Below are 56257 nucleotides of genomic sequence, written 5' to 3' on the forward strand. Positions count from 1 at the left end.
GCGTTCAAGCCCGCCTCGCGCGCTGCTTCCCAGCTCGTCCCGGTCAGCAGGTGCGCGCGAGGATCGCGCCACTTCGACGAGGACTCGACGAAGATGTTGCGGTGCTTGATATGCCGGTGGAACTGCTCGAGCAGGCAGAATGTGTAGGCGGCCCGGTCGACGGTCTCTTCCGGCCGACCAGCGGGGTAGACCAGCCGCTGCCAGACCCCGCCGATCAGGTCGTGGTCGACCCGGCGGGCATCGAGCCACCGTGCCCCCGACCCTCCGGGTTTGGCCGAGATTATCTCGGCCAGGGTCTTCATCGCGGCCAGCACCGGCGCACCCTCCGGGGTCGCGCCGAACACGATGGTGCGCATCAACCTGGGCAGGAACGGTCGGACCGTGGCGAACCGCCCGGCCAGCTCCTCCATTCGTTGCCCGTCCAGCTCGGCATCACCAGCCGGGACGAGTTCCTCTATGGCCGCGACCGCCGACCGTAGTTCGGTGCCGGTGACCTTCTGCTCGATCAGGTCCCACACGATCGACAGTTCGATGCCCTGGTCGATCTCCACCATTTCCAGCAGCACCCGCACGGCCTCGGCGAGGCGGCCCGCGTTGCGTGACACCCGCGGATAGCGGCGCAGCTTCTCGTCCTTGGACTCGCGTTCGGCCTTGGACAACAACTCCGTGGTCATCAACAGGTCGAACAGCTCCAGCACGTCATCGGCGGCCCGCGCGCCCAACACCGACACCGTGGCTACCAGCACCGCCAACCGATGCTCGCGCGTCATCCGCCGCAGCCCAGTCGCCTTGCCTGACAAGCCATGTTGGGCCAGCCCCAGCAACCGGCGCGGCGGCACCGCCGACACATCCACGCCCGCCGAACCCGCTACCGCCAAGTCCCCGACCCGCTCCAATGCGGCGAGCATCCCTCTCGATGACGCCCGGAACACGCCCTTGCGGAGCCGATCCAGCTCGCTGGACCGCTGTTTCGTCCCCGCCGGCACCTCCAGCAAGCCCAGCAGCACACCCGCGGACGAGGCGGGCACCTGCCCAGCCAGCTGCGCCCACAGTCGTTGTTCGGCCGATTCCCGCCCGGCCGCGACCAACTTCTCCAACGTCGTCACACCCGGCAGCAACACCTTCCGGGCCCGGCACCAGGCCACCGCGCCCTCGAAGATCGCCTTCGGCCCATCACCGTGATCCACGCCTGATCAGCGATCCACGCCGCCAACTCCGGCTCCGCGTCAGCGAACGGCACCAGCCTGTACTCGGCGACTATCTCGGCCTGATGCTCGAACCGGGTCGTGCGCCGCACCATGTACTCACCCAGGCAGGAGGGATCACCGATCTCCAGCTGCTCGGCGAGATAGGCCACCAGCTCCGGCGGTACTTCGATCGGATCAGCCAGGAACATCCCCAGATAGCGGACTGTCACCACCTGCACCGCGAACCCGAGCCGGTTGTATTCCCGGCGTCGCGCCGCGATCAACCGCCGGTCCTCATCATCCAGGTAGCAGAACCGCTCCAACTCCACACGGGACAACACATCGAACCGCCCGTAACCGGGCACACCGTCATCAATCACGCCGACATGAAATCACCAGCACAACAACAGGATTCAGCCTGTCCGCTTAGCGTGACTTTTCTCCCGGATGCTCCTCAACCCCCAGGCAGAAACTTCGGCTGGCTCGCCGCAGACGCGGGCCGGTGTTCCTGACCGACCGCAAGGCGAAACCTGGTGTCGCCGTGGACGATATCGACCCGCCGACCCTGTGGGGGCGGTTGTCGTATCGACGGGCGGCCCTCGAATTGTTCGAGTACCACACCGCCGACTTCGCCCGCGGGCCCTTCACGCTGCATCAACTCTGTCATAGCCGGTTGACGCACGCGGCGGAGGACGGGGCGTCCACGCCGATGCTGATGCGCATGAGCGGCCACGCCTCGGTACGGTCCCTCGGAAAAGTACGCGCGCCCGTCGGCCGAGTCGTTGATTCGGTGGCAGGCTCAGACCGATCCCGCCGCCAGCCACCGCCGTTGAGCTATCGCGCGGTGGCCGGATCCCAAACGAGGTGCCCGCGCGGATGCAGCTGCGCCTCCGCCCACATTCCGCAGTGGGAGTGGCTCTTTCGTAGTGACAGTAGGTCATGCGGCGGGTTGATGGTCGTCGAGGGGGGATTTGTTGGTGTTCCCAGGTGAGGGACCTGGACAGACTCGAGCCGCTGATCCTGGAGCACATTACGACTACATCGACCGGCATATCGCCGAGGGCTGACGAGATCCCGGCCGCTACCGAGCCAGCTCGATGCCGCCCTGCACCTGCGGCGCATGCATAATTGCTGGGCCGCTGCTCTCCGGCGGTATCAGGAAAGGACTTTTGGTTTGTCGCCCGATCCGATGACCGTGCACCCACTGCCTGCTCATGACCGCGTGGTGTTCCTCAGGCCGCTGATCAGTTCGCCGAAAATCGTTGTGGGGGACTACACCTACTACGACGATCCCGACGGTGCGACCGGTTTCGAGCAGCGCAACGTGCTCTATGCCTACGGGCCGGAACGGCTGATCATCGGCAAGTACTGCGCCATCGCGGCGGGAACCCGGTTCCTGATTGCCGGGGCCGAACATCCGACGATGGGCGTCTCGACGTTCCCGTTCACGATGTTCGGCGGCCGCTGGGCCGAGCAGACTCTGGATATTGTCACCGGGATGCCCAGCAGGGGTGACACTGTCGTCGGCAACGATGTGTGGTTCGGTCACGGCGCGACCGTGCTACCCGGGGTGCGTATCGGTGACGGTGCGATTATCGCGGCCGGTGCGCTGGTCACCGCGGACGTTCCGCCTTACACCATCGTTGGCGGTAATCCGGCCACGCCGATCCGCCGTCGTTTCGACCCTGCCGACGTCGACCGCTTGCTGCATGCCGCCTGGTGGGATTGGCCGGTCGAGCTGGTCACCGAGCACGCCCGCACGATCATGGCCGGCGCCCCGGCCGACATCGAACGCATCGCCTCCGTGCATCGTGGGGCGAGCAGCCGATGACGACCGTCGAAGAAAATCCGGTAGCCGGCGCCGGCGAGGGTCCGTACGCCATCGTCACAGGCCCCGATAGCGCACTGTGGTACACGCTGGTCCACAGCGGCCGGATCGGGCGACTAATTCCTGGCCGGCAGCCCACAATCCACCAACTCGACCCGGACTGCGGCCCGACGATCATCGCCGCCGGACCTGACGATGCGTTGTGGTTCACCGAAAACCGGGCCCACAGGATCGGCCGGATCACTACCGACGGCTCGGTGCGGGAGTTCGCGCTGCCCACTGTCGAGTGCGGGCCGTTCGGCATCGCCGCAGGACCCGACGGTGCCCTGTGGTTCACCCAGACCAATTCCGACAGGGTCGGCCGGATCACTCCGCAAGGCCAGGTGACCGAGTTCCCGCTCCCCACCCCGGGCATGTTTCCCGCCGCGATTACCGCCGGTGCCGATGGCGCACTGTGGTTCACCCTGAACGCCGGCAACGCGATCGGCCGCATATCCGTGGGCACGAACCCGGCCATCTCCCTGTACCCACTACCGACCGAGGCCGCGGCACCGGTCGGCGTCACCGCCGGACCGGACGGCGCAATATGGTTCGTCGAGATCGGCGCCGGTCAGATCGGCCGCATCGACACCGACGGTGTGATCACCGAATTCCCGCTGCCCGACCGAGCCGCCCGACCGCACGCCATCACAGCCGGTGACGACGGCACCCTCTGGTTCACCGAATGGGGCGCCAACCGCATCGGCGCCATCACCATCGACGGCGTAATCACCACACACGAGCTGCCGACCGCCCGGTCAGAACCCCACGGCATCACCCAGGGCCCGGACGGCGCGATATGGGCAGCATTGGAAATCGGAACCCTCGCACGCCTCGCCGCCTAACGAAATTGAAAGGAAGACAAGGGATCTGGACCGCAGACCCGGAACCATCGATGGACGATCAACAGCAAACCCACACTATCGACGCACATTTCGAGATCACCGAATTCGACGAGACCGTCTACGACGAACCCGCCGAGGGACCCAAGCTGACCCGGGTCCGCATCCACAAGCGCTACCACGGGGTGATCGACGGCGCCGGTGTCGTCGACGTGCTCACCGCACAAGGCCACGATGGCGCCGGATATGTCGCGAGCGAGCGCGCCGAGGGAACCTTGGACGGACGCCGCGGCACTTTCGTTATCCAGCACGGCGGCTTGGCCGAGGGCACCACCCAACGCACATTCGGCACTATCGTCCCAGGCTCGGGGACGGGTGAACTCACCGGCATCTCCGGCCGCGCCGAAGAGGCACAACGAGAGATCCTCACACTCGAATACACTCTGTGAAGGTGTTCGGGCCACCCCCCAGTGCGTTTCCATACCTCAGCGATGGGCAATAGGGATGAGGAGGGCCGGCCCGCGCGTCGGCAACGCGCCGCGACCGGAACTCGTCACCGAGCGATGATCAGTCGATCGTGACGTCCGGATCGCTGGTCGCGCTACGGGCAGCTGGTCGTGAGCGGCCCACCCCGCAGTGCGGAATCGATCAGTTCCCGCACCGCGCCATCGACGGGTTCGTCGGCGTGGCCGACCTGTCGTCCGGGGCAGAACGACTGGATGCTCCGGTTGGTAGCGCCCGGCAGCGAGTTCGTCTCTCCCCCAGCGCCTTCGGTGAACAGATGGTAGGCGGGCAGGCCGGGCGGCACTGCGGGGTCGGCGTTGAGTTCGGTGAGGAACTCCGATCCCGGAGCCAGGTCGCGACAGCCCTGAGACCATGCCGAGCACAGCCATCCGAGCGGTTCACCGAGTTCGGGCGTGCCGAAGTCGACATAGATGCCGACCTGATCCGATCCGCCGAGGAACTTGGCGTAGTGCCGTTGGGCCAGACCACCCATGGAGTGGCCGGCCAGGTCGACGCGCACCGCGCCGGTCTCACGCCGGATCTCCGCGACCTTGTCGGCCACCGCCCGCGCCGACTCGACGATCGCCGCGGTTCCGGTCGGATTGCCGAGCAGCACCATCGAATACGCGGGATACCCGCGCGCGCCGAGCCATGTCCGCAGGCTTTCCAGCTTCCCTTGATCGGCGTCGTACCCGCCGATCACCAACACCGGATTTCGACCGACTGCGGGGGCCGCGGCCGCATGACCTGCGACCGAACCGACTGCCACGCACGCCATGACGACGGCCAAGCGAACAATCCGAGCAAGCATGAGCATCGACCTGCCTTCATCGACGGCCCCCCGTTCCGGCTGAACCTTACCGACGTGCCACTGACCCGTACGATGCCACCTGGATCACACACGTCGAGCCTCGAAGGGGCGTTGCCGATGCCGCACGACCAGCTCCGCGCGAAATTCCTTGCCGTCGACACCACCACCGCACTCTGCGACGCCGACAAGGCAACGCGCGTGCTGCACAGCGCCATTCGATCCCGCTCCGCCACCACGAGAATCTTCGGGCCCGCATACACCGTCCGATGCCGAGACGACTTCTTCGCCGTTCTGCGCGCCATCGAATCCGCTGCGCCAGGCGATGTCATCGTCGTCGACGGCGGCGGCAAGGAGATCGCGCTGGCCGGTGAACTCTTCGCGCGCGGCGCCCTCGCCAGGAAGCTCGGCGGCATCATTATCGACGGCGGCTATCGCGACATCACCTACGTCCGCACCTGCGAGCTACCGATCTACAGCCGCTATGTGACCCCTATGGCAGGCACCACCGCAGCCCTGGGCGAACTGCAGATCCCGATCACCTGCGGCGGCGTCCCGGTGGCCCCCGGCGATCTGATCCTCGCCGACGACGAGGGCGTCGTCGTCGTGGATCCCACCCGCGCCGAGGCCCTGTTGGACGCGGCGGCAGCCGTCAAGGCCGCCGAAGCGGCCGTCGTCGCACAGTTGAACACAGGATCGACCTTGAGTGATGGACTCAATGTTGCCGAACACGCCGCGCTGTTGCTCGACGGTGAGCCGTCGTCACTGCGATTCCTGTCCTGATACCGGCGCGCTGTCGGGTCCGCAGCACTGTTGTCAGGCTCCCTGGTTCTTCGCGACGTAGTCGTCGATCTCGCCGAGGAACGCGTCCAAGCGGGCAGGAGTAATCCACGACGCCCGGAAGGAGTTCTTGGCGAGTGCGACCACTCGGTCGATGTCGAGACCGGCATGCGCGGCGAGGGCGAGGTAGTTGTCCGCCGCGTAGGCGTCGAAGTAGGACGGGTCGTCGCTGTTGACGGTGACCGCGAGCCCCCGGTCGAGCAGCGCGATGATTTCGGTCGACTTCATCTGCTCGGTGACGAACGAATTCGAGACCGGGCAGCAGGTCAGTCCGATGCCCTTGGATTTGGCCAGCTCGACGAGCCGGTCGTTTTCGACGATATTGGTGCCGTGGTCGAGTCGATCGACGCCGATGTCCTCCAACGCCTGCCGAATATGCTCGATGGAGTCGGTTTGGTCGATGTCGCAATGCATGGTCAGCAGGAAGCCCTCGCGCCGGGCACGGGCGAAAACGGCGGCGAATTTGCTCGGCGGGTTACCGCGCTCGTCGGAGTCCAGCCCGACCCCGATGATCCAATCCTTGTACGGCAGCGCTTCGAGCAAGGTCGCCATCGCGTACTCGGCGGAGTAGTCGCGCAGGAAACACAGGATCAGCTCGGCGGAGATCCCGAACTCCCGGCGCGCCTGCACGATCGCGGAGCGGTAGCCGGTGATCACCGCGGCGAAAGCGACACCGCGGCCGGTGTGCGCCTGCGGATCGAAGAACATCTCGACGTGGCGGATCCCGTCGGCGTGCGCCCGGGTCAGATAGTCGAACGCGAGGTCGTGAAAGTCCTGCGACTGCTGCAGCACCCGCATGGCCGGGTAGTAGACCTGCAGGAACGAGGTCAGATCGTGGAACTTATAGGTCTGTTTGACCTCGGCGACAGTCTTCTCGACCAACTCGATGCCATTGCGCTGAGCCAACCGGAACTTCAACTCCGGCTCCAACGTGCCTTCCAGATGCAGGTGCAACTCGGCCTTGGGCAGGCCCCGAACGAACGCGGCGAGATCCGATGACATGGAGCCATCATCCCCCTCCGACGCCACCTGGCCCGGCAAAGGCGTCAGGTCCGCGGCGAACTCGTAACGCCGAGGGCTCCGACGTTGATGAAAAGGATGTCACCTCAGAGCTTTACGCAGCTCGACCGACCGCGCGGTATATCGCCGGAGGGCTGGTCGATCGACTGCGTCTATCCCAGCATGCTCACGGGTTTGTGGCGCGGATACGAGGTGAACAGATGACGGTGGTGGCGCTGATGTTCGCGTTGCTGGCTGGGGTTGTCTGCCGTCGAGCAGGCTCCGCGGTGAGTCCTCGACCGACTGTCAGCGGGAGGATCCCCGGTTCGTGCGCCGCGTGAGGCGCCGCCACCAACTCGGCTGCTCGGCTACGGGTTCCGATTCACGCTGCGGCTGAACCGCTTTCGCTGGCACGGCGGTGTTCGGCCGTGCCGCGCCGCGTTCGCTGCGCCACTGCGCGACGACGTCGTCGGCATCGACCGGAGCGACCGGAACATGCGGCCCGGTCGGCAGCCGCAACCACTCGACGATCCGCCGGTTCAGCTCGGTCACTGTCTCGCGCACCTGCCGTTCGGTGTCCAACTCCCGCACGAGCTCCGGCAGCCGCTCCACATCACGACGCAACAGCAATGACGGTGGCAACATCGCGTCGGCGCTCGCCCCTTCGCGCCGCAGGTAGTTCTTCAGCCACCAATTCTCGTCATCCACGCCACCGGACCCGGGAATAGGCTTTCCCGCACCGGGCAGGTTCTGGAACTCACCACGCTCGGTCGCCTCGCGGATCTGCTTGTCGATCCACGATTCGAAGCAAACGCCCAACGGCTTGCGCTCGGTCATCGCCACAATTTCGACCGCACGTGCATACCTCGATATTACGGACGGTGCGGAATCGGACGCCGTGCGGAAAATATTCGTCGAAACCGACCTAGCGCGTGGTTGTGTTCGGCACGGAGGGAGCAGACTCGGCACGAGAGGAGACTGACGGGATGACCACACCAACGAACCCCGGCGCTGTTGCGCGTCGGTACATCGAGGCACTCGCGGCGCAGGACTGGGCTACGGTGGCGGCCTGCTGGCAGCCCGGCGCGATCGACGACTTCGTCGGGATCGCCCGACTGCGCGCGCCCGAGGACGTTGTCGACTACTTCCGGGCGATCCATCGTGCGGTGCCCGATTTTCGGGCCGAGATCATCTCGGTGACCGAGCAGGACGACCGAGCGGCGGTGCACTGGCGCATGTGGGGCACCTTCGACGGTACGGAGCCCTTGATCGGGGTCGCACCCAACGGGTGCGCGCTGAACATCCTCGGCACCGACGTGTTCGTCGTGCACGACGGCGCGATCGCGGCGAACACCGCAATCTCGAACGGCCTCGAGATCGCCAGGCAGTTGGCGATCATGCCGGCCCAGGGTTCGCGAGCCGAGCGGTTGATGTTCATGCTCGTCAATTCCGTTGCCCCGGTTGCCAAAGCACTGCGTGCGCGGCGACGGCGTGGCGCGGCAATCTGACCGACCGCCGCTGCCGCGTGCGCGGAGAAGGTCCGTCGGCCTGTTCGCGAGCGCGAGGACGCGCGCCAGCGGACACGACGCGTGTCACCGTCGAGGTGGCGCAGCGGCCGCGCGGTGTGCCGATGATGGAGTCCGATCAGTGCATTCGGTGTGCCGGCTGGAGTTGGCTGCCAGCCAGTCGGCGAAGGCTCCATCGAGGCAGTGGGGCAAGAGTTCGCGTTCGGTATCCGACGGCGCCACTGTTTCCTGCAACCCCAGTCGAGATGCGGACAATTCGGCCGCCGCGCTGGACATATCGATGACGACATCGATGCGGCGCGGCGTCCGGTCGGACCGAGCGATCTCGACGACCTCGTGCCCCTCACGGCGCAGCGCCTCGACAAGTTCTCGGCCTGCGCGTCCGGTGGCACCGACCACCGCAAACCGGCTCGGGTTGTTCATCCCAGCACTCCATCCCATCCACTCACCGGTGATCCGGCAGGTTCCAGGATGTGCGGCCACGTTGATAATCTCGCGATACGTCCGCGATGCAGTGCTCGGTCCGGACGAAAAGCGGGGCTCCCCCATGAGCACTGTCCTCGGGCTGTGCGCCGGCTTGCCCCGGCCGTCAGCGTTCGGAAGCAGAATCACCAGGTGCGGAAAACCCTCTCCAGATCAATACGATCACCGACATGAACGACGCGAACGAGCTGACTTCCCCAACTTTGTCCCACCTCGACCAGCCTGAATCGGTCGCGGAGAATCGCGGGAACCCATTGCGGGGCTGGGAGAATGAAAATCACATCAGCAGCACCCAGTACCAGAAGGCGCTCGCGCAATACGAGTCGACGCGTCAGGCGGTACTTGCCGCGCTGTCGGACGATCCGACCGTCGGCCGAATGACCGAAATCGGCCGCGAGTACGGCGAAGCATTCAACATCCTCGAGGAAGAGAATCCCTTCATCGACACCGCCGACCGTGAGGACCTTTTCGATGCACTCGACCACATCCTCGATGTAGCGGAAGCCGAGCTGAGTCTCGACCTCGATTGGGCGCGTGAAAGCCTCATCGAAGGTACAGAGTCCGTGCGTGACTGGTAGCCGCCGGGTGCCTGGTCATCGCGCGTAACGCTCGGATCTCAGGTCGGGCTTGATCCGTCCGGCGGCGACCAGGGTTTGGAAGCCGACCCGCTTCCACGGGCACGATTCGACTCGGCAGTCCCGGTGCGTGCGCATCAATGTGTGCGCCTCATCGATGCTGAAGGCCTTGGCCGCATCCTCCGGCGGGGCGTCGACCGCGGGCCATCCGAGCGCACAGAACGTCTCGCGGTCGATACGATCGCGAGACTGATAGGAAGTCGACTCTTCCCGACGTTCATTGCGGACCGACATCGCGAACAGCCCGACCGCGGTGACCGCGACGACAACCAGCACGCCGAGAATCCACTGCCAGCTGGTCATGGCCGGTCGCTTTCTGCGCTGTGCCGCACGCCGCGGCGCAAGGTTTGGTGCGGGGTGATGATGATCAGGTCGGCGACCACGAGCAGCGCGCGAGCGAAGTCGGCCACATGGACGTGGCTGGGTGTGATCACCACGTCGGCGTCGGTTCTGCTCACGGCCACCAGGATCCGGCTGAACGGGTGGGGGACTTCCGGACCGACACTCACGATGGTGTCGACACGGTAGCCCTCGGCCGCTGCGAGATCGTTGATCGCCGTTTCATCGACCTCCCGGTCGTCGCCGGAGATGTCGCGCCGGAGGAATCCGATCGCGCGTTTCATCGCATTCCGGCCAGCTACGCTGGACATGCTTCAGGGGGCCCAATCTTCTGAGGTGTACGGAAGGCTGAAGCGGCTGGAACCGCTTCGGTGCTTTTGGCCCCCGGTGGCTGGAACCACCGGGGGTCACTCTTATGGAGGCCCGGAACGATCATGGGCCAACTCCCGATCGGTCTGCTACGTGAAACCGTCCACCTCCGGGTCGTGATCGAGTCTCATCCGGAACACGAAGGCGCTGTATCGATCGCGCGGATAGCTGACGTCGGAGATCATCACCACCTCGTCGGCGGCATTGATGAATCTCTGGTGCACAGTCTTGACGAGTTCGCCTGCGGTGGTGCCCAACCATGTGGCGTGTTCGGGCGCGGGTGGCCGGTCGGTGATCGTCTCCTCCAGGTATGCCGGGGCCTTCTGTACGTGGTCGACCGGCTGATAGGTATCGGAGATCGAGATCGGTCGCCCGTCCTCGGTGACGCGAGTGATCACGTGCATTACCTCGTCGTCGGGAGCGATGCCGAGCAGCTCCGCCAGGTTGCCTGCTGGAAGCCGGCGAACATCGCGATCTACACACACCGGACGATCCGACTCGTTGCCGAAAGAACCCTCCGCGCTTTCGAACTGCCGCTCGGGAGATACCCGAACCAGATCCGGTCGCTCCGATACGAAAGTCCCCTTGCGTGCGACGGTGCGGACCAGCCCCTGACTGAGCAGCAGTGCGATCGCCTGACGGATGACAACACCCGAGACCTCATACAGCCCGGCCAGTTCCGAATAGCTGTGTAATTGGGTGCCGGGCGCAAGCTTGCCGGTTCGGATCTGCTTCGCGATTTCGCCGGCGATGGCGACGTATGCGGGTTCCGGCATCGCGAGGTCCTTTCAACAACGTGAGCCGAGTGTATACGTCGCTGTGTATACACAATGCGGAATCGCCGAAAGTCAGGAGGAGTGTCGGCGCCAGCACTGCGCGGAGTCGTCGAGGTTCCACCATGCGACGAAGTTCGAATCCTGATCGAGCAGCTGCCACTCGGTATCGAGGGCCTCGAAGAAGGCGTCGTCCGCCGTCTTTCCGCCGCGCGGTTCGCCGATATAGATGACGCGATCACCGCCTGCCCGCCGGTAGGACGCGAGCGCTTCCGACGCCATCGGGTTACCCCAGCCCGGCGGCCAGCACAACAGCAGCACACCTGCGCCATCGCCACCGTCGGCGCGCAGCGCCGACAGCTCCTCCAGATCGCCGACCCGACCCCAGGTGGCGGGTTGACCTGCGGCAACCGGGAAAGACATGTTGTCGTGAACGCCGGGCGGCTCGGAATCGAATGCCAGCACCTCGCCCCCGCCCCTGGCGATCTGATCGGCCCAGTATCCGCGGCCGGCCCCGACTTCGAGCACCCGTCTGCCCTCGCACACCTCCGCGATCCAGCTCAGGGTTTCCGGCGAAGGGATGGCGTAGGCATAGGCAGCCTGCAGAACGGTCTGTGCGTACCCCAATCGCGCACTTCCGTTGTCTCGTCCTCCGTTCACCACCCTGCCGGTTGCCTCCCCCGCGTGATCTGTGACGGCGGGAGCGACGATGTCCCAATACGGGTTGTTGCTCGGCCCACCGGTCATGTAATGCAGCAGCCGAATGTCGAACGCACGATCGGCCTCATCATCACCGCTGCCGGGCAACCGCGGGGCCGTGTCGAGGTAGTCCGCCACTGTCGGATACTCGGCCCGAAACCGCGCGTCATCGCCGAGCAGGGCAGCGAGCTCGTCTCGCCGATCGGGTGATAGTAGGAATTCGGTCACCCTTTGATTCTGACCGTCTCGTCGCGCCACCGCCGTATCAATGACAAATCTGTTGTCCAGCAATATCTTTCGTCATGGACAAGATCATGACGCCGGCCTGGTGCTGTCGCGAGCCCGTTTCGAACGTGACCAGCCGAAGGTCAGCGAGACCGCGCGCTTCCAGTTGTCGTATTCCTCGGCGCGCAGGTCGGAATCCATCTGTGGCATCCACTGTCCGGCCAGGCGCCAGTTGTTGCGCAGGCCTTCGAGGTCCGGCCAGTAGCCCACGGACAGCCCTGCGGCGTAAGCCGCTCCGAGAGAGACGGTTTCGGGGACGAAGGGACGCATGACGGGGATGCCGAGCACGTCGGCGACGATTTGCATGAGCAGGTTGTCGGAGGTCATGCCGCCGTCGACGCGCAGGGTGCTGGCTTGCAGGCCGGAGTCGGCGTTCATGGCGTCGACAACTTCGCGAGTCTGCCACGCGGTGGCTTCCAGCACGGCGCGGGCAATATGGCCTTTGGTGATGTAGGAGGTGAGGCCGGCGATGAGGCCGCGGGCGTCGCTGCGCCAGTGCGGGGCATAGAGACCCGAAAAGGCGGGGACGATGTAGCAGCCGCCGTTGTCTTCCACTGTGCGGGCGAGGGTTTCGATTTCGGGGGCGCTGGCCACCAAGCCGATATTGTCGCGGACCCATTGCACCAGGGAGCCGGTGACCGCGATCGGGCCTTCCAAGGCATAGACCGGCTCGGGGCCGATCTGATAGCCGATGGTGGTGAGCAGACCATGGGTGGATTGCACCAGTTCGGCGCCGGTGTTCATCATCAGGAAGCCGCCGGTGCCGTAGGTGCACTTGGTTTCCCCACGGGCGAAACAGGTTTGGCCGAACAGAGCCGCGTGCTGGTCGCCGAGAGCCGCGGCAATGCGAATGCCGGGGACGACGCGGCGAGTGGTGCCGTAGTCCCCGGTCGAGGGTTGGATCCGCGGCAACATCGCCGCGGGGATGCCGAAGAAACCGAGCAGCTCCTCATCCCAGGTGAGCGTGGCCAGGTTCATCAGCAGGGTACGGCTGGCGTTGGTGACGTCGGTGACATGGCTGCCGCCGTCGACGCCGCCGGTGAGGTTCCAGATCAGCCAGGATTCCATGGTGCCGAACAGAACTTCGCCGCGTTCGGCGCGCGCACGCAGACCGGGAGTGGTGTCGAGCAGCCAGCGCAGCCGGGGTGCGGCGAAGTAGGTGGCCAGGGGTAGGCCGCACAGTTCGCGGATCCGCTCCGCGCCGGGTTTCGCCGCCAGTTCGTGCACCAACTCTTCGGTGCGCACGTCCTGCCAGACGATGGCGCGGCGCAGCGGGGCGCCGGTGCGGCGATCCCATACCACCGTGGTCTCGCGCTGATTGGCGATACCGAGGGCGGCGATCTGATCGACGGCGATGCGGGAGTCGCGCAGCACCTGCGGCACGATGCGGTCGACATTGCGCCAGATCTCCATTGCATCCTGCTCGACCCAGCCCGGCCGCGGATAGTGCTGCTGATGTTCACGCTGAGCGACACCGACCAGGCGGGCTCGCTGATCGAACAGGATGCACCGGGTGGAGGTGGTGCCCTGATCGATCGCCAGCACAAAGCGTTGTGTCATCCGCAGCTACTTCCTGTCGGGATCGGTGGCCGCATCCCCGGGTCACGGTGGGGAGCGAATTCGGGTCGTGCCCGCGACGTGGCAAGGTCAGTGTCCGGCACCGAGATCACGCGACACGGCGTGCGCGGCGTCGAGCACATGACCCACCAGCGTGCGCCGATGCCGCAGCTGCGAGTCACAGAGCCGATCGACGGGGCCGCTGATGCCGATGGCGCCGACCACGAGTCCACCGTGGGCGCGGATCGGCGCCGCGATGCCCGCTTCGCCCGGCCTGAATTCCTCGGTGTCACCGGCCCATCCGGCCTGGCGGATCCCGGCAAGCGCCCGGGTGAGCGCGACGCGGTCGACAATCGTTCTTCGGGTGAGCGAGGGCAGGTCGCTGCCGCGCACCGCGGCCGCCAGGTCGGAGTCGTAGGCCAGCAGCACCTTGCCCAGCGCGGTCGCGTGCGGCGGCAGCAGCTCCCCGACCTCGAGTGCCTGTTCGGTGTTGTCGGGCCGGAAGACGTGATGGACCACCACCACAGTCCCTTCGGCCGGAGCCCCGATACGCACCGACTCACCGGTGCGCGCGGCAAGCCCGTCGGCCCAGTTGATCGCCCGTGAACGCAGCTCGTTGGCGTCGAGGTAGCTGGTGCCCAGGTGCAGCAATGCCGCGCCGAGTTGGTATTTGCCGCTGGTCGGGTCCTGTTCGACGAATCCGACCCCATGCAAGGTACGCAGGATGCCGTGCGCGGTGGGCTTGGCAAGACCGAGTGCCCCGGCGATGTCGGCGACGCCGAGGCGGCCGGAACCGCGAGCGAGCAACCGCAGCACGGCCGCCGCTCGCTCGATCGATTGGATCGGACCTGGCATAACCGGAAACTTAACCGGAACCCTGCGGTTCGACAATGTCGAATGCGCAGTAATCGTGGAGCAACACTCGCGCTACCGGACGCGACCTGCGTCATAGCGACCTCCTCGACGGCCGAACAGTAGCCGTGGTAGCTCCCCACCGACACTCGATCGTTCAGCATTGTCGAACGCGAGGTATGTCCGATGACGAAATCCCTCCGTAACGTCGAATCGACGGTCGCGGTCGCGACCAAGCACGGCGAACGGAGACTCAACGGTGAACTTCGGCTCGATCTCGGTGAGTGCAGCACTGGGCATGGGAATGCTGGTGCTCCTCGGAGTCGGTGTGGTCGCGACTGTGTTGCTGACCAATACGGGGTGGGCGCTCAGGACAGCCATCAGCGAGCGCATCATCAACTCGCCGCTCCTCGGCATGACGAAGCCCAGCCTCAGCGAGGCGCAGTCATGAGCCGGTACGTCGGCGCCGTCGATCAGGGCACCACGAGCACCCGCTTCATGGTGTTCGACCACGGGGGCAACGAAATTGCGCGTCACCAGCTCGAGCACGAACAGATCCTGCCGCAACCGGGCTGGGTGGAACACAATCCCACCGAGATCTGGGAACGCACCAGGGCCGTCATTCAAAGCACCCTCACCAAGGCCGATCTGACCGCCGCGGATTTCGCCGCCGTCGGCGTCACCAATCAGCGCGAAACCACCGTGGTGTGGAATCGCCGGACCGGGCGCCCCTACGGCAATGCCATCGTCTGGCAGGACACCCGCACCGACCGCATCGCCGCCGAGCTCGAACGCGCAGGCCAGGGCGAAATCATCCGCCGCAAGGCCGGTTTGCCACCCGCCACCTACTTCTCCGGCGGCAAGCTGCGCTGGATCCTGGACAACATCCCCGGCGTCGCGGCCGATGCAGAACGGGGCGAGGCGATCTTCGGCACCACCGACACCTGGCTGCTGTGGAACCTCACCGGCGGCACCGACGGCGGCGTTCACGTCACCGATCCCACCAACGCCGCCCGCACCATGCTGATGAGCCTGGAAACCCTCGACTGGGACGAAGAACTGTTGTCGCTGTTCGGAATTCCGCGCGTCATGCTGCCTGCGATCGCCCCTTCCGCCAACCCCGCGCTGTTCGGCACCACACGCACCGACGGACCGTTCGGCGGCGCGGTGCCGCTGGCGGGCATCCTCGGTGATCAGCAGGCGGCCACCGTCGGCCAGGTATGCTTCCGTCCCGGCGAAGCGAAGAACACCTACGGCACCGGAAACTTCCTGCTGCTCAACACCGGTCACGAAATCGTGCACTCCCGGCACGGGCTGCTCACCACCGTGGCCTACCAGTTCGGTGCCGAGAAGCCCGTGTACGCGCTGGAAGGCTCGATCGCGGTGACCGGCTCGGCCGTGCAGTGGCTGCGTGATCAGCTCGGCATCATTTCCGGTGCGGCACAAAGCGAATCGCTGGCGCGCCAAGCAGAGGACAACGGCGGGGTGTACTTCGTGCCCGCATTCTCCGGACTGTTCGCGCCCTACTGGCGATCCGACGCCCGCGGCGCGATCGTCGGCCTCTCTCGCTACAGCACCAACGCCCATCTCGCGCGCGCAACCCTCGAATCCATCTGCTATCAGACCCGCGACGTCGTCGAAGCCATGGAGGCCGACTCGGGGGTGCGGCTGGATGTGCTGCGCGTCGACGGCGGCGTCACCGCCAACGAACTGTGCATGCAGCTGCAGGCCGACTTCCTCGGCGTCGCCGTGTCGCGTCCGATGGTCGCCGAGACGACCGCGCTCGGCGCCGCCTACGCTGCTGGTCTTGCCGTCGGATTCTGGGGTAGCACAGACGAACTCGTGCAGAACTGGCACGAGGACAAACGCTGGAACCCCACCGGGAGCGAACATCAGCGCGAGCGCGGCTACGCCCGCTGGAAAAAGGCGGTCGCGCGCACCCTCGACTGGATCGACGTCGAGGACTGAAACGCCTCGACGACCCGTTATCGACTACTGACTAGCACTGAAACAAGGAGAACGCTGTGTCCGCTCGTTTGGACCCCGCCTACCGCGCTGCCGCGCTGAACACATTGGGCGACCATGAAATCGACGTCCTCGTCATCGGCGGCGGCGTCGTCGGCACGGGCGCCGCCCTCGACGCCGCCGCGCGCGGCCTGTCGGCGACTCTGGTGGAGGCCAGGGACTTCGCGGCCGGTACGTCGAGCCGGTCGAGCAAACTCATCCACGGTGGGCTGCGCTATCTCGAGCAGCTCGACTTCGCGCTGGTGCGTGAGGCATTGAAGGAACGCAGCCTACTGCTGCGCAAACTGGCGCCGCACCTGGTCCGCCCGGTGTCGTTCCTGCTGCCGCTGCAGCATCGGGTGTGGGAGCGCGCCTACATCGGTGCGGGCGTCGCACTCTACGACACGATGGGCGGGGCACGCGCGCTGCCGATGCACCGGCATCTGTCGCGCACGCGGGCACTGGAATTGGCGCCTGCGCTGCGTGCCGACGCGATGACCGGCGCGATCCGCTACTTCGACGCACAGGTCGACGACGCCCGCCACACCATGATGATTGCCCGCACCGCCGCGCAGCACGGGGCCACGGTACTGACCCGCACCAAGGTGACCGGCCTGCTGCGCGACGGCGCGCGCGTCGTCGGCGCGCACGTCACCGATCTCGAATCCGGTCGCGAATACACCGTGCGCGCCCGCCGCGTGATCAGCGCGACCGGCGTATGGACCGACGAGATGAACCAGATGACCGGCATGGAGTTCCCGTTTCATGTCCGCACCTCCAAGGGAGTGCACATTCTGGTTCCGCGCGAACGCCTCGACCTGGATACCGGGCTGATCATGCGCACCGAGAAGAGCGTGCTGTTCGTGATTCCGTGGGGCAACCACTGGATCATCGGCACCACCGACACCGATTGGTCGTTGGACAAGGATCATCCCTCGGCAAGCAATGCCGACGTGCAGTATCTGCTCGACCACGTCAACGCGGTCCTACGCGAGCCGCTGACCCGCGCCGACATCGTCGGCACCTATGCCGGACTGCGCCCGCTGCTGTCGGGCGCCTCCAGCGACACCGCCACGCTCTCGCGCGAACACGCTGTCGCCGAACCGGTTCCGGGCCTGCTGGTGATCGCGGGCGGCAAATACACCACCTACCGGGTGATGGCCGCCGATGTCGTCGACGCCGCGGTCGAGGGTCTCGGTCGCGCGGCCGCACCGTCGGTGACCGAGCATCTGCCGCTACTCGGCGCGGTCGGCTACCAGGAACTGGCCGCCGACGTGCACAGCGTGGCACAGCGAGCCGGACTGTCCACCACCACCGTCGAACGACTGCTCGGCCGCTACGGCTCTGCCGTCTGCGACCTGTTCGAGCTGATCGCCGCCGACGCCGACCTCGGCAAGCCGATCACCGGCGCCGAGGAATACCTCGCCGCCGAGATCGTCTACGCGGTCACCCACGAGGGTGCGCTGCATCTCGACGACGTCCTCACCCGCCGCACCCGCATCTCCATCGAATCCCGGGACCGTGGCCTGGCCGCTGCGCCGGAGATCGCCTGGTTGATCGGCCCCCACCTCGGCTGGGACGCTGCCGACACCGACCGCGAGGTCGCCCGCTATCTCGACCGCGTCCAGGCCGAACTGGCGGCCAACGAGGCAGCCGACGACGAAACCGCCAACGCGGCCCGCTTGGTCGCCTGCGCTTGACCGGGTCGGTCCGAATGGCCACGGCTAGGATCGCCGCCATGGACGAGATCGCCCGCAAGCCAACTGTGCTCGCCGTCGAGGCCGCCCTGCGCGCGGCCGGAGTGACCCCCGTGGTTCGGGTCCTCCCGGAAACCGCCCCCACCGCGGTCGCCGCGGCCGAACAACTCGGTTGCCCGGTCGCGGCAATCGCCAACAGCCTGATCTTCGATACCGGCGGCACCCCGGTGCTCGTGCTCACCAGTGGCGCGCATCGGGTCGACACCGGCAAGGTCGCCGCGCACCTGGGCGTCCCCGAACTCGCTCGCGCGAGTGCCGCATTCGTGCGCGAACACACCGGCCAGACCATCGGCGGTGTGGCCCCGGTCGGGCATCCGGCTCCGATCAGGACCGTGATCGATGAGACCTTGGCCGAGCAGCAGCAGATCTGGGCCGCCGCCGGACACCCGCACACCGTTTTCCCGACCACTTTCGACGAGTTGGTCGCGGTCACCGGCGCCGAGGCGATCGCGGTCAACTAGCCCGGTTCGGACGGCACCGACGCAATAGCGCTTCCCCGGCGAGAACGCTCGTCGTGCCGCCCGTGGACTCTCCTCAGCTCTGGGGTGACCGCAACACCAGGACGGTGATCTCGCTGGGCGCGAAAACCCGTAGCTGCGGCCCCCAGAATCCGGTGCCGCGGCTCGTGTACAGCTGGGTGCCCGCGCCGTGGCGGCTCAGTCCGGCAACGACCGGCTGCTCGAGGCGAACAAGGTAGTGGAACGGCCAGATCTGACCGCCGTGGGTGTGGCCGGAGATCTGCAGTGCGACACCCGCAGCGGCGGCTTCGGCGACCTGGCGGGGCTGATGGGCGAGCAACACGATCGGTGTGTTCGGTTCCACGCCCGCGAGTGCGGCAGACAGGTTCGGCCCGTGGCCTTCGAGCCCGACACCGGTCGGGTCGTCGATGCCCGCCATCACCAGTTGGTCCCCGCCCCGACCGACGGTCTCGTGCTGATTGTGCAGCGGCTGCCAACCGATCGAGGCCATGTGCTCGATCCAGCCGGGCGCATCGCCGAAGTATTCATGGTTGCCGGTGATGTAGAACTTGCCGAGCTCGGCGTCCACCTTGCCGAGCGGATCCACTTGCGCGCGCCGCTTCGCGACCGACCCGTCCGCGAGATCACCTGCGTGGCAGACGATATCGGGCCGCTGCGCGTTGACGACCTCGACGACCCGCTCCGACCATTGCAACCGGTCCAGCGCCGCGAAATGGGTATCGGTGATGACGACCATCCGCAGCCCGTCGAGTCCGCGCCCGAGTCCGGGGATCGACACCTCCAGCGTGCGCACCCGAGGCACCCGCCGCGCCTCGACGATTCCCCACACCGTCAACACTGCCGCCACCGCGAGCACTCCGACCGCGACGATGCGCGACCGTCCCGGATCCGCCACCCCGGCGACGATCAACCCCACGCGGGCAATGTTGCCGATCACCGACCAGCTGAACACCACCCACATCACACCGAGCAACGTGTCGCCGACGATGGATGCGGCATCCGACTGTGCGGGCCCGTGCCCGAGGAACATGGCCGCGGGCAGGCTGAGGAACCCGAGCAGGAACACCGCCGACCCGAGCCAGAACAACGGGCCGTCGCCGCCGGTCGGCGCTTGGACCACGGTCCACCAGGGCAGTAGGAACAGCACGGTGGGAATCGCCAGGAACAGAACAACACGCGGAACGTACTTCAACAGGATTCGTCCTTGTTGGCGCAGGTGCAGCGCGCGGTCCACTCCCGCCCGGCGCTATGGGCGCTATCGACGATAACAGCGTTAACCCGACGTCGGCGTCGACCGCACGCCACCACAGAACCTACGGCTGATACGGCGGCGCGACGCCCCAGCCCCAATGCGGCATCGGCGCTTCCAGCGGCGGGTGTACCTCGGGCTGCGAGTTCGTCTGCGCGATACGGGTGCCCCACTCGATGTAGGAGGCGAACGCGGCGCGGAATTCCGGGTCGGCGGGCAGACCGACCTCGTCGGCGGCATCCATCAGCAGGTTCACCCAGCGACGACGCTGCGGTTCGGTGATCGCTTTGCCGAGGTGCTGACGCACCATGTGGTGGTAGCCGCCGCGCTCGCTGCTGTAGGTCTCGGGCCCGCCGAACACCTCGGCCAGCCACATCGCGACATATTTCGGATGCCCGGGGTCCATGCCGCGAAACAATGGGCCGACCACATCGTCCTTCAGGACCTCACGGTAGAACGCGGTGGTCAACGCTTCGAAGGCCGGCATGCCGCCCGCCCATTCGAACAGGGTCGGTACGGCGGGATCGCCGACAGCAGAGTCCGTCACCAGCCCAACCCTACACAAAACCCGAACCGCACTGCGGACGCGCGAACATCCACCGGGCGTCGGATTATCCGGGACTTCCCCCAGCGTGGCATCACTCCGGCGAGGGAGGCCAAATCCCCACTGAAGGTGATGATCTCGCCGGTTCCCGCCCCTACCATGGCGGTGGTGACCGTTGCCGCTCATGCCGTTCGCGGCCGCGTCCTGCTCGCCGCGGGACTGTGCGCTCTGTTCGTGTCCGTGTGGATGGCACCGGCGTTCGCCGACTCGCCGGCCTCGGGCGCGGACATGTCGGTCGCCCAAAGCCTCGGAGATCGCGAACTGACCCTCGTGCTGCGCCGGGTGACCAGCGTCCCCGGCCCGCTTCGCGTGGACGTCGTCACCCACACCGGGACTGCCGCAGGACAACTCACGCTCGCGGCGACACCGACCGGAGCAGTAGCACACCCGAGGGCGCCTGCCCCGGGAGCGCCCAGCACCGAGGCGGTGATCGACCTCGGCGGCACACCCGGGATGTACTCGGCCACACTGGCAATGGATCGGGCCGGGCCGTGGGAGCTGTCCGTCGGCGACGGCGTGCGCGTGGCGCGGATTCCGTTCGTGGTGCCCGCACAGGTCACATCACCGCCGGAGCGTCTGGTCTACGGCGGGTTCCTGGTCGCAGGAGTGCTGCTGCCGGTGTCGATCCTGATGGCGATCCGTGCCCGCCGCAGCGGGTGGGCACTGCTTCCGGCCGGTGGGATGGTGGCCGGGATCGCGGTGTCGGTAACGGCCGCGTTGCTGTCGGCGTCGCTACCGCTTCCTCCGCAACCCGGCAGCCAGCTCGACCCGACGGTGGACAACGTCGAGAATCCCTATGCCCTACAACAACCGTTGATCTCGGACTTCTCCCGTCCCCCAGTGCTGCTCACCGTGGCAGGTGGGCCCGCGTCCGCCGGGCAGCCGGGCGATCTCGATCTGGTCGTGATCGACGCGGCCACCGGCGCACCCGTCGACGACCTGCTCGTGCACGACAGTGCGTTGATGCATCTGCTGGTGGTCGGCCCGTCCGGTCGACTGTCGCATCTGCACCCGATCCGGATCGCCCCTGGCCGCTATCAAGTCCATCTGGCCTCGCCCGAGCCCGGGCATCATGCCCTGTCCGCCGAGCTGGCCCGCCGCGGCGGCGGGGTCCAAATGGTGCGCGCCGCAACCGGTTTCACTGTCACACCGGGTGCGGCAGCACAGGTTCCGCCGGCGGCCGCGGTGTATCTGGGCGCAGCAACGACCACCGCATCGACCGTAGTGGACGCCAACCCCATCACGGTCAGAACAACAACGGCGGTAGCCGGCACACCGACCACCCTCACCGTCGAGGTCGGCGATACCGCCGACTTGCAGCCCTGGCTCGGCATGGTCGGGCACCTGATCATGGCCGGACCACTGCCGGACACCGATGGCACCGATATCGCTGCGGCCGTACAGAATTCGCCTATCTGGGGACACGCCCACTCGATGGGCTCGACATCGATGACAGGTATGTCCGACATGCCGGGGATGCGCGGCATGCACGAGATGGGTGGCTCGACCGCCGCCGCGGGTAGGGGAACCATGCTGATGCCGCCCGTGAACGGCGACAGCACCCCGGACGAAACCGTGGCCGCCTACGGGCCCGATGTCCCTTTCACCTACACCTTCCCTTCCGCGGGCCGATACCGACTGTGGATCCAGGTCGAACGGCACTACACCGTGCTCACTGTCCCGGTCGTGCTCGATGTCGCCGCCGCCCCGGCGACAGGAGCGCACCGGTGAGCGCCGCACCGGTAACCGGCCAGGGTTCGTGGCGGCCCGGTGTTCTCGTCGGTGGTGGTGGCGTCGTCATCGCTGTCATTGCCGTCATCGGGTGGCTGGTGTGGCCGCGCTCGCCCGCCCCGGTGGTGCTGAACACCGGCACACCCCAGCATCTCGTGACCGTCACCGTCGACAGGCTGCGCCTCGGCACCACCGACATCGACATCACGATCACCGATCGGGCCGGTGTCCCGATCGACCATGGCGCCGTGCTGCTTCAGGCGAACCAGCCGCTCATGGGCCATGCTGGGCAACCGGTGACGGCGGCGCCAATGAGTCCCGGCCACTTCCATGCGGCGGGTGTGGCCCTGATGATGACCGGTCCCTGGGACCTCCGGCTCTCGATCGATACCCACGACGGTGGCGAGCAGCTCACGCTGCCGGTGTGGGTCGGTGGCTGACATCGATGCGGCCCCACACACCAGCAACCACCACCGCAGCACGACCAGAGAAAGGACCGCCCGTCATGAGCACCCCAGCACCGTCCGACACGTCCGCAGACCGTGCCGGACCGTCGGTGACCACCGCAGAATCCGCACCGTCCGCCGCTTCCGACAATGGCACGGCGGCTCGCATCGGGGCCTGGGTCGTCGTCCTCGGCACCGCTGTCACACTGGTGGGCTTGAGCTGGGATATCCAGTGGCACAACGAAGTCGGCCCCGACACCTTCTTCACCCTGCCGCATCTGTTCCTGTACTCCGGCAGCGCCATCTCCGGGTTCGCGAGCCTCGCCATGGTCCTCATTGCCACCTCCGCCCAACGCGCCGGACGACCGGTGCCCCGTATGGGCGGCACGCCCATACGGGTGTTCGGCAGCAATCTCACTGCACCGCTGGGCTACATGATCGCCGGAGCCGGTGCGGCATTGTTCCTGCTCTACGGTCTCCTCGATCTGCAGTGGCATTCGATCTACGGCTTCGACGCGGTGCTGAACACCCCCTCACACGTGGCGCTGTTCCTGTCCATCACGCTCACCATGATCGGCAGCATCATCGTTTTCGCCGCCCATCGCGACCACCGCTGGGGCCGGATCGGCATCGTGGTGGCGATCCCGATCCTGATCACCTTCGCGCCGATCCCCACAAACGCTTTGAACAACCTGGAGCTGCCCGCCGATCCGACCATCCTCGGGATCGTGCTGTTCGGGCCGATGCTGCTGATCCTCGGTGCGGCATTGCTTGCCCGCGCCGGGGCGGCCATCGCCATCGCCGGCTCGCTGGGAGCGATGCAGGCGATCCTGTGGTGGTTCTCGCCGTGGGCTGCCGAAACCTATGCCTCGGCGATCGGGCTGCCGCTGCGTGACGGTCTCACCGGCCGGCCACCGGAGCTGCCCGCGATCATGCCGATGTTCCTGATCGTCGCGGCCGCCGTCGTCGAAGGGTTGTTCTGGCTGGCCCGCACCCGCGGCTACGACGCCAAGAAGATCGTGCTGGTGGCCGGAGTCGCGACCGGCGTAATCGTCGGGGTGAGCTTTCCGCTGCAAATGAACCTCACCCACGCCATGTCCCACCTCGCATTCGCCGACGTCCTGACGGTCACGCTGCTCGGGATTCCGCTGGGATTGCTCGCCGGATTCCTCGGCGGCCGATTCACCACCATGCTGCCTCTTCTCGCTCCCGCAACGGAGGACCACCGATGATCGTGCTGCGCAGACTCGCTGTCGCTGTGTTGGCTGCTGTCACACTGTCGTTGATCGCGATCGCACCCGCCGCCGCGTACGCGCCGGTCGACGTCGTGCACACCGAGCGGGTCCAAGCCGGCCCGTACAGCCTCACCGTCGGGTTCTCCACCTGGCCACTGCGTGCGATGAAGTCCCTGGACTTCACGTTCATGCCCGATGGCGGCATCGCCGACAGGTCCGGAACCTTGCGCGTGACCGGCCCCGCGATCAAACCGGGACGCCGCGCCGCGCCGCTGGTACGGCACCCCCGTAAACGCGATTCCTGGGGCTTGGATGTCAAAGCGTTCGACGACCCCGGCAGCTACCGCTTCGTCTTCAGCATTGACGGGCCGCTCGGGCACGGTGAAGGGACCCTCGACGGCGTCGAAGTTCTCGACCAACCCGGACCACCACTGCCGCTGAGCTGGACCATCGGCACCCTGCCACTGCTGGGCCTGATCGTGTTCCTTGCGGTGGCCTGGCGTCGCACCCGACCGGGCCGACAAACCTTGATCGTCTGACTGCCGTAGGCGAATCGCGGTGCTGTCAGGCCGATTTCCGGGCGGTCGCGACCCGCCCGACAATCCAGGCCACCAGCACCGCGGCCAGGAACGACAACAGTGAAGCGCTCATCCACGGCTGTTTGGTGAAGTGCAGCCTCTCCTGGATGTTCACCCAGAAGTCGGTCCAGACGCCCGCGTCACCCGGGTTGATGAGCTGATACACCGACAAGCCCACCAGCCAGGCGACGATCATCCCCCAGCGCGACGGGGCATCCGGTGCGGTATTCCAGTTCCCCTTCGCGCGCAGGAAGAAGTCGGCGACGAGCACACCGAGCAGCGGCACGAACACCGAACCGATCAACCCGAGGAAACCGAAGTAGTTCTCCATCTTCAGCTGCAGCGCAAGTACCGTGATCAGCGCACCGAGCCCGATCGACAGCACCCGACGGTCGATGCGCGGCGCGAGGTTCTGGATGGACACAGCCGTGGAGTACACATTGGCGAAGGACTGATCGGCCTCCCGCAACACCAAAACGAAGAAGAACACCGCACCGAGACTCACCTGCAGGAACGGTGTGTACTGGCCGCCGTCACCGGTCGCGAGGGCCAGCGCGAACAAGCCGAGGATGTAGGCGACGATCTGGGTGATCGCATACGCCCCGCTGGCCGCACCGAAGGCGGCACCGGTGCTGCGGGAATGGCGGGTGTAGTCGGCCGCGACCGGCACCCACGAGATCGACACGGCCAGCGCCGCATCGGTGGCGATCCAGAACAAACTCCAGTCGACACCGAACGGCCCAGCACCCTCGGGCCCGGGATTGGTGGTCAGGTCGGGCAGACCCTTGTGCAGGAACTGGATGTAGAACCAGATCAGGGCGATCACCACGCCGACGGTCACGAACCGTCGCAGCATTCGGACCGAACCGAGCGGCCAGATCGTCAGCACGGTCGTCAACACACCGGCCACCACCACATACAGCCAGTGCGGACCACCGCCGAACAACTCTTCGGCCGCATTACCGATGACGATCAACTCGAAGGTCCCCCAGCCGATGAGCTGGGCGATATTGAGCACGGTCGGAACATAACTGAGCTTCGCGCCGAACAGGCCACGCAGCAACACCATCGCGGGCTTGCCGGTCTGCGCCCCCGGCACCGCGGCAAGCCCGAGCATCACACCGCCGAGGACAGTTCCCACGATCATCGCGAGGATGCCCGCGGCGATCGAGATCTGCGGCGCGTACTCGGTGTTCGGAGCCAGCACGGTGTACGCGCCGGTAAACGCGACGAGGCTGACGCCGAGATTGGCCCAAAAGGCGCTCTGGTCCCAGAACGACAGCACCTTCGGTGCGGGCTCCTCGAGGGTCAGCGGCGCCTCGTGCCGTTCGGATTCATCCAGGGTCGGTGCAGACATGCCGGAGCACTACTCCCTACGCCGGCATTACCCGGACAGGTTCATGCGGTCGGCGAAACATCGGGTCCGCCCTCTCAGCCCGGCCGTGCCCGAGCTCCCGCGGTGGGGTCTTATTCGGGCGAATAGTACACGTGACGCACCATGCCACATAGCCTTCGGTCCTTCGACCGAATCCAGCAACTGGGCGTCGTCACGCACGGCCCAGTGTTCGACCACCAACCCGTCGGAACCCGAAAGATGCGCACCCGGGCCCAGGCCACCGGTCTTCCCTCGATGCGACGACCGTGCAACCGCGGAAACCCATTGCCGATGTGCCGACCGCGAAAGGTGTACCACACCATAACGCGGTCTTCGCTCGACAGCACCTCGTGCAATTCTGCACTCCGGTCTGTAAAACTCGTGTAGGACCACTGGGCGACGACGTCGAGGATGTCCAGCCCGCAGCCACTGACGTTGTCGTAGACGTCCGGTGCGAACAAACTCAGCACAGTGTGGTCGCCGTGCGGGGTGTAGTCGAGCCAACCGGTGGCCAGTGTACGAGCGTCGAAGGACGACATGTTCACCATGCCGCGCAGGCCGTCGCAGGATGCAGCGAATGCTGTCGTGCAGGCGGTGAATTCGCCGAGAGAGGCGGGCACAGTCATGATCGGATCCACGCGTCGCGCGGTCGCGGTGCTCGGCGCGATCGTGTTGCTGGGTGGGTCGGCGGCGTGTGCGGCCGCGGACAAACCGGACGCGGACAGCCGCGCGACCTCGACACCCGCCGAGCAGTCGATCCGCGGCGAGATCGTCTCGGCAACACCGGTCGCTCAGATGTCGGCAGCCGTCACCAGCACGTACCTGAACGCCTCGGCCCGCAACGGTATCGACGCCTATCGCGTCGTATACCGGACCATCGACACCAGCGGCCGGCCGACGACCGCGAGCGGCCTGGTCGTGCTGCCGCGCACCGACTCCCGCAGGCTGCGCGTGGTCAGCTACGCGCACGGCACACTGTCGCTCAAGAGTGATGCGCCGTCGGTGAACGGGACGACCCGCCCCGACCGAGCGCGCACCATCATGTTCGCCGGGGCGGGCTATGCGGCGGTCGCGCCGGACTATTTGGGACTCGGCGAAGGCCCGGGGTTCCACCCCTACACCCATGCCCCGACAGAAGTCAGTGCCTCGGTCGACCTGTTGCGCGCGGCCCGCGCGGTCGCGGCCCGCGAGCAACGCGAACTCGACCCGGACATCCTGGTCACCGGCTTCTCCCAAGGCGGCCAGGCGGCGACGGCGCTGGGCAAGGCACTGCACGCGGGCCGGATCCCCGGCTTCGGGCTCGCGGCGCTGGCACCGGTGAGCGGACCCTACGATGTGCAGAACGTGCAGACGCCCGCCGGACTGGACGGCCGGGTCATGCCCGCGAGCGCGGTCTTCTACTTCGCATACTGGCTCACCTCGATGAACCGCATCCACCATCTCTACGACAGCCCCGCCGAAGCATTCCAGCAACCGTATGCCGCCACAGTGGAGGCACTCTTCGACGGCAATCACACCGAAATCGCCATCGGCGCAGCCCTGCTCACCGCGCCACAACAACTGTTGACGCCCAAGTTCATCGCCTGGTCACGCAACCCCACCGGAGCCGCACGCGACGCCGTCGCCGACACCGACGGCACCTGCGACTGGACACCACGCGTCCCGGTCCACCTCTATGCCGCCTCTGGCGATCGCAGCATCCCCTACGCCAACTCCGAACACTGCCTGCAAGCACTGCACAGCGACAAGGCCACCCTGCTCGACCTCGGCGACATCGACCACGGCAGCACCGCCCGCATCGCACTGCCACAGATCCTGGAGGTATTCCAACAGCAGGCCCCACCCACCTGAGCCACCCGCACGCCGAATCGCGCCTGCATCGGTAGCGCAGTGCACCGAGTTCATGCCGTCAGCGAACTCCGTCAGGTCCGGCGCCAGCCGTTGCTGAACGCCACCGTCACCGGGCTGCCCGAGCAGCATCGCGGTGCTCTCGTGCCCCCTGGAGCTCGCAGACCTCTTCGACGAACGCTATGCCCTTGAACCTGGAGCAGACCGGTGGCAAAGCGGACGCGGAGTGCAGTGGAACGCGTGCGGTACTGGTCAACTCCGGCGCGACGTGGGACGATCGCGGAAGTGACCAGCAAACCCGCCACGGAACAGTACCTGCGCGACCTCGCGCGACTGCGCCGCGTGCGCGACCGGATGGACCGGGAGTACACACAGCCGCTGGACGTCGAGGCGCTCGCCCGCGACGCGCACATGTCGGCCGGGCACCTCAGCCGCCAGTTCCGCCTCGCCTACGGCGAATCGCCATACGGCTACCTGATGACACGGCGCATCGAGCGCGCGATGGCGCTGTTGCGTCGTGGCGACCTCAGCGTCACCGAGGTCTGTTTCGCGGTCGGCTGCCAGTCGCTGGGCACCTTCAGCACTCGCTTCACCGAGCTGGTCGGTATGCCGCCCAGCACCTACCGGCGCGAGGCGGCCCTCGCGACGGCGGGGATACCGTCCTGCGTGGCGAAACAGGTGACCAGACCGATCAGGAATCGAGAAGCGCAGGTCGCCGACCCGCAATTAGCCTGATTGCCATGGACATCACCATTCACTCGAGCTTCCTGCCCCAGGACGACCCGGACGCAGCCCTCGCCTTCTACCGCGACACCCTCGGCTTCGAGGTCCGCAAAGACGTCGGATACAACGGGCTGCGCTGGATCACCGTCGGCCCCGCCGACCAGCCCGGAACCTCCATCGTCCTGCATCCGCCTGCCGTCGACCCCGGCATCACCGACGATGAGCGCCGCACCATTCTCGAGATGATGGCCAAAGGCACCTATGGCGGCATCCTCCTGGCCACCAAGGATCTCGACGGCACCTTCGAGCGGGTGCAGGCCAGCGACGCCGAGGTCGTTCAAGAACCGACCGAGCAGCCGTACGGGGTTCGCGACTGCGCGGTTCGCGATCCCGCGGGCAACCTGGTCCGCATCCAGGAGCTGCGCTGAGCCATCCGGCGATCGCAGCCATCACCTGCACAGTCGGCACCGTCAAGGAGCCCGTGCATGAGGCCGGCGGCAGCCGGCACCGACACCGAGGGAAACCTTCCCGGACTGCTGCACAACCGATGAGTGCCACACGCGCTCCCGAGGCTCGGAGGCGACGCAACCACCGAGCGTCAGCCAACCAACAGAAATGGGCATAGGTGGCCGGTGCCTCGTCGCACACACCGGGGCCAGGCCGTACCACTGACACCGCGTGCCCTCGCGCCGCATCGAGGCTTGGCGCGAGGCCGACGAGAAGCTCGACCGCGAGCTGATGCGCGACGCCGCCGGTTGGCCCGACCGGGCGTGCCGACGAGGGACAACCGAACGCACTGATCGAAGCCTGATTAGATCGAGCAAGGCCACGACGACGGAGACCGCCAACACGGCCCGCGCAACAGATGGAGACACGATGACCACGGCCACGAGGACGAAAACGAAGTCGCCGGCACCGCACGCTGCCGACAGCCACGATCTGATCCGCGTGCACGGCGCGCGCGTGAACAACCTCCAGGACGTCAGCATCGAGATCCCCAAGCGCAGGCTGACGGTGTTCACCGGCGTCTCCGGCTCGGGTAAGAGCTCGCTGGTGTTCAGCACCATCGCCGCTGAGTCGCAGCGGCTGATCAACGAGACCTACAGTGCCTTCGTACAAGGCTTCATGCCGTCGCAGGCGCGGCCCGAGGTCGACGTGCTCGAAGGGCTGACGACCGTGATCACCGTCGACCAGCAGCGGATGGGTGCCGACCCCCGCTCCACGGTCGGTACCGCCACCGACGCCAGCGCGATGCTGCGCATCCTCTTCAGCCGACTCGGGCAGCCGCACATCGGCTCGCCCCAGGCCTTCTCCTTCAACGTCGCCTCGATCAGTGGAGCGGGTGCGGTCGCCATAGAGCGCGCCGGACGAACCGTGAAGGAGCGTCGCAGCTTCAGCATCACCGGCGGCATGTGCCCGCGCTGCGAAGGCCGTGGCGCAGTCTCCGATATCGACCTCACCCAGCTCTACGACGACTCCAAGTCGCTCGCCGAGGGCGCGTTCACCATCCCGGGCTGGAAGTCGGACAGCTTCTGGACGGTGCGGGTCTACGCCGAGTCGGGCTTCGTCGACCCGAACAAGCCGATCCGCAAGTACACCAAGAAGGAACTCAACGACTTCCTCTACAAAGAGCCGACCAAGGTGAAGGTCGACGGCGTCAACCTCACCTACGAGGGGCTGATCCCCAAGGTGCAGAAGTCGTTCCTCGCCAAAGACCCCGACGCGCTGCAGCCGCACATCCGGGCGTTCGTGGACCGGGCGGTCACCTTCACCATCTGTCCCGAATGCGGTGGCACCCGGCTCAGCGAGCTTGCCCGCTCCTCGCGGATCAGCGGGATCAACATCGCCGACGCCTGCGCGATGCAGATCAGCGACCTCGCCGAATGGGTCCGCGGCCTCGACGAGCCGTCGGTCGCGCCGTTGCTCGCCGCGCTGGGGCACACCCTCGACTCGTTCGTGCAGATCGGGCTGGGATACCTCTCACTCGAACGGCCGTCGGGGACGCTGTCGGGCGGTGAGGCGCAGCGCGTCAAGATGATCCGCCACCTCGGGTCGGCGCTCACCGATGTCACCTACGTCTTCGACGAGCCCACCATCGGGCTGCATCCGCACGACATCCAGCGGATGAACGACCTGCTGCGGCAACTGCGGGACAAGGGCAACACGGTGCTCGTCGTGGAGCACAAGCCGGAGACGATCGTGATCGCCGACCACGTTGTCGACCTCGGCCCCGGTGCCGGTACGGGGGGCGGCACCGTCTGCTTCGAGGGCACCGTCGAGGGGCTGCGGGCCAGCGGGACCATCACCGGCCGCCATTTCGACGATCGCGCCGCCGTCAAGGAGGCTGTGCGCAAGCCCACCGGCACGCTGGCGATCCGCGGCGCGACAACACACAACCTTCAGGACCTCGACGTCGATATCCCGCTCGGGGTGCTCTGCGTTGTCACCGGCGTCGCCGGCTCCGGCAAGAGCTCGCTCGTGCACGGGTCGATCCCCCGCGGCGCGGATGTGGTGTCGGTCGACCAGGGCGCTATCCGCGGCTCGCGGCGCAGCAACCCGGCGACATACACCGGACTGCTCGACCCGATCCGCAAAGCGTTCGCGAAGGCCAACGGCGTGAAGCCAGCGCTGTTCAGCGCCAACTCCGAGGGCGCCTGTCCCAACTGCAACGGCGTCGGGGTGGTCTACACCGACCTGGCGATGATGGCCGGTGTCGCCACCACCTGCGAGGAGTGCGAGGGGAAGCGGTATCAGGCGTCGGTGCTGGAATACCATCTCGGCGGCCGCGACATCAGCGAGGTGCTGGCGATGTCGGTGACCGAGGCCGAGGAGTTCTTCGGCGCCGGCGAAGCGCACATACCGGCCGCGCACGCCATCCTCGGCCGGCTCGCCGACGTCGGGCTCGGCTACCTCAGCCTCGGTCAGCCGCTCACCACGCTGTCCGGCGGCGAGCGGCAGCGGCTCAAGCTGGCCACCCACATGGCCGAGAAGGGCGGCGTCTACGTCCTCGACGAGCCGACCGCGGGCCTCCACCTCGCCGATGTCGAGCAGTTGCTCGGCTTGCTAGACCGGCTCGTGGACTCCGGCAAGTCGGTCATCGTCGTCGAGCACCATCAGGCGGTCATGGCGCACGCCGACTGGATCATCGACCTCGGCCCCGGCGCAGGCCACGACGGCGGCCGGATCGTCTTCGAAGGCACCCCCGCCGACCTCGTCGCCGCCCGTTCCACCCTCACCGGCGAGCACCTCGCGGCCTACATCGGCTCCTGACCGACCTGATCCCGTTGCGTCGGAGGACGCTGGGGTCCGCGAACCAGATGTGCACCGTTCGCTCCGTCGGCCGGTTCAACGTGGACGATCCGCTGGGCGTGCCGTGGTCGGTCATCGAGCACCTGGCCGCGCAGCTGCGGATCGAGGACCCATCGGTGGTGAAGCGGTACACCGAGCGGAAGATGCCGTACGAGCACGCGTGCGAGATCCGGGACGCCTACGGCTACCGCCCGCGTTCGAGGAGGCAGAGTGGGGACCGAAGTTCCGCGCGTTCCTGCACGGCGGGCGTGGACGGGCGCTGAGGGCCCGTGGCGCTGTTCAACCAGGCGGTGGGCTGGCTGCGACGCAACCGAGTGTTGCTGCCGGGTGTGCGCGTGCTGGTCAATCAGGTCGCGTCCCGTGCGCGAGGTGGCGGAGAAACAGCTGTACGCGACAGTGGCGGGCGCGCTACGGGCGGACGCATCGCTGCCGGCGGATGTGGTGGCAATGCGTGGGGTGCCCGGAAGGGCGGCGGGTCTCGGAACTGGAGCGGCTGCGCCGGCGGCCGATTCGGACGCCGGGCGCGGTGGTGATGGGACGCCGGAGACGGAGATCGAGCCGCGCGGGCCGCTACAGCTTCCGCGCCTCCACCCCGGCTGGCGGCGGCCTGCGCCACCCGGCCACTACCGATGCCGACGAGGAGGGGATGAGCCCAGGTGGGTTCAGCTGACGACGGCCTGGCCGTACGCGGCACGTCACTGTTTGGGGAGGAGCTTGTCCGTCCACAGCGGACGGCAAAACGCAGAGGCAAGGAGGTTACCCAGTCCTGCCACTCTCAACATATAGCGCACCGGGGGTCTTGCGGCAAGACCCGGGTCGTGCCGCAGAATCTCCGGTCGAAGCCAGAACTTGCGGAAATCAAGGATTCGCGAAGTACGTGTGCTCTTGTCGAGGTGTGGGCCTCGCGCGGGGCGTCGAACCTCCGGTGGGACTCGTGGTGCGGGCACTCGGCGCGGAAGTGGGGTGTGCTCGCCGCCGGACTGCCCGGAGCAGCCGGCCGAAATGCAACCTTGTCGAATGAGGGGTTTTCATGATCGACGTGATCGTTGCCGGCGGTGGACCAACCGGCTTGATGCTGGCCAGCGAGTTGCGGCTGCACGGCGTGCACACGCTCGTGCTGGAGAAGGAGGCCGAGCCGACCAGGCATGTCCGGTCGCTCGGCCTGCACGTGCGCAGCGTCGAGGTAATGGACCAGCGCGGTCTGCTGGAGCGGTTCCTCGCGCTCGGCAAGCAGTACCCGGTCGGCGGCTTCTTCGCCGGCATCACCAAGCCGCAGCCCGACCGGCTCAACACGGCACATCCGTACGTCCTCGGCATCCCGCAGCCCGTCACCGAGCGCCTGCTGACCGAGCACGCCACCGAACTCGGCGCCGAGATCCGGCGCGGCTGCGAACTGATCGGGCTGAGCCAGGACGACCACGGGGTGACCGTCGAGCTGGCCGACAGCACGCAGCTGCGCTCGCGCTACCTCGTCGGTTGCGACGGCGGCCGCAGCACGGTGCGCAAGCTGCTCGACGTCGGCTTCCCCGGCGAGCCCACCCGGGTCGAGTCGCTGCTGGGCGAGATGGAGGTGGCCGCGCCGCCGGAGACGCTGGCCGCCGTGGTGGCTGAGGTCCGCAAGACCCACAAGGGGTTCGGCGCCGGGCCCTCTGGGGACGGGGTGTACCGCGTCGTCGTGCCCGCCGAGGGTGTGGCCGAGGACCGGTCGGTCCCGCCGACCCTCGAGGAGTTCAAGCAACAGCTGCGGGTGTTCGCCGGCACCGACTTCGGCGTGCACTCACCGCGTTGGCTGTCCCGCTTCGGCGACGCCACCCGGCTGGCCGAGCGCTACCGGGTCGGCCGGGTGCTGCTTGCCGGCGACGCGGCGCACGTCCACCCACCGCTGGGCGGGCAGGGCCTCAACCTCGGCGTCCAGGACGCGTTCAATCTGGGCTGGAAACTGGCCGCCGAGGTCAACGGCTGGGCACCGGAGGGGCTGCTGGACAGCTACCACACCGAACGGCACCCAGTAGCCGCCGACGTGCTGAACAACACCCGCGTGCAGTCCGAGCTGATGTCCTCCGAGCCGGGTCCCCGGTCTGTGCGCCAGCTGCTGTCGGAACTTATGGACTTCGAGGAGGTGAACCGGTACCTGACCGAGAAGATCACCGCGATCGGGGTTCGCTACGACCTGGGCGAGGGGCACGAACTGCTCGGCCGGCGGCTGCGGGACGTCGGGTTGAAGCGGGGCCGCCTCTACGAGTTGATGCACGGCGGCCGCGGGCTACTGCTCGACCAGACCGGCCGGCTCTCAGTGGCGGGCTGGGCAGATCGGGTCGACCACGTCGTCGAGGTCAGCGAGGAACTGGACGTGCCTGCGACGCTGTTGCGGCCGGACGGCCACGTGGCGTGGGTCGGTGAAAACCAGCAGGACCTGCTCAGCCAGCTGCCCAAGTGGTTCGGCGCTGCCGTCAGCTGAGCGCCGACCTTCGCGAACGCCTCCACCACCCAGAGGACGGGTAGTCAGCAAGATCACGCTCAGCGCCAGCCACGGTTCCATAGACCCCCTGAACCGATCTCAGCACACGGCCGACACGGCGGCAGCCATGGGCACATTCGCCGACAGGTAGCGGCCGAAATCGCCTCCCGGATCGGCTATTGGCATCCCGTGCTCCATCGTCGGTTCCTCGCTCCGCCCGCCTCGACTACTCCGCTCCGGGTGGGTTCGCCGCGCCCGCGCGCCGCGCCTGGGCGAGCAACTCGTCGAGTTGGGCTTCAGCGCGTTCGGCGCGGGTCAGGGTTTGGGTGCGGGCTTCGTCCAATGCTTCGATGCGGTGGGCTGTCTCGGCGTGTGCCTTGTCGATGGCTGTCGCCGCTTCCGTTCGCACCGCGGTGAGCTCCGCGATTGCCGTGCGGCGCGCCTCCGCCAACTCGGTGCGTGTCGCATCGAGTTCGGCGCGAACCCTGCGCCACTCCACACGCGCTTCGTTGGCTGCTTCGACCCGTTCCGCGGCTGCCTTCTCCGCTCGTTCGGTCGCGCGTTCGGCGTCCGCGGCCCGCTGGACGGCGAGATCGCGTTCGGATTGCGCGGATGCCACCCGCGCCGCTGATTCGCGTTGGGCGTGTCCGATTTCGGTGTCGGCGCGCCGCTGTGCCTGCTGCACCTGTTCGGCGGCCTCCTGCCGGATCCGCTCGATTTCCTCGGCGGCTTCGCGACGTGCGGTACGAATTTCGGCTTCTGCGGCGCTGCGCGCGGCGAACACGTCGTCGGCGGCTTGCCTGGTGGTGCGTTCGACTTCGCGCAGCGCGTCGTCGCGGGCCGTATTCGCGACGGCGACCAGACTTTCCGCGTGCTCGGCTGCCGCAGCGGCATCTTCTGCTGCGGCGTCGGCGATCGCCTTGGCTTCCTCGGCGTCGCGTCGGGCCTGCTCGGCGGTGACGCCTGCTATCTCGGCCTCGGCGATCCGGCGGGCCGCATCGGCCTGAACGGCCTGGACCTGCGCTTCCGCGATGGAGGGGTCGGCCAGTGTGGACAGTTCGGCAACGGCGGTGTTCAGGGTGGTGCCCAATTGTTCTGCCAGTCCACGGAACTGGGTGAGCAGCTCGTCGGCGCGTAAGCGGGCGACCGTCACCGGGCCCGGTGACGTCACCGTGACGGAAGCGGTCGTGATGTCCGACTCGTGCTGTTGCCGTTGACGTTCGCGCCAGGCTCGCCATCGCGTGTGCTCCGGATGGTCGCAGTATTCCGATGGTCGGCCGGGGCCGCTGCCGCGAGTGATGGGTCGGGGGCAGCCAGGGTAGTTGCATACGGCGGACACGGGAGAATCGTAGCGTTTGTTTCGTCCTATCCAACGTATTGAGGCGAAACGAAATGCGTGTCGCTCCGGGACGTCTCCTTGCACGACACGACATTCTGACCGCCGATAAGTGAACCTTATCGGCGGTCAGACTCCGCTAGAGTGATTGATTGTCGGTGCAGGAGTTTCGTTTTCGTTTGGTTCGTGTACACGAAACGAAACTGCTACGGAATTACGAGAAAACTAGGGAGCTGATTCGTGGACGATCGAACCGCTGTTGTCGCGGTACCGGACTCGGTCCAGACCGAACTGCGCAAAGGAGTCCGCAGCGTCCTGATCGACGCTGCCGCACTCCGATTGGTACGCGAACGCTTCGACGACAACCAAGCAGGGTCGCTCCGCCGATACCTCGAGGCATCCCAATCCGCGAATACCCTGCGCGCCTACCGCACCGACTGGATCGCCTGGGCCGCCTGGTGCGCGGCGGAAAATAGGCAGGCCCTGCCCGCCGACGCCTTGGACGTCGCGGTGTATTTGGCTGCCGCCGCCGACGCGCAGCGTCACCCCGACCCAACCACATTACGTCACAGTGACAGTGAATCCGAGTCCCGGCACTGGGCTTTCAGCGCCGCCACCCTCGAACGTAAAGCCGCCGCCATCGCCGCCGTCCACGCCGCCAACGGACTGCCCTCCCCCACCCGCTCCGACGTGGTTCGCCTGACCCTGCGCGGCATTCGCCGCACGCGGCGCTCCCAACCCACGCGCAAACGCCCCGTCCTGCTGCACACCCTCGAACAGCTGCTGGCCGGTCTACCCGAACCGGGCTGGCCGACCGAACCCGCCCGCCGCCGCGACACTCTCGCGCTGCTCGTCGGATTCGCTGGTGCATTGCGCCGCAGCGAACTTGCCGGCCTGCGCATCACCGACGTTCGCGTACACCTCGACCACCGCACCGGCGAACCCCTCCTGCTCGTCCAGCTGCCGACCACCAAAACCGACCCGACCGGCACCAGCGAACAACGCGTCGCGCTGCCCCGTGGCCAACGCCCGCACACCTGCCCCGTCTGCGCCTTCGCCGACTGGATACACCTGCTCGAAGCCCATGCTGCCCACGCCGCCAGCGGACTGCAAGCCTGGCTCACCGACACACGACCCACACCCCCGGACATCCATCGCTGCCACGGTTTTCAAGGCACCACCCTCGCCGACCAACCCCTGTTCCCCACCATCACCCGCCACGGCGGCATCGCCGCCCGCCCCATGTCCGGGCGCGCCGTCGCCGAACTCGTCAAGCGCTACGCCGCCCGCGCCGGCCTCGACCCCGCCCTCTTCTCCGGCCACTCGCTGCGCGCGGGCTTCGCCACCCAAGCCGCACTCGGCGGCGCGAGCGACCGCGAAATCATGCGCCAAGGCCGCTGGTCCAACCCCCGCACCGTGCACGGCTACATCCGCACCGCAAACCCGTTGGAAGACAACGCCGTCACCAAACTGGGCCTGTGACGCGTCTACAGGATGAATTGCATTTGATGCAACATTGCACATTGCCACGATGAAGGCTGCGACACAGGTCCAGAAGTTTCGTACCTTAGCGCGTCGCCGCGAAAATCGTGCCCTACCTGAGTGATTCGATCGTTTCGCGAACAAGACGCAACGATGTTGTGTTAGATGCAACACCATGGACAGGGCTGATCTGCCCGGTGCGGCGCACCTTGTGCTTGCCGATGGAGTCGTGCACCTGGACCCGGAACGCGCCGTGTTCGATGCGATGCTCGCCGGTTGGGAGCGGCAGCAGCGGACCCGATTGTTGAAGAAAGCGATAATCCGGCCACGGCTCGCGCTCATTCGCAGGACGGGTGAGTTCACGAATTCGTATCCGTGGCAATGGGAACCGACCGACGGTGAGGAATTCATCACTCACCTTCGGGGCGAGCGGGACGGCACCCGACCGATCTCCGTCTCGACCGCGCGCGGGTACCAGCTGTCGATCACTTTGTTCATGCAGTACGTGACCGATACTGGCTGCCAGGGGCCGACAGTCTGCCGGCAGCGTTTCGGATCGGTGCCACAGCAGGTGTTCCACGAGGGCAATTCGATTGCTCATGTCGCCGATGTCGAGGGGGCAACCCGGTCGGCGGCGGTTGACCTATGACGAGGTCCAGGCGTTGTTCGATGCCGCCGATGCGCCGGTCGAGCACGCGCGGCGGCACGGGCGCAAGGGTGCATTACCTGCCCTGCGCGATGCGGCCTTGCTGAAGACGGTCTACGCCTATGGGTTATTCTCCGGGGCTCGGCCCACGTGCGTTCCCGCATTTCTCTGAGTTTGTGCAGTTCAGAGGCTGATGCCGGAGATGCTAGCCGTCGCGACAGATGTGGTGCAAGTCGACGTGGCGGGCAATCCTCAGCGGCTCGCGCGCAGTATGCGGATCGCGCGCAGTGCGCGGGGCGGTTCGCCTCCGAATCTTGCGGATCCGTCGAGGTAGCGGGTGACGAGGTCGGAGGCGGAGTGGTCTTCGAGGTCGGTGAAGCCGAGGGCGCGCAGCTGTGCGGCGATGTCGTCGGGCGTGAAGTAGCTGAACACGGGTTCGCCGACGCCGGCCAGCCGATCGGCACGTGCCTGCTGGTGCGCACGGTCCTCGTCGCTGTTCGCGGGCTGCAGGTAGTCGAAGACCACCTCGACCGGCTGGGCCTGACCAGCGATGTATTCGAGAGTGGCGTGGGCGGCGTTCGGAGTCAGATAGAAGACGACGCCGAGCCACACGAATACGGCCGGGTCCGTCCGTTTGAATCCGGTGGATTCCAATCCCGCTGCCAGCGTCTGGGTTTCGAAATCGACCGGCACGAAGGTCAACGTCTCAGGACGGTCGATTCCGGCGGTAGTAAGGCGTTCGCGTTTCCACGCTTGGGTGGCGGGGTGGTCGACCTCGAAGACACGCAAGTCCGGGCGCGGATTGCGATAGGCGAAGGTGTCCAGACCGGCGCCGAGGATCACGACCTGCCGCACACCAGCGGCGATGGCCGCGGCCACGGCGTCCTCGGCGAAGCGTGCGCGTGCGGCGAAGAACAGTCGGCGGGGCCGATCGCTGACCCCGTCACCGAGGTGATTGGTTGTGGGCGTGCCCAATTCGGCCAGTTCCTCTGCGGTGACGCCGAGCAGACGTGCCGCCAGGGGGTCGGTGAAGATCTGTGGTCGGTCAGCGATCTGGTGATAGGCGCGGGCGTACGCGGTGATGAGCGCTGTCCGGCTGGGTCCGTCGTTTTCCATATTCAAGAACCTACTTGCGAATGTGGCGCGTGCTCTATGAACTCACTCACGATCGATAGCACTGATTACGGTCGGCCCTCCTTCGGAGCGGTTGCCACGAGTCGACAGGGGCGGGCTCGAACCTGTTATCGGGGCTGGGTTGATGTGTTGAGCCGGGTCATGAGTTCGCGGTTGGTGGCACGAGCGGCGGCAAGATCGTCGTCGCGTTCGTCGAGTTGTTGCTGCAGGTCGATGTTTCGCTGTTCGAGCTGGTTGACGCGCTGGTGGAGCGCGTCGATGTCGGTGGGTGCGCCGAGTCCGGATTCACGCCAGGTCTGCTCGCCGAGCGCTTCGGACAGTCGTTTCTCCAGTTGCTGGACGCGCGCAGCAAGTCGGGCGGCTCGCTCGTGGGCGGCCAGCAGGTCCGCCTGCAACGAAGCACGGGTGACCGCAGGTCCACGGTCGGCGGTGGCGGCTGGATCTGCTTGCAGCACAGGGATTTTCTCCAGAAGATCACGGTGCCGGTAGAGGAAGGTTCGGTCCACCCCGGCTGCGCGAGCGATCGCGGACGTACTGATGTGTTCACCGTCGGTGACCACCTTGTTGAGGACTGCCAGCACGCGTTGGCGCAGCGAGTCGTCGCGGCGGCCGTCGAGCATCGGCCGGGCGCTGCGGTGCGGGCGGGTGTCGGTCACGCGGTGGCCTCCGAGGTGGGTGCGGGCGAGATGGTCGCGGGGAGGGGGGAGCCCAGCACCTGGATCTGGCCGACCGCAGGCACGCATCGAAGGTGCCGCAGTACGGCCAGTATGGAGCGTGGTTCGTGCGGTGGGGCAAGTCGTCGGCCCGCCGCAGATCAAGCCGCGCTCGAGTTTCCGAGAGTTCGACAGGCCGATTTGGGACAGGGACCCGGCGCAGATGCGCGAGCGGAAGTTCCACTACAGGTTGGACCGCGTGCTGGACGGACTCGATGTGCGCCGAAATGCTCGACTCACCCTGAGTGGGTGTGGGCTACCACAACCGAACCCCCGTATCGGCTACGGTTCACGTCGCACCAACCTGTGTGATCCCTCATATCGAGAGGCGAAGTCTGTTGTCGGTGAACCTGTTCTGGCGTTCGATGTCTGTAGTGGCGGTGTCCCTGCTGATGGCGGTGCCGGCGTACAGCCAGGCGGACCCGGTGGACGACGCGCACCCGATCGGATTGGACCGGTTCTATCACCAGCGGCTCGAGTGGAAGCCTTGCGCCGTCGAAAATATCGACAAGGCCGGTGGCGAGTGCGCGGATGTACTGGTGCCGCTCGACTACGGGAATCCCGACGATCGCACGATGACCGTGGCGATTTCGCGGGTGAAGGCCGGCGATCCGGTGCAGCGGCGGGGAATTCTGCTGTCCAATCCGGGCGGTCCTGGTGGGGAGGGGCTGGACAGTCTGGATCTGCTCGGTGATGTGCTCTCGCCGGAGGTCTTGGCGAGTTACGACCTGATCGGCATGGATCCGCGCGGGGTCGGCGAATCCGGTCGGAGTCCGCGGTGCGGGTGGCCGGTAGGCGAGATGATTCGGTCAGCGGGTCTGGATCCGCTGGGATTCGTGCACGACACCGTTCAGTCCGCGGGGATGGCCGCGACCTGCCTTATTCGTGATCCGAACAAGCTGAGGCAGTTCACCACTCGCAACACCGCGCGTGACATGGACATTGTGCGAGGCGCCCTGGGTGAGGAGAAGGCCAACTTCTACGGCGTGTCCTACGGCACCTACCTCGGGGCCGTGTTCACGCAGATGTTCCCCGAGAGGAGTGACCGCATCGTGCTCGACAGCACGATCGACCCGGACCGGTATTGGGAGGGCTTGGTTCAGGATTGGGGTCCGGCAGACGAGATCGCGCTGGACGACTGGGCCGGCTGGGTTTCCGGTCGGGATGACGAGTTCCGGCTCGGTGCGACTCCGCAGCAGGTGCGGGCGAAGATCGAGGAGCTCGTTCGTATCGCTGCGCGCCAACCGATTGTCATCGATGGGTTTGCCATTGACGATCACTGGCTTCCGTTCATCCTGCACGGATTGCTGATGAACTTCCGGCTGAACGAAGCGATGGCCGCCACTGTGCGGGAGATCGCCGATGCCGCGGGTGGTCCGCCAACTACATCGCGAACACCCCGGCTTCGTGCCATCGTGGAGGCGCTGCGCGACAATGAGAATTCGGTGCTTGCGCAGATCGCCTGCGGCGATGTCGGGGCACCGATTGATCCGACCTGGTACTGGCGCAACATCGAAGAGACCCGTGCCACGCAGCCGGTTTTCGGCGCGCTGGCGAACAACATCCAGCCGTGCGCCTTCTGGCCTCGCCCGGTCGAGCCACCGGCTGTAGTCCGGAATTCTGTGCCCGCGCTCATCCTGCAGGCGACGGGCGATCCCCGAACTCCTTATGTCCACGGCGTCCGATTGCATCAGGACATGTCCGAGTCGCGGATGGTGACGCTGCAGGATGTCCGTATCCACATGACATTCCGGCCCGAACTCAGCGACTGCGTGAACCACGCGATCAACACATACTTCAGCGTGGGAACCATGCCGGATACCGACATCACCTGCTACGCTGATCATTCCACGCCCTAGCCCACACGCTGACCCAGGACGATCGGTCTCATCCGGGCCAGCGGATCGGTCAAGCGGCGATCGTGACGGTTTCGTCGTCGAACTGGCTCCGCATAGCGACCGTCGGCGGCCAACAGCTGACTACCTGACCGTCACCAGTGGGGGCTCGCGCGACCTGACCAGCCGTCGAGGACTCCTCCTCCCGACCGGATTCTCGAACTCACAACCGTCGAAACTTTCCTCGACCGCGATCGACGACACCGCCGCCACGATGTACCTGCACCGCAACACAATTCGCAACCGACTTATTCGCTTCTCCGAACTGATCGGGCTGGACCTCGACCGCACAGACGACCTGATCGTCACCTGGTGGCTCCTTACCCGCGCCCGAGCGCACTGAGCGCCGTGCCGCATCGATGTGCGCAGACGCAGTAGGAGCAGCACGGTAGGTAACCAACTAGAGACCGGTCTGACTCGAACCACTTGCGGAGGTCGACCAGCCGCTCGCCCGGTGGGGAGGTGCGATCTGCCGAGTCTGTGCTTCCCGGACGAATTGCTGCTGACTACCTCAACAGGGTTGCCGGCGGCGGGATCTCACTCGCCGCCGCCACAGCCTCCTCCGCCTCCACCGCAACCACCCCCGCCGCTGCAGCCGCCGTCCCCACCACCACTGCAACCACCACCGTTGATGTAACTACCGAGTGCAGCACCACCGCCGGCCTGCGCCGCCCGAGCCCGGCCTGCGGCAGTCCACGACTCGGCACGTTTCCGCTGACGGAGTAAGCGGAAACCACTGACGCCCACCAACACGACCGCGACGAAGAATGCCACGCCGCCCGCGACGGGATAGAACCCCACCAGCACAGCGCTCGCGAGCACAAAGACAACAGCCATCAAGATATACATCAGAACCTCCCCCTCCGAAGCAGTGCACTCAGCTTACCGGGCGGCACCAACAGATCCACGGAACAACCTGCGGCACTGGATGATCGATTCCGTGCCACGCGCTATGTCCTGCATCACGACAACCCGCTCGATGCGCCGATCCGGATCGAGCTAGGCCATGCGTCGGCTAGTGTCAATCGGACACTCGACTGGTCGTATACGGGGAGGTTTGGACATCCGGCCGACTGGGCACTGCACCGAGGGGTATAGAAATTTGGAGGTAACGCGATGGTGGGCGGACGGCCCCGACAGTTCGACCCCGATGCCGCCCTCGACCGGGCGCTGGAAGTGTTCTGGCGTCAAGGATACGAAGGCACGGCACTCTCGGACCTGACCGAGGCGATGGGTATCAACCGCCCCAGCCTCTACGCCGCGTTCGGCAACAAGGAAGACCTCTTCCGCAAAGTCCTCGACCGCTACATCGCGGGCCCCCGCGCGTTCGCGACACACGCATTGAATCGCCCCACTGCAGTCGAAGTCGCCGAAGCACTGATGTCCGGAACGATCGCGCTCACCGCAGGCCCGAACACACCCCGCGGCTGCCTGCTCGTCAGTCACACACACGCTTGCGGCCCCGACACCGACCCGATCCGGGACGAAGTCATCGCACGGCGCACCGCAAGCACAGCGGCACTGTGTCACCGCCTCGAACGCGCCCGCGCCGAGGGTGACCTTCCGATCGAAGCCGACCCGAAAGCCCTGGCCTACTTCGTCACAGCCATCATCGACGGCATCGCCACCCAAGCCGCCAACGGCTGCACCCACGAAGACCTCCGCCACGTCTCCGAACTCGCCCTGCGCATGTGGCCGGCCCGAACCCCGGTCTGGGCCGCAGACCTCAGTCGACCGCTCTACCGAAGCCGACCCGTGCGCGCGGCGACTTCGTAAACGAACTCCACACCATCGACCAGGTCGAGTTGCTCACCCACCCGCACGAAGCCGTACCCACTGACCAACGCCAGAAATGGTCGGGTGTCCTGGCCCGAGCGAACAGGAAATGTCGCGGTGGGATGTCGAGAACCCGCGCGCGGCTTCGTCGACAGTCAGGCGCTTTCCCCGGAGGGCACGTTCGTCCGCTCCGACGGCGAGGGGCGGCCGCCGTTACCGACGGCCCGTTCGCGGAGACCAAGGACCTGATCGCCGGGTGGTGATCGACGTCGAGACCTACGAGCGGGCGCTCGAGCTGGCCGGCGAGTTGTCCGCGGCTCCGGGTGCGGATGGGAAGCCGATCCAGGAGTGGCTCGAGGTGCGCCCATTCCTGGCCGCGTCCCCGACCATCGCGGAGTGACGCACGGCGGACGAGGCGCCGCACGACTCAACGCGCAGTTGCGTAGTTGAGCGGCAAGGAAGTATCGGCCGCAGAGGCGAGATTCCCGGCACCGGGCCGACAAGGATCGGAGCCCGCACCCCCTCAGCCGGTAATCTCCTCAGGATGCTCGGACAACACACGCGTGCGCGCCTTCGGCGGATCACGGCCCTGGTCGCCGGTTGGACAGCTGTTGCTGCAGTGGCGATCCCCGCGGCCGCGCAGGAACCGGGCCGATTACCCGCCGCAGACGAATTGCGAGTGTGCACGCCGGGAGACTACCCGCCGTATTCGGTGGGCGACGGCGCAGGCGGATACGTCGGGATCGACATCGAACTCATCCGAGGCTTCGCCGATGTGCTGCACCGCCCGATCCGGTTCATCCCGGTGACCTGGGCAACGCTGGCAACCGATTTCGCGCCGCAGCAGTGTGATGTCGCGGTCGGCGGAATCTCCGACCTGCCCGCACGCCGCGGGTTCTCCGACTTCTCGATCTCCTACGGCATCGACGGAAAAGCCCCGATCACACGGCGCACCAGCGGCGCCGACTACGCCACGATCGCGCAGATCAATCAACCCGGCGTGCGGGTGATCGCGAACCGCGGTGGCACCAACGAATCGTTCGCACGCAAGAACTTCCCCGACGCCCAACTGACTCTGTGGAACGACAATCTCACCCTCTTCGACGAAATCGACCAGGGCCGGGTGGATGTCTTCGTCACCGACTCCGTCGAAGGCCGATACCGCGTCCGCAGCCACCCCGGTCTGCAGGTCCTGCACCCCGAGCGCCCGTTCGACTCCTTCCAGAAGGTGTTCCTGCTGAAGAAGAACGACCCTGTACTGGCCACGACCGTGAACGCGTGGCTGGCAACCCAACTCGCCACCGGGGCCGTCGACCGCTCCTTCGCCCGATGGATCGGCGGCGACGCGCCCATCAGCGGTAACTGAGCGACACCCGCACAAGTCGACGGACAACACGAGGCAGCCACGCGGCCGTAGCGCATCCAGGCTGTCGTGGAATGTCGCGAGGCCGACGGAATCGTAGACCGCATGCGCGCCTTTACCTTTGGTGACGGCCTGCCCAGCACATGACGGACGGCCCTTGCCCGAAGGTTCACGGAGTCACCGATCCCATCTGGAGATCCGAGTGGGACTCCGCCGTGAAGCTGGTGGCTAGATTGCTAGCATGCTAGCATCGCGTTGTGGGCGACGAGGATGTGAAGCAGTTCAACGTCTACCTGCCGATCGGGCTGATCAAGCAGGTCAAATATCAGTCGATCGAGTCGGGAATGTCATTGTCGGCACTGGTAGCCGACGCGCTGCGGGCATACCTCGACGACACCCACCGGCAGTCATCGTCGGGAAAGGATTGATATGACGACCGAAGGTATCGAGGCCGTGCTCCTGGAAACTCACAACTGGGGCAAGGCGGCCAAGTTTCTGCAGGAGCTGGGATTCGAGGTGGAGTTCGAAACCGACCACAACTCGGGCCAGTTCCGCAACGGTGACGGTCCCAGCGTTTTCGTTGCCGAGGTCCCTACGACTCAGCAGCCGCGCACGCAGCTGGTTCTGAAGGTCGCCGGCACGCAGAACCGCCCCGGCGGCGAAGTCGATATCGTCACCGAGTTCGAGCAGACCCACTACGGGACCCAGGAGATGACCGTCCGCGACCCGGACGGGCGGCTCTGGAGCCTGCAAGCACCGGCGGGCAAGCAGTGATCGCCATACCGAACGAGCAGGTCGCGCCGGACAGTACCGCGATCCGGGTCGCGCTGTGGCGGGCGATGCACGTGCAGATCGATTCGCCCCCTTACGTATTCCGCGACGAGATCGGTCTGCGGCTGGCATCGCCCGAGGAAGATTGGCGAAGTCGCCCGGATATGGACCCGCAGACCACCAGCCAGATGCGAGCAGGCATCGTGTCCCGGGCCCGCTTCATCGAGGACCTCCTCGCCGAACAGATCGAGCGTGGCGTGGATCAGTACGTTCTGCTCGGTGCCGGACTGGACACCTTCGCCCAACGCCGGCCCGAGCTCGCCGCACGCCTGACGGTGTTCGAGATCGACCAACCCGACCCCCAGGCATGGAAGCGACAGCGCCTCACCGAGCTCGGATACGGCGTCCCGGAATGGTTACGACTGGTCCCCGTCGATTTCGAAGTGGACTCGTGGTGGGATCGGCTGACAGCCGCCGGTTTCGACCCGGACCGCCCGGCGGTTGTGGCATCCACCGGCGTCTCCATGTACCTCACCAAGGAGACGAATATCGCAACCCTGCACCAGATTGCGAAACTCGCGCCCGGCTCCACTCTGGCCACGACATTCATGCTGCCGCTCGAACTCGTCGGCCCCGACGAACAGCGGCTGCGCCGGTATGTCGAGCAGGGCGCTCGCGAATCGGGCACTCCGTTCATCAGTTTCTTCGGTCCCGACGAGATCGTGGCGCTGGCCGAGGACGCGGGTTTCGCTGCCACCCAGCACATTTCGCCCAGCGACATCAACCGTCGCTACTTCACCGACCGCACCGACGGTCTGCGCCCCACGGAGTCGGAGCAGATCCTGGTGGCGACGTCCTAGTACGGCAACCGTTTCGAGGTCGCCTCGGGCTGGTGCAATCCTTCGAAGCCGCACCGTCCCCGAAGGTATCGGCGATCTGGGCGACCGTGTATTTGCGTTTGCCTCGCTGATCGAGCTCTTCGTACATCTCTCGGGCCTCGAGCGCTTGCAACTCGGTCAGGGCGGATGGCCGGCCGCCGACCCGGCCTCGGGACCGCACGGATTCCAGACCTTCGAGGGTTCCCTCGCTGATCAGGTCCGCGGTCTTCTCGTCCATGGCGGCGATGACGTGGAACAGGAACCGCACGGCCGGGGAGGTGGTGTCGATGCCCTGCTCGAGCACGATCAGGGCGATGCCGCGCTCGTCGAGTACGGCGGCGAGTTCTGTCATGTGCCGCACCGATCGGAACGGCCGCGTGATCACCAGCTCGTCACCGCGCCGCAAATGCTCGAAGCACTTGTCCCATTCAGGGCGTTGGGCGAGCTTGCCGGATGCTTTGTCGACCCAGATCCGCTCGCATCCGGCGGCGGTGAGAGCGTCGATCTGGGAGTCGTCTTTCTGCCCGCGCGTGGACGCCCGCGCGTATCCGAATCGGCCCATGCCCGAACTGTCCCATAAAGGGCCGACACGTCCGGTTCTGCCCCATAGATATCGCACACGGGTTGTGCCCCAAAGGGTGTGGTGTGTGAGCTGCCGGTTCCCGGCGGGTGCCGACACGGACGTCGGTGGGACGTAACGTTCGTTTTCGACCCATCACATCGCGCGGAATGCGGCTATGAGCGGATGTATGTCCGGTCTCTCCGGGTAGTGGTGGACGGGTGTTTCGCTGAGTCGATCGCATCCGGCAGCGGTCGCAGGGCAGAGCAGGATGTGCACGGTGAGTCTGGACATGGATATCCTGCGGTGGCTTTCTCAACATCGGACACCGGCTTTGACAACGGTGGCGCGTTTGGCAATGGATGCCGGGATGAGCAACACGGTCATAGCTGCGGCCGGTGTGGTGGGCCTGGTTGTTGTGGTCACGAAACGCTGGTGGTGGCAAGGGATTACGATCGCTGTGTCGGTAGTGGCGGCGCAGTCGGCAGCCAGGGCTCTGAAGCATATGATTCAGCGGGAGCGCCCACCGGTAGACCTGTCGGTAGTCCAGGTCGGTGCGTTCTCGATGCCGTCGACCGTGGCCGCGATGACGGCGGCTGTCGCGGTCACCGCCTATCTGGCGCTGCCCTGGCTGACGGAGCGCCGGCGCTGGATCGCGGGCCTTAGTGCCACGCTGGTCGTTTCGATCGGTATCGCGATGGTCTACCTGGGGGCGCACTGGCCGACCGATGTGCTGGCCGGATGGGGGGTGGGGGTAGGAGTCGCCGGGGTTGTCATGAGCCTGGCACGAGTCGCCTTCCGGCTACCAGCCCCTGCGCGACACCCTGTTCTGATCGCATCCGACGAAGGCATCTGATTTTGTCGAGAAGGCCGTGTCACCGCCGCGGAATACTGGCTTCGGACGCTGGAGGTCGCGTCGTCTCAGCGCGTCAACGCCGAGTTGGTGCCACGGGCGGCGCTCGTCTGGTCCCTCGGCTGCGTGTCAGCTCGAGATGCGGGCTTGGATGCCGTCGAGGAGGAAGTCGAGGCCGGTGCGGAAGGTTTGGTCGGCGTCCAGGTGAGCGCCGTCGCGTATGACCGTGGACAGCGCAGGGAATCGGCCAGTTGCGAAGGTCCGCTCCAGATAAGGCCCGAAGGCGGCCTGCCACTGCCTCTTGTCCATCCCGGTGGCCCGCTCGGCGCGCTGCTCGGTGATCTCCCGGCGCACCGCGCCGATCACGTACGCATTGACCGCGTCGACCACCGGCATGACGGTGTCCACGTCGACGCCGCCCATCGCGGCCACCACAGCCTCTCCTCTGGCCAGGGCGTGCGGCCCGAGCTGGGGCCGCCCACCGATCAGGTCGGCGAGCCATTCGTGCTGGTGAGCAGCCTGCCGGGTGGTTTCGGCAAGCGACCGTAGCACTTCTCGCCAACCGTCTCCGGCCGGCCGGATCTCGGCGTAGACCGCATCGACCATCAGGTCGAGCAACTCCTCCTTGGTGGCGATGTAGCCGTACAGCCGCATCGGCCCGACGTCCAGTGCGGCGGCAACCTTACGTAGCGACACCGCCGCCAGCCCGTCCGCGTCCGCCAGCCGGATCGCCGCTCCTACGATCCGCTGCCGGCTCAATGGGGCCGGCACCGGTCGATCCGGCGGCTCCGGCCTCTCCCACACCAACATGCCGCTGACGATACATCGCATGCTTCGATACAGTGTATTGGACAATTCAGTGTATCGAAGGGCGACCATGACCATCACCATCGTCGGAGCCGGACTGGGCGGCCTGACCCTCGCCAGGGTGTTGCACGTGAACGGCATCGACGCCGTCGTGTACGAACGTGAACTCTCGCGCGGCGCGCGTGGTCAGGGCGGCATGCTCGACATACATTCCGGGCAGCGAGCGCTGCGTGAGGCCGGCCTGATCGACCAGTTCCACGCGATCGCCCGCGGCGAAGGGCAGGACATGCGCCTTCTGGAGCCGGACGGCACCTTGCTGCTCCAGGAGGACACCCCCGACGACGCCCCGCTCGAGCGACCCGAGGTCGACCGCGCCGATCTGCGCAACCTGCTGCTGGATTCCCTCCCCGAAGACGTGGTGCGCTGGGGGCACGCGTTCAAATCCGCCGACAACGGCCTGCTGCACTTCGCCGACGGCAGCAGTGCGACGTATGACCTGCTCGTCGGCGCGGACGGCGCGCAGTCCCGGGTCCGCGCGCTGCTCACCGACGTCCGCCCGGCGCATATCGGCCAGAACGTCGTCGAGGTCGGCATTCCCGACATCGACCGCACGCACCCCGACCTCGCGGCGATGATCGGGCGCGGCAACTACTGGGTGCTCGGCAACGGACTATCCCTGGCGGCGCAGCGCAACGGCGACGGCCGCGTTCGCATCGGCCTCAGCTTCTATAACACCGCCGAGGACTGGTTCGCGACCAGCGGGATCCCGTTCGACGACCCGGCCGCCGCCCGGGCGCGGCTGATCGACCTGCTTCCCGGCTGGGACTCACGGTTCACCGCGCTGATCGCGGCCTGCGACGACACGGTCGTGCCGCGGTCGATCACCACTCTCCCGGTCGGCCTGACCTGGCCGTCGACGCCAGGCGTCACGCTGCTCGGCGATGCCGCGCACCTGATGCCGCCGGTGGGAGAGGGCGCCAACATGGCGCTGCTCGACGGCGCCCTGCTCGGTCTCGCGCTGGCCGCGCACCCGGACGACTTTCCCTCCGCCGTCAAAGAATACGAACGCGAGATGTTCGAACGCACCAGCGCTGCCGCGCGGATGTCCGCACGCATGCAGGAACTCCTGACGTCGCCGGACGCCAGCCGGAGAATGCTCGCATTCTTCCAACCTGGCTGAAATGTCACCGATAACGGCTCCTGAAGCTGTCATGCAGTGCAAAGTACGAACGACGTCGCTGGGCGTGGTGGTGTTCCGTAACACCGGGGACGTCCGACGATCTGCGGGTACAGGTCGAGGAATACGAAGTGCTGCCCGCCGATCCGGTGCCCGGCGAGCAGACGCCGGGCACCACGCAACGATTGGTCTACGCCGATCACTTCAGCCTGTAGGAGGCTGTGGGCAAATATGTCCGGGCACACCCCGGCCGTGCCCGCGGGCGACTCGCAACGGTGACCGCGCGGATCAGGCGACTGTCAGACCCGTCGGAGCTCGAAAATGCGGAACTCGCGGCCGCCGGAGAGCTCGTACTCCATCTCATAGCCGGGCCAGAACTCCACGGCCAGGTCCCAGGCCCGTTTGCGGTCCGCTCCGGTGATCTCGGTGACGGTGACCTCGAGCCGTTCGGACTTGGTCCGCACGCTGGCCGTGCTCGCCGCGCGCAGGTTCGCCGACCACACCGGATGCTTCACGCTGCCCCAATTGGACCCCAGGACAAGGAAGTTCTCGTCGTGCGGCACATACAACAGCGACGTCGTACGTGGCAGTCCGGTCTTGCGGCCCATGACGGTGATCTCGATCGACGGCAACCCCGCAACATCGAGGATCCCACGTTTGCCACCGCTCACCCGACGCACTACACGCTCCAGCCACAACACCACCGGGGCCATGCGCATGACCCAGCGTTGCGTGGCGAGCCGTCGGGCGACAGCAGGCAAGGGATTGGACACCATCCTCGAATCCTGACAGACGCCGGCACCCGACGAGCGCACTGAGACCACCCTCACTGCCTTACCCCAGAAGAGGCCCACCAAAAGTGGCGGGAGACACACTAGACGATCGGGGGTGGGCGATCGACGGCCAGCTCGGGCACGGTGCCTCGAAACCGCTCGATCTCCACTAGCGCGAGCTGACCGGTACAGCCCTGACTCAGCGGCGAGGTCCCGCGATCTGCGGTCAGCACATTCGGGTTGCCGTGCCTGCAAAAGCTGGGATCCTCGGGGTCGGGGTCGTACCAGGCGCCCGTCGACAGCTGCGCGACACCGGCGCGCACCCCGTCATCGACAACGACCCCCGCCAGGCAGCTGCCCCGGTCGTTGAAGATCCGCACGATGTCGCCGTCCCCGACGCCGCGCGCACCCGCATCGTCGGGATGCAGCCGAACCGGTTCTCGCCCACCAACTTTCGCCGATCGACTGTGCGCGCCGACATCGAGCTGACTGTGCAACTTGGTACGCGGCTGATTGGCGATCACCTGCAGCGGGAACTGTGCGGCCGCCGGCCCACCCAGCCATTCCTCCGGTTCCATCCACACCGGATGCCCCGGACAGTCCCGATAGCCGAAACTGTCGATGGTTTCGGAGAAGATCTCGATCTTCCCGCTGGGGGTGGTCAACGGGAAACGCTCCGGATCGGCACGGAACTGCGCGAACAACACCTGATCGGGATCGGGTATCGGAAGCTCGAGCGGCTCGCCGTCCCAGAACATCTGGAAGTCCGGGACTTCGTCACCGCGGTGGGTTTGCCACTCCCGATACAGCTCCCGCAACCATTCCTGCGCCGTGCGACCCTCGGCGAATTCCTTTCCGACACCGAGGGTTTCGGCCAACTCGGCAAAAATCGCATAATCGTCACGCGCCTGCCCGTGCGGCCTGGTCAGCGCGGGCATCGGAAAGAAGACCCGATCGTTCTGCCCAGCGCCGTAGTCGTCGCGTTCGATCGACATCGTCGCGGGAAGCACCACGTCGGCATGCCGGGCGGTCGCGGTCCAGAACGCATCGTGCACGACCACTGTTTCCGGGCGCGCGAACGCCGCGCGCAACCTGGCCAGATCCTGATGGTGGTGAAAGGGATTCCCGCCGCACCAGTACACGAGCCTGATGTCCGGGTAGGTCAGTGTCCGACCGTCGTAGTCGTAGTCCGCACCGGGGTTCAGCAGCATGTCAGCGATCCTGGCGACCGGGATGAACGTGTCGACACCGTTGCGGCCCTGCGGGAACTTCGGCACCGAATAGGCACGCGCAGCCTCACCGACGTGCGCCGTCGACCCGTAGCCGTGACCGAAACCGCCACCGGGCAGCCCGATCTGACCGAGCATCGCCGCCAGCACCACCCCCAGCCACAGCGGTTGCTCACCATGCTCGGCACGCTGCAGCGACCAACTCACGGTCACCATCGTCCGCGCCGCAGCCATATCGCGCGCCAACGCCCGGATCTCACCGGCAGGCAGCCCGGTGATCTGCGCCGCCCACTCCGGCCCCTTCACGACCCCGTCGCGCTCGCCACGCAGATAGCCGGCGAACCGCTCATAACCGACGGTGTACCGGTCGAGGAAATCCTGGTCCGCCAACCCCTCCGCATCCAACACCTGCGCCAACGCCACCATCAGCGCCGCATCGCTGCCCGGCCGCGGCGCGAGCCACTCGGCCTGCGCTTCGGCCGGGATATCGTCACGCAACGGGCTGATCGAGACGAACCGGCAGCCCCGCGCCCGCGCCGCACCGATCCACGTCCGCGTGTTGTGACGTGACACTCCCCCCGGAGAAACCGCCGAGTTCTTCGGCGACAACCCGCCGAAGGCCACCACCAAATCCGTATGCTCCACAAGCACACTCTTGGCCGTCGCCTGCCCTTCCAGGACCGACATATCGGCGATCACATGCGGCAACAGCACACTCGACGCACCGAGGCTGTAGCTGTTCACATGCCGCACATACCCGCCGAGACAGTTCAGGAACCGATGCACCTGACTCTGCGCGTGATGAAACCGCCCCGCACTGGCCCACCCATAAGACCCGCCGTACACCGAATCCGCACCGTACTCGCGATAGACCCGACTCAGCTCACCCGAGAGCAACCCCACCGCGGTCTCCCACGACACCGGAACAAACGGCTCGTCACCACGCCGCGCGGGCCCTGGCCCCTGTTCCAGCCACCCCCTGCGCACGTATGGCTGGTCGATCCGCGTCCGATGATGCTGCGCGGAGGCGACATTGTCGATCAACGCCATCGGCTCCGGATCACCACGCCACGGCCGCACCGAGGTCAGCCGCTCACCGTCACTACCAGCCTCGAACACTCCCCAATGCGTCAGATGCGCGGTCATCACACCACCGTAGCCCGCCAGCCAGAGCCTCCGCTTCTCCTTGATCCGCCAAATGGCCCGGAGTTCGGACACACCGGCCGATCATGAAACATGGACGACTGGTCGAGCTCGCATCCGACATCCGCCCACAGCAGGTACGCACCACCGAACCGGCCGAATACCATCGCTTGCTCCGGAACGGCCGGATCTTCCGCTGACGCGAACGAAACTCTAAGCACCGCAACGCCATTGGTTCAACCCCAGGAACGCCGTCGCCATCAACCTCGACGAACTACCCATACGGTAGGCGGCACGCCTCGACCATACCGAGCCGATCGGCAAGGTCGGGGCGCGCACGACGACCTGGACTCCGGTCAGGATTCGGACTCGACCGGCAGACCCGCTTCGGTCCAGTCCTGTATTCCGGCGCGGTAGGCACGCACGTTCGTATAGCCGAGCGCACGCAGTTTCCCGGCAACGATCTCACTGTTCTGACACACCAGGTTCGAGCAGTAGGTGACAACGGGCGCATCCCGATCCGGAAGCAGCTGGGCGGCACGGGAATCCACCTCGGCTGCTACCAGGGTGAGCGCGCCGGGCAGGTGCGCCTTCTCGTAGTAGCCGGCACCGAGGGTATCGAGCACCGTCACCGCACCCGCCTCGATCGCGGCAGCCAGTTCGGTCCGGGTGATCACTGTGGTCATGAAAATTTCCTTCCTCGACAGCACATTTACGTGCGTGCGCACACACATTATCATAAACGTGCAGGCGCACATAATGGATAGGATCACCACGTGACGAACTCCGAAAAGCACCGCCGCGCCGCCGCCGCCGCATGGTCGGCACTACTCCGCGTGCACGCACAGCTCGTCCCACAACTCGACACCGACCTGCGCCAATCCTTCGGACTACCCCTGGCCTGGTACGACGTCCTACTCGAACTCGACGGCACCGAACCACTCCGCATGACCGACCTCGGCGACCGCGTCGTCCTCAGCCGCACCCGAGTCAGCAGACTCGTCACCGAAATGCAGACCGCAGGCCTCCTCACCCGCCGAACCAACCCCGACGACGCCAGATCCGCGTTCGTCTCGATCACCGACGCAGGCCGCACCCGCCTCCGCGAATCCGCACCTCACTACCTCACCAACATCGACAAACACTTCGCCGACAAACTCGACACCGAGGAACTCACCACCCTCGCCACCACACTCGGCAAAGTCCTCGGCCCCACCCACCTCCCACTCACCACCGACAATCGCACCCGATAACCCACGACCAGGCACACCCACCGACACGCCGTTATAGTCGGTGGCGTGTCACTCGTGCAGCCCGCACTCGATCGAATACCAGAGCCCTACCGCTCCAAGGCGATCCAACATCGCGAACTGCTGAAGTTCGCCGTCGTCGGCGCCATCACCTGGTTCATCGACACCGGCGTCGTCTACACGGTCAAACTCACCGTCCTCGGCGAAAAACCACTCACCGCACGACTTCTCGGCGTACTCATCGCCACCATCGCCTCCTACATCCTCAACCGCGAATGGTCCTTCCGTACCAGAGGCGGCCGCCAACGCCACCACGAAGCCGCGCTCTTCTTCGCCATCAGCGCACTCGGTATCGGCGTCACCATGCTCCCCCAAGCCATCTCGCTCTACCTACTCGACCTCAGAGTGCCCCACGTCGGACCCGTCACCCAGGCCGTAGCCAACTTCATCACCGGCCAAATCCTCGGCGTCCTGCTCGCAATGGTCTTCCGCTTCTGGGCATTCCGCCGCTTCGTCTTCCCCGACGACCTCCACGAAGCCGAACTGCACAGCATCTGAGCACACCAGCCCCATCTGTACCTTTGATGACAAGCACACCGTGCGTCCACCCGCGGAAAGGATGCAGCCCCTTGTCGACCGGCGCAGCACACCCGAGACCATCGTCGGCCCCGCCGACCCGCCGCACCATGCAAGGAATCGGCTGATGTTCGCACGCTGGGGGAACCTCGTCCATCGCTTCCGATTCGCCGTCCTCGGCATCACCGTCGCAGCACTACTGGCCCTCAGCGGCTACGGCATCGGCCTCGAAGACCACCTCAGCTCCAGCGGACTCGACGACCCCACCTCCGAATCCGCCCGCGCGGGCCGCCTCGCCGACGAAGCCTTCGGCCGCAACCACGATGGCGACGTCATCCTGCTGTTCACCGCACCCGCCGGCAAAACCGTCGACGACCCCGCTTTCAGCACCGCGGTAGTCGACCACCTCAACCGCCTCCCCCGCGAACATCCCAACGAGATCACCGGCATCAACGGCGCCTACTGGCACACCGAAACCGGACTCAACGCAGTACAGGCCGCCACCCTGGACAAAACCACAGCCTTCGCTGCACTCGCCATCCGCGGCGACAACGACACCGACATGGTGCGGAACTTCCGAAAAGTCAAGGACGCCTTCCTCCTTCCCGGCGTCCAGGTCCAAATCGCCGGGCTGCAAGCCGTCGGCGGCACCCTCAACGACACGATCACCACCGACACCAAACGCATGGAGAAACTCGCCCTCCCCGCCGTCGCAGTGTTGCTGTTCTTCATCTTCGGCGGCCTGGTCGCCGCCGCACTACCACTGATCATCGGCGGCCTCACCGTGCTCGGCGCAGGCGGCGTCGTCCGAATCCTCACCAACTTCACCGAAGTCAACTCCTTCGTCAACGGCGTGGTATCCATGGTCGGACTCGGCCTCGCCATCGACTACGGCCTCTTCATAGTCAGCCGATTCCGCGAAGAACTCGCCGAAGGCTACGTCACCCCCACCGCCGTCCGACGCACCGTCATGACCGCAGGACGCACCGTCGTCTTCTCCGCCACCATGATCATCGCCAGCCTCGGCGGACTGCTGCTGTTCCCACAGGGCTTCCTCAAATCCCTCGCCTACGGCGCCATCGCGACCGTCTCGCTCGCCGCCCTCACCGCCATCACCATCCTGCCCGCAATCCTCGCGATCCTCGGCCCACGCGTAGACCTGCTCGGACTCAAACGATTCCGCAAAACCAAGACCGCCGACGAAGTAGAGAACGGCTTCTGGGGACGCGCTACCGGCTGGGTCATGCAACGCCCACTACGCATCGCCATCCCCCTCTGCATCGGACTTTTCCTGCTGATCCTGCCGATGAAAAACCTCGTCTTCGGCGGTATGAGCGAAAAATACCTACCCACCGACAACCCGGTCCGAACCGCCCAGCAGGACTTCGACGAACTGTTTCACCTCCGCGCAACCGATCCACTACAGCTGATCATCACCTCCGACAATTCACTCGACGTCGGCGAAGTCACGCGACGAGCCAACCAAGCACCCGGCCTCGCCCAGAAATTCGGCGTCCCGACACCTGCCCCATCGC

The 56257-nt window shown here is 66.4% G+C and carries 60 protein-coding genes, 1 pseudogene and 1 riboswitch (2 of these 62 only partly in view); of the genes and pseudogenes, 36 read left to right on the top strand and 25 right to left on the bottom strand.

Annotated features, from left to right (window positions below):
* Both ACLMAL_RS27460 and ACLMAL_RS27465 read right to left on the bottom strand, forming a co-directional pair.
* Positions 1–1187 carry the beginning of a Tn3 family transposase gene (locus tag ACLMAL_RS27460; RefSeq protein WP_412001718.1) on the bottom strand. Its footprint begins 1468 nt before the window's first position, so the window shows 1187 of its 2655 coding nt (coding positions 1–1187); it begins with the start codon at positions 1185–1187; the stop codon falls past the left edge of the window.
* A complete protein-coding gene (locus ACLMAL_RS27465; RefSeq protein ID WP_412001719.1) occupies positions 1103–1567 on the bottom strand; it encodes a DUF4158 domain-containing protein in 465 nt (154 codons plus the stop codon). The genes ACLMAL_RS27460 and ACLMAL_RS27465 overlap by 85 nt, the downstream gene beginning before the upstream one ends.
* 809 nt (positions 1568–2376) lie before the next feature.
* On the opposite strand from ACLMAL_RS27465, the gene ACLMAL_RS27470 reads away from it, so the two are divergent.
* The 3 genes from ACLMAL_RS27470 to ACLMAL_RS27480 are packed head-to-tail and all read left to right on the top strand — an operon-like array spanning position 2377 to position 4345.
* A complete protein-coding gene (locus tag ACLMAL_RS27470) occupies positions 2377–3018 on the top strand; it encodes a CatB-related O-acetyltransferase (RefSeq protein WP_412001783.1) in 642 nt (213 codons plus the stop codon).
* Entirely contained in the window at positions 3015–3899 is an 885-nt protein-coding gene (locus tag ACLMAL_RS27475; RefSeq protein ID WP_412001720.1) for a virginiamycin B lyase, read from the top strand. The genes ACLMAL_RS27470 and ACLMAL_RS27475 overlap by 4 nt, the downstream gene beginning before the upstream one ends.
* Before the next feature lie 50 nt (positions 3900–3949).
* Complete coding sequence (locus tag ACLMAL_RS27480; RefSeq protein ID WP_412001721.1) at positions 3950–4345, top strand: DUF3224 domain-containing protein; 396 nt, start codon at positions 3950–3952, stop codon at positions 4343–4345.
* 152 nt (positions 4346–4497) lie between these two features.
* Here ACLMAL_RS27480 and ACLMAL_RS27485 read toward each other — a convergent pair whose 3' ends face one another.
* Positions 4498–5217, bottom strand: a complete 720-nt coding sequence (locus tag ACLMAL_RS27485) for an esterase/lipase family protein (RefSeq protein ID WP_412001722.1) — start codon at positions 5215–5217, stop codon at positions 4498–4500.
* 111 nt (positions 5218–5328) lie between these two features.
* Here ACLMAL_RS27485 and ACLMAL_RS27490 point away from each other — a divergent pair, with 111 nt between their 5' ends.
* Positions 5329–5991, top strand: coding sequence for an RraA family protein (locus ACLMAL_RS27490; RefSeq protein ID WP_412001723.1), 663 nt, complete (start codon positions 5329–5331; stop codon positions 5989–5991).
* A gap of 33 nt (positions 5992–6024) precedes the next feature.
* Here ACLMAL_RS27490 and add read toward each other — a convergent pair whose 3' ends face one another.
* Both add and ACLMAL_RS27500 read right to left on the bottom strand, forming a co-directional pair.
* Positions 6025–7050 (bottom strand): adenosine deaminase, encoded by a 1026-nt coding sequence (add, locus tag ACLMAL_RS27495; RefSeq protein WP_412001724.1) that lies wholly within the window; start codon positions 7048–7050, stop codon positions 6025–6027.
* A 303-nt stretch (positions 7051–7353) separates the two neighbouring features.
* Positions 7354–7884: a DUF1992 domain-containing protein gene (locus tag ACLMAL_RS27500; protein WP_412001725.1), complete on the bottom strand. Its 531-nt coding sequence runs from the start codon at positions 7882–7884 to the stop codon at positions 7354–7356.
* A 149-nt stretch (positions 7885–8033) separates the two neighbouring features.
* On the opposite strand from ACLMAL_RS27500, the gene ACLMAL_RS27505 reads away from it, so the two are divergent.
* Positions 8034–8555, top strand: a complete 522-nt coding sequence (locus ACLMAL_RS27505; RefSeq protein ID WP_412001726.1) for an ester cyclase — start codon at positions 8034–8036, stop codon at positions 8553–8555.
* A gap of 84 nt (positions 8556–8639) precedes the next feature.
* Here ACLMAL_RS27505 and ACLMAL_RS27510 read toward each other — a convergent pair whose 3' ends face one another.
* Complete coding sequence (locus ACLMAL_RS27510; RefSeq protein WP_412001727.1) at positions 8640–8996, bottom strand: hypothetical protein; 357 nt, start codon at positions 8994–8996, stop codon at positions 8640–8642.
* Between the two features lie 230 nt (positions 8997–9226).
* Between ACLMAL_RS27510 and ACLMAL_RS27515 the strand changes: the two genes are divergently transcribed.
* On the top strand, positions 9227–9634 hold the full coding sequence (locus ACLMAL_RS27515) for a hypothetical protein (protein ID WP_412001728.1): 408 nt from the start codon (positions 9227–9229) through the stop codon (positions 9632–9634).
* Positions 9635–9649: 15 nt separating this feature from the next.
* On the opposite strand, the gene ACLMAL_RS27520 is transcribed toward ACLMAL_RS27515, so the two are convergent.
* The 6 genes from ACLMAL_RS27520 to ACLMAL_RS27545 all read right to left on the bottom strand — a co-directional run bounded on the left by ACLMAL_RS27520 (position 9650) and on the right by ACLMAL_RS27545 (position 14568).
* Positions 9650–9994, bottom strand: a complete 345-nt coding sequence (locus ACLMAL_RS27520; protein ID WP_412001729.1) for a hypothetical protein — start codon at positions 9992–9994, stop codon at positions 9650–9652.
* Positions 9991–10314: a hypothetical protein gene (locus ACLMAL_RS27525; RefSeq protein ID WP_412001730.1), complete on the bottom strand. Its 324-nt coding sequence runs from the start codon at positions 10312–10314 to the stop codon at positions 9991–9993. Before ACLMAL_RS27525 ends, ACLMAL_RS27520 begins: the two co-directional genes overlap by 4 nt.
* A gap of 174 nt (positions 10315–10488) precedes the next feature.
* Positions 10489–11175 (bottom strand): GntR family transcriptional regulator, encoded by a 687-nt coding sequence (locus ACLMAL_RS27530; RefSeq protein WP_328401261.1) that lies wholly within the window; start codon positions 11173–11175, stop codon positions 10489–10491.
* 72 nt (positions 11176–11247) lie between these two features.
* The gene (locus tag ACLMAL_RS27535; protein ID WP_412001731.1) at positions 11248–12099 is read right to left on the bottom strand and encodes a hypothetical protein; all 852 of its coding nucleotides are present in this window, start codon (positions 12097–12099) and stop codon (positions 11248–11250) included.
* Between the two features lie 84 nt (positions 12100–12183).
* Complete coding sequence (gene glpK / locus ACLMAL_RS27540) at positions 12184–13716, bottom strand: glycerol kinase GlpK (protein WP_412001732.1); 1533 nt, start codon at positions 13714–13716, stop codon at positions 12184–12186.
* 87 nt (positions 13717–13803) lie between these two features.
* Positions 13804–14568, bottom strand: a complete 765-nt coding sequence (locus ACLMAL_RS27545) for an IclR family transcriptional regulator (protein ID WP_412001733.1) — start codon at positions 14566–14568, stop codon at positions 13804–13806.
* Positions 14569–14824: 256 nt separating this feature from the next.
* On the opposite strand from ACLMAL_RS27545, the gene ACLMAL_RS27550 reads away from it, so the two are divergent.
* Genes ACLMAL_RS27550 through ACLMAL_RS27565 form a run of 4 tightly spaced genes read left to right on the top strand, consistent with a single transcriptional unit; the run spans position 14825 to position 18787 of the window.
* A complete protein-coding gene (locus ACLMAL_RS27550) occupies positions 14825–15016 on the top strand; it encodes a hypothetical protein (RefSeq protein WP_412001734.1) in 192 nt (63 codons plus the stop codon).
* A complete protein-coding gene (gene glpK / locus ACLMAL_RS27555) occupies positions 15013–16533 on the top strand; it encodes a glycerol kinase GlpK (protein ID WP_412001735.1) in 1521 nt (506 codons plus the stop codon). Before ACLMAL_RS27550 ends, glpK (ACLMAL_RS27555) begins: the two co-directional genes overlap by 4 nt.
* 56 nt (positions 16534–16589) lie before the next feature.
* Positions 16590–18269: a glycerol-3-phosphate dehydrogenase gene (gene glpD / locus ACLMAL_RS27560; protein ID WP_412001736.1), complete on the top strand. Its 1680-nt coding sequence runs from the start codon at positions 16590–16592 to the stop codon at positions 18267–18269.
* A gap of 38 nt (positions 18270–18307) precedes the next feature.
* Positions 18308–18787: a YbaK/EbsC family protein gene (locus ACLMAL_RS27565; RefSeq protein WP_412001737.1), complete on the top strand. Its 480-nt coding sequence runs from the start codon at positions 18308–18310 to the stop codon at positions 18785–18787.
* A gap of 73 nt (positions 18788–18860) precedes the next feature.
* Here ACLMAL_RS27565 and ACLMAL_RS27570 read toward each other — a convergent pair whose 3' ends face one another.
* Positions 18861–19997, bottom strand: coding sequence for a metallophosphoesterase (locus ACLMAL_RS27570; RefSeq protein ID WP_412001738.1), 1137 nt, complete (start codon positions 19995–19997; stop codon positions 18861–18863).
* 121 nt (positions 19998–20118) lie between these two features.
* Positions 20119–20601, bottom strand: a complete 483-nt coding sequence (locus tag ACLMAL_RS27575) for a group II truncated hemoglobin (RefSeq protein ID WP_328401280.1) — start codon at positions 20599–20601, stop codon at positions 20119–20121.
* Positions 20602–20766: 165 nt separating this feature from the next.
* Between ACLMAL_RS27575 and ACLMAL_RS27580 the strand changes: the two genes are divergently transcribed.
* The 4 genes from ACLMAL_RS27580 (at position 20767) to ACLMAL_RS27595 (ending at position 24609) form a co-directional block, all read left to right on the top strand.
* Positions 20767–22389 (top strand): hypothetical protein, encoded by a 1623-nt coding sequence (locus ACLMAL_RS27580; RefSeq protein WP_412001739.1) that lies wholly within the window; start codon positions 20767–20769, stop codon positions 22387–22389.
* Entirely contained in the window at positions 22386–22829 is a 444-nt protein-coding gene (locus tag ACLMAL_RS27585; protein ID WP_412001740.1) for a FixH family protein, read from the top strand. The genes ACLMAL_RS27580 and ACLMAL_RS27585 overlap by 4 nt, the downstream gene beginning before the upstream one ends.
* A 65-nt stretch (positions 22830–22894) precedes the next feature.
* Entirely contained in the window at positions 22895–24067 is a 1173-nt protein-coding gene (locus tag ACLMAL_RS27590) for a hypothetical protein (RefSeq protein WP_412001741.1), read from the top strand.
* Positions 24064–24609: a hypothetical protein gene (locus ACLMAL_RS27595; protein ID WP_412001742.1), complete on the top strand. Its 546-nt coding sequence runs from the start codon at positions 24064–24066 to the stop codon at positions 24607–24609. The genes ACLMAL_RS27590 and ACLMAL_RS27595 overlap by 4 nt, the downstream gene beginning before the upstream one ends.
* A gap of 25 nt (positions 24610–24634) precedes the next feature.
* Here ACLMAL_RS27595 and ACLMAL_RS27600 read toward each other — a convergent pair whose 3' ends face one another.
* A complete protein-coding gene (locus tag ACLMAL_RS27600) occupies positions 24635–26005 on the bottom strand; it encodes a purine-cytosine permease family protein (protein ID WP_412001743.1) in 1371 nt (456 codons plus the stop codon).
* A riboswitch (TPP riboswitch) is annotated at positions 26000–26116 on the bottom strand. Its footprint overlaps the gene before it by 6 nt.
* A complete protein-coding gene (locus ACLMAL_RS27605) occupies positions 26116–26649 on the bottom strand; it encodes an ester cyclase (RefSeq protein WP_412001744.1) in 534 nt (177 codons plus the stop codon). Its footprint overlaps the riboswitch before it by 1 nt.
* On the opposite strand from ACLMAL_RS27605, the gene ACLMAL_RS27610 reads away from it, so the two are divergent.
* The 6 genes from ACLMAL_RS27610 (at position 26648) to rox (ending at position 34361) form a co-directional block, all read left to right on the top strand.
* A complete protein-coding gene (locus ACLMAL_RS27610; protein WP_412001745.1) occupies positions 26648–27874 on the top strand; it encodes an alpha/beta hydrolase family protein in 1227 nt (408 codons plus the stop codon). The two genes, ACLMAL_RS27605 and ACLMAL_RS27610, sit on opposite strands and share 2 nt — an antisense overlap.
* Positions 27875–28156: 282 nt before the next feature.
* The gene (locus tag ACLMAL_RS27615) at positions 28157–28606 is read left to right on the top strand and encodes a helix-turn-helix transcriptional regulator (protein ID WP_412001746.1); all 450 of its coding nucleotides are present in this window, start codon (positions 28157–28159) and stop codon (positions 28604–28606) included.
* A gap of 5 nt (positions 28607–28611) precedes the next feature.
* The gene (locus ACLMAL_RS27620) at positions 28612–29022 is read left to right on the top strand and encodes a VOC family protein (RefSeq protein ID WP_379068659.1); all 411 of its coding nucleotides are present in this window, start codon (positions 28612–28614) and stop codon (positions 29020–29022) included.
* Between the two features lie 448 nt (positions 29023–29470).
* On the top strand, positions 29471–31864 hold the full coding sequence (locus ACLMAL_RS27625) for an ATP-binding cassette domain-containing protein (RefSeq protein ID WP_412001784.1): 2394 nt from the start codon (positions 29471–29473) through the stop codon (positions 31862–31864).
* A 14-nt stretch (positions 31865–31878) separates the two neighbouring features.
* A complete protein-coding gene (locus tag ACLMAL_RS27630; RefSeq protein ID WP_412001747.1) occupies positions 31879–32166 on the top strand; it encodes a DUF4158 domain-containing protein in 288 nt (95 codons plus the stop codon).
* Positions 32167–32933: 767 nt separating this feature from the next.
* Positions 32934–34361, top strand: a complete 1428-nt coding sequence (gene rox / locus ACLMAL_RS27635) for a rifampin monooxygenase (RefSeq protein WP_412001748.1) — start codon at positions 32934–32936, stop codon at positions 34359–34361.
* 226 nt (positions 34362–34587) lie between these two features.
* Here the strand turns inward: rox and ACLMAL_RS27640 are convergent, their stop codons facing one another.
* Positions 34588–35532 carry a hypothetical protein gene (locus ACLMAL_RS27640; protein WP_412001749.1) on the bottom strand — a complete coding sequence of 315 codons (945 nt, stop codon included), beginning with the start codon at positions 35530–35532 and terminating at the stop codon, positions 34588–34590.
* A gap of 405 nt (positions 35533–35937) precedes the next feature.
* Here ACLMAL_RS27640 and ACLMAL_RS27645 point away from each other — a divergent pair, with 405 nt between their 5' ends.
* From ACLMAL_RS27645 to ACLMAL_RS27655, 3 genes are all read left to right on the top strand, one after another.
* The gene (locus ACLMAL_RS27645) at positions 35938–37179 is read left to right on the top strand and encodes a site-specific integrase (RefSeq protein WP_412001750.1); all 1242 of its coding nucleotides are present in this window, start codon (positions 35938–35940) and stop codon (positions 37177–37179) included.
* 175 nt (positions 37180–37354) lie between these two features.
* Positions 37355–37828 carry a hypothetical protein gene (locus ACLMAL_RS27650; protein WP_412001751.1) on the top strand — a complete coding sequence of 158 codons (474 nt, stop codon included), beginning with the start codon at positions 37355–37357 and terminating at the stop codon, positions 37826–37828.
* Positions 37818–37997 carry a hypothetical protein gene (locus tag ACLMAL_RS27655; RefSeq protein WP_412001752.1) on the top strand — a complete coding sequence of 60 codons (180 nt, stop codon included), beginning with the start codon at positions 37818–37820 and terminating at the stop codon, positions 37995–37997. The genes ACLMAL_RS27650 and ACLMAL_RS27655 overlap by 11 nt, the downstream gene beginning before the upstream one ends.
* Positions 37998–38077: 80 nt before the next feature.
* Here the strand turns inward: ACLMAL_RS27655 and ACLMAL_RS27660 are convergent, their stop codons facing one another.
* Both ACLMAL_RS27660 and ACLMAL_RS27665 read right to left on the bottom strand, forming a co-directional pair.
* Positions 38078–38941 carry a class I SAM-dependent methyltransferase gene (locus ACLMAL_RS27660; protein ID WP_412001753.1) on the bottom strand — a complete coding sequence of 288 codons (864 nt, stop codon included), beginning with the start codon at positions 38939–38941 and terminating at the stop codon, positions 38078–38080.
* A 125-nt stretch (positions 38942–39066) separates the two neighbouring features.
* Positions 39067–39615: a DUF6262 family protein gene (locus ACLMAL_RS27665; protein ID WP_412001754.1), complete on the bottom strand. Its 549-nt coding sequence runs from the start codon at positions 39613–39615 to the stop codon at positions 39067–39069.
* Positions 39616–40046: 431 nt separating this feature from the next.
* On the opposite strand from ACLMAL_RS27665, the gene ACLMAL_RS27670 reads away from it, so the two are divergent.
* Positions 40047–41531 (top strand): alpha/beta fold hydrolase, encoded by a 1485-nt coding sequence (locus ACLMAL_RS27670; RefSeq protein ID WP_412001755.1) that lies wholly within the window; start codon positions 40047–40049, stop codon positions 41529–41531.
* A 229-nt stretch (positions 41532–41760) separates the two neighbouring features.
* Entirely contained in the window at positions 41761–41910 is a 150-nt protein-coding gene (locus ACLMAL_RS27675) for a helix-turn-helix domain-containing protein (protein WP_412001785.1), read from the top strand.
* A gap of 194 nt (positions 41911–42104) precedes the next feature.
* Here the strand turns inward: ACLMAL_RS27675 and ACLMAL_RS27680 are convergent, their stop codons facing one another.
* Positions 42105–42416 (bottom strand): hypothetical protein, encoded by a 312-nt coding sequence (locus ACLMAL_RS27680; RefSeq protein ID WP_412001756.1) that lies wholly within the window; start codon positions 42414–42416, stop codon positions 42105–42107.
* A gap of 267 nt (positions 42417–42683) precedes the next feature.
* On the opposite strand from ACLMAL_RS27680, the gene ACLMAL_RS27685 reads away from it, so the two are divergent.
* From ACLMAL_RS27685 to ACLMAL_RS27710, 6 genes and pseudogenes are all read left to right on the top strand, one after another.
* Positions 42684–43343, top strand: a complete 660-nt coding sequence (locus ACLMAL_RS27685) for a TetR/AcrR family transcriptional regulator (protein ID WP_412001757.1) — start codon at positions 42684–42686, stop codon at positions 43341–43343.
* A 144-nt stretch (positions 43344–43487) separates the two neighbouring features.
* Positions 43488–43743: pseudogene (locus tag ACLMAL_RS27690) on the top strand (YciI family protein); the annotation flags it as partial.
* A gap of 144 nt (positions 43744–43887) precedes the next feature.
* Positions 43888–44709: a transporter substrate-binding domain-containing protein gene (locus tag ACLMAL_RS27695; protein WP_412001758.1), complete on the top strand. Its 822-nt coding sequence runs from the start codon at positions 43888–43890 to the stop codon at positions 44707–44709.
* Between the two features lie 254 nt (positions 44710–44963).
* Positions 44964–45134 carry a CopG family transcriptional regulator gene (locus ACLMAL_RS27700; RefSeq protein WP_328401348.1) on the top strand — a complete coding sequence of 57 codons (171 nt, stop codon included), beginning with the start codon at positions 44964–44966 and terminating at the stop codon, positions 45132–45134.
* Position 45135: 1 nt separating this feature from the next.
* Positions 45136–45480 carry a VOC family protein gene (locus tag ACLMAL_RS27705; protein ID WP_412001759.1) on the top strand — a complete coding sequence of 115 codons (345 nt, stop codon included), beginning with the start codon at positions 45136–45138 and terminating at the stop codon, positions 45478–45480.
* 41 nt (positions 45481–45521) lie between these two features.
* A complete protein-coding gene (locus tag ACLMAL_RS27710) occupies positions 45522–46337 on the top strand; it encodes a class I SAM-dependent methyltransferase (protein ID WP_412001786.1) in 816 nt (271 codons plus the stop codon).
* On the opposite strand, the gene ACLMAL_RS27715 is transcribed toward ACLMAL_RS27710, so the two are convergent.
* The gene (locus ACLMAL_RS27715) at positions 46273–46917 is read right to left on the bottom strand and encodes a recombinase family protein (RefSeq protein WP_412001760.1); all 645 of its coding nucleotides are present in this window, start codon (positions 46915–46917) and stop codon (positions 46273–46275) included. The genes ACLMAL_RS27710 and ACLMAL_RS27715 overlap by 65 nt on opposite strands.
* A gap of 289 nt (positions 46918–47206) precedes the next feature.
* On the opposite strand from ACLMAL_RS27715, the gene ACLMAL_RS27720 reads away from it, so the two are divergent.
* Positions 47207–47770 carry a phosphatase PAP2 family protein gene (locus ACLMAL_RS27720; RefSeq protein WP_412001761.1) on the top strand — a complete coding sequence of 188 codons (564 nt, stop codon included), beginning with the start codon at positions 47207–47209 and terminating at the stop codon, positions 47768–47770.
* Positions 47771–47896: 126 nt separating this feature from the next.
* Here the strand turns inward: ACLMAL_RS27720 and ACLMAL_RS27725 are convergent, their stop codons facing one another.
* Positions 47897–48577, bottom strand: coding sequence for a TetR/AcrR family transcriptional regulator (locus tag ACLMAL_RS27725; protein WP_412001762.1), 681 nt, complete (start codon positions 48575–48577; stop codon positions 47897–47899).
* A gap of 67 nt (positions 48578–48644) precedes the next feature.
* Between ACLMAL_RS27725 and ACLMAL_RS27730 the strand changes: the two genes are divergently transcribed.
* Entirely contained in the window at positions 48645–49754 is a 1110-nt protein-coding gene (locus ACLMAL_RS27730) for an FAD-dependent oxidoreductase (RefSeq protein ID WP_412001763.1), read from the top strand.
* A gap of 296 nt (positions 49755–50050) precedes the next feature.
* Here ACLMAL_RS27730 and ACLMAL_RS27735 read toward each other — a convergent pair whose 3' ends face one another.
* The 3 genes from ACLMAL_RS27735 to ACLMAL_RS27745 all read right to left on the bottom strand — a co-directional run bounded on the left by ACLMAL_RS27735 (position 50051) and on the right by ACLMAL_RS27745 (position 53582).
* Positions 50051–50527: a nitroreductase family deazaflavin-dependent oxidoreductase gene (locus ACLMAL_RS27735; protein ID WP_412001764.1), complete on the bottom strand. Its 477-nt coding sequence runs from the start codon at positions 50525–50527 to the stop codon at positions 50051–50053.
* A 98-nt stretch (positions 50528–50625) separates the two neighbouring features.
* Positions 50626–52899 (bottom strand): molybdopterin-dependent oxidoreductase, encoded by a 2274-nt coding sequence (locus ACLMAL_RS27740; protein WP_412001787.1) that lies wholly within the window; start codon positions 52897–52899, stop codon positions 50626–50628.
* Positions 52900–53252: 353 nt separating this feature from the next.
* Entirely contained in the window at positions 53253–53582 is a 330-nt protein-coding gene (locus ACLMAL_RS27745; protein ID WP_412001765.1) for a rhodanese-like domain-containing protein, read from the bottom strand.
* A 90-nt stretch (positions 53583–53672) separates the two neighbouring features.
* Here ACLMAL_RS27745 and ACLMAL_RS27750 point away from each other — a divergent pair, with 90 nt between their 5' ends.
* The 3 genes from ACLMAL_RS27750 to ACLMAL_RS27760 form a co-directional block, all read left to right on the top strand.
* Positions 53673–54149 (top strand): MarR family winged helix-turn-helix transcriptional regulator, encoded by a 477-nt coding sequence (locus ACLMAL_RS27750; protein WP_412001766.1) that lies wholly within the window; start codon positions 53673–53675, stop codon positions 54147–54149.
* 45 nt (positions 54150–54194) lie between these two features.
* A complete protein-coding gene (locus tag ACLMAL_RS27755) occupies positions 54195–54704 on the top strand; it encodes a GtrA family protein (protein ID WP_412001767.1) in 510 nt (169 codons plus the stop codon).
* A gap of 145 nt (positions 54705–54849) precedes the next feature.
* On the top strand, positions 54850–56257 hold the 5' portion of the coding sequence (locus ACLMAL_RS27760) for an MMPL family transporter (protein WP_412001768.1). The gene runs 857 nt beyond the window's last position; 1408 of the gene's 2265 nt are visible here — the first part of the coding sequence; the start codon lies at positions 54850–54852; its stop codon lies off the right edge, out of view.

The sequence above is a fragment of the Nocardia sp. CWNU-33 genome, from assembly GCF_046764895.1.
In the GTDB taxonomy this organism is placed as follows: Bacteria; Actinomycetota; Actinomycetes; order Mycobacteriales; family Mycobacteriaceae; genus Nocardia.

Bases quoted from the DNA above. Each gene is read 5' to 3' on its own strand.
- ACLMAL_RS27470 (WP_412001783.1), top strand. From the start codon at position 2,377: ATGACCGTGCACCCACTGCCTGCTCATGACCGCGTGGTGTTCCTCAGG.
- ACLMAL_RS27475 (WP_412001720.1), top strand. From the start codon at position 3,015: ATGACGACCGTCGAAGAAAATCCGGTAGCCGGCGCCGGCGAGGGTCCG.
- ACLMAL_RS27480 (WP_412001721.1), top strand. From the start codon at position 3,950: ATGGACGATCAACAGCAAACCCACACTATCGACGCACATTTCGAGATC.
- ACLMAL_RS27485 (WP_412001722.1), bottom strand. From the start codon at position 5,217: ATGCTCATGCTTGCTCGGATTGTTCGCTTGGCCGTCGTCATGGCGTGC.
- ACLMAL_RS27490 (WP_412001723.1), top strand. From the start codon at position 5,329: ATGCCGCACGACCAGCTCCGCGCGAAATTCCTTGCCGTCGACACCACC.
- add (WP_412001724.1), bottom strand. From the start codon at position 7,050: ATGTCATCGGATCTCGCCGCGTTCGTTCGGGGCCTGCCCAAGGCCGAG.
- ACLMAL_RS27500 (WP_412001725.1), bottom strand. From the start codon at position 7,884: ATGACCGAGCGCAAGCCGTTGGGCGTTTGCTTCGAATCGTGGATCGAC.
- ACLMAL_RS27505 (WP_412001726.1), top strand. From the start codon at position 8,034: ATGACCACACCAACGAACCCCGGCGCTGTTGCGCGTCGGTACATCGAG.
- ACLMAL_RS27510 (WP_412001727.1), bottom strand. From the start codon at position 8,996: ATGAACAACCCGAGCCGGTTTGCGGTGGTCGGTGCCACCGGACGCGCA.
- ACLMAL_RS27515 (WP_412001728.1), top strand. From the start codon at position 9,227: ATGAACGACGCGAACGAGCTGACTTCCCCAACTTTGTCCCACCTCGAC.
- ACLMAL_RS27520 (WP_412001729.1), bottom strand. From the start codon at position 9,994: ATGACCAGCTGGCAGTGGATTCTCGGCGTGCTGGTTGTCGTCGCGGTC.
- ACLMAL_RS27525 (WP_412001730.1), bottom strand. From the start codon at position 10,314: ATGAAACGCGCGATCGGATTCCTCCGGCGCGACATCTCCGGCGACGAC.
- ACLMAL_RS27530 (WP_328401261.1), bottom strand. From the start codon at position 11,175: ATGCCGGAACCCGCATACGTCGCCATCGCCGGCGAAATCGCGAAGCAG.
- glpK (WP_412001732.1), bottom strand. From the start codon at position 13,716: ATGACACAACGCTTTGTGCTGGCGATCGATCAGGGCACCACCTCCACC.
- ACLMAL_RS27545 (WP_412001733.1), bottom strand. From the start codon at position 14,568: ATGCCAGGTCCGATCCAATCGATCGAGCGAGCGGCGGCCGTGCTGCGG.
- glpK (WP_412001735.1), top strand. From the start codon at position 15,013: ATGAGCCGGTACGTCGGCGCCGTCGATCAGGGCACCACGAGCACCCGC.
- ACLMAL_RS27565 (WP_412001737.1), top strand. From the start codon at position 18,308: ATGGACGAGATCGCCCGCAAGCCAACTGTGCTCGCCGTCGAGGCCGCC.
- ACLMAL_RS27590 (WP_412001741.1), top strand. From the start codon at position 22,895: ATGAGCACCCCAGCACCGTCCGACACGTCCGCAGACCGTGCCGGACCG.
- ACLMAL_RS27595 (WP_412001742.1), top strand. From the start codon at position 24,064: ATGATCGTGCTGCGCAGACTCGCTGTCGCTGTGTTGGCTGCTGTCACA.
- ACLMAL_RS27600 (WP_412001743.1), bottom strand. From the start codon at position 26,005: ATGTCTGCACCGACCCTGGATGAATCCGAACGGCACGAGGCGCCGCTG.
- ACLMAL_RS27610 (WP_412001745.1), top strand. From the start codon at position 26,648: ATGATCGGATCCACGCGTCGCGCGGTCGCGGTGCTCGGCGCGATCGTG.
- ACLMAL_RS27605 (WP_412001744.1), bottom strand. From the start codon at position 26,649: ATGACTGTGCCCGCCTCTCTCGGCGAATTCACCGCCTGCACGACAGCA.
- ACLMAL_RS27620 (WP_379068659.1), top strand. From the start codon at position 28,612: ATGGACATCACCATTCACTCGAGCTTCCTGCCCCAGGACGACCCGGAC.
- ACLMAL_RS27625 (WP_412001784.1), top strand. From the start codon at position 29,471: ATGACCACGGCCACGAGGACGAAAACGAAGTCGCCGGCACCGCACGCT.
- rox (WP_412001748.1), top strand. From the start codon at position 32,934: ATGATCGACGTGATCGTTGCCGGCGGTGGACCAACCGGCTTGATGCTG.
- ACLMAL_RS27650 (WP_412001751.1), top strand. From the start codon at position 37,355: ATGGACAGGGCTGATCTGCCCGGTGCGGCGCACCTTGTGCTTGCCGAT.
- ACLMAL_RS27660 (WP_412001753.1), bottom strand. From the start codon at position 38,941: ATGGAAAACGACGGACCCAGCCGGACAGCGCTCATCACCGCGTACGCC.
- ACLMAL_RS27680 (WP_412001756.1), bottom strand. From the start codon at position 42,416: ATGTATATCTTGATGGCTGTTGTCTTTGTGCTCGCGAGCGCTGTGCTG.
- ACLMAL_RS27685 (WP_412001757.1), top strand. From the start codon at position 42,684: ATGGTGGGCGGACGGCCCCGACAGTTCGACCCCGATGCCGCCCTCGAC.
- ACLMAL_RS27695 (WP_412001758.1), top strand. From the start codon at position 43,888: ATGCTCGGACAACACACGCGTGCGCGCCTTCGGCGGATCACGGCCCTG.
- ACLMAL_RS27705 (WP_412001759.1), top strand. From the start codon at position 45,136: ATGACGACCGAAGGTATCGAGGCCGTGCTCCTGGAAACTCACAACTGG.
- ACLMAL_RS27715 (WP_412001760.1), bottom strand. From the start codon at position 46,917: ATGGGCCGATTCGGATACGCGCGGGCGTCCACGCGCGGGCAGAAAGAC.
- ACLMAL_RS27720 (WP_412001761.1), top strand. From the start codon at position 47,207: ATGGATATCCTGCGGTGGCTTTCTCAACATCGGACACCGGCTTTGACA.
- ACLMAL_RS27725 (WP_412001762.1), bottom strand. From the start codon at position 48,577: ATGTTGGTGTGGGAGAGGCCGGAGCCGCCGGATCGACCGGTGCCGGCC.
- ACLMAL_RS27730 (WP_412001763.1), top strand. From the start codon at position 48,645: ATGACCATCACCATCGTCGGAGCCGGACTGGGCGGCCTGACCCTCGCC.
- ACLMAL_RS27735 (WP_412001764.1), bottom strand. From the start codon at position 50,527: ATGGTGTCCAATCCCTTGCCTGCTGTCGCCCGACGGCTCGCCACGCAA.
- ACLMAL_RS27740 (WP_412001787.1), bottom strand. From the start codon at position 52,899: ATGACCGCGCATCTGACGCATTGGGGAGTGTTCGAGGCTGGTAGTGAC.
- ACLMAL_RS27745 (WP_412001765.1), bottom strand. From the start codon at position 53,582: ATGACCACAGTGATCACCCGGACCGAACTGGCTGCCGCGATCGAGGCG.